Source organism: Halocatena marina, assembly GCF_023276375.1.
Classification (GTDB): domain Archaea; phylum Halobacteriota; class Halobacteria; order Halobacteriales; family Haloarculaceae; genus Halocatena; species Halocatena marina.
Window position 1 is genome coordinate 288,356 of sequence record NZ_JALLPK010000003.1, and the last position, 57,671, is coordinate 346,026.

General features: G+C 54.1%; 49 protein-coding genes, 7 pseudogenes and 1 CRISPR repeat array (1 of these 57 cut by a window edge). Of the genes and pseudogenes, 27 read left to right on the top strand and 29 right to left on the bottom strand.

The window, feature by feature from the left end; all coding sequences use genetic code 11:
- The 4 genes from MW898_RS22170 to MW898_RS22185 form a co-directional block, all read right to left on the bottom strand.
- Positions 1 to 439, bottom strand: partial view of an MBL fold metallo-hydrolase gene (locus MW898_RS22170; RefSeq protein ID WP_248910440.1) — the 5' portion only. 425 nt of this gene lie to the left of the window's left edge; the window shows 439 of its 864 coding nt (coding positions 1–439); its start codon is at positions 437 to 439; the stop codon falls past the left edge of the window.
- A 109-nt stretch (positions 440 to 548) separates the two neighbouring features.
- Positions 549 to 1,856 carry a BNR repeat-containing protein gene (locus MW898_RS22175; protein WP_248910441.1) on the bottom strand — a complete coding sequence of 436 codons (1,308 nt, stop codon included), beginning with the start codon at positions 1,854 to 1,856 and terminating at the stop codon, positions 549 to 551.
- A gap of 547 nt (positions 1,857 to 2,403) precedes the next feature.
- Positions 2,404 to 3,192, bottom strand: coding sequence for an SDR family NAD(P)-dependent oxidoreductase (locus MW898_RS22180; protein WP_248910442.1), 789 nt, complete (start codon positions 3,190 to 3,192; stop codon positions 2,404 to 2,406).
- Positions 3,185 to 3,370 (bottom strand): SPASM domain-containing protein, encoded by a 186-nt coding sequence (locus MW898_RS22185; protein ID WP_248910443.1) that lies wholly within the window; start codon positions 3,368 to 3,370, stop codon positions 3,185 to 3,187. Before MW898_RS22185 ends, MW898_RS22180 begins: the two co-directional genes overlap by 8 nt.
- A gap of 82 nt (positions 3,371 to 3,452) precedes the next feature.
- Here MW898_RS22185 and MW898_RS22190 point away from each other — a divergent pair, with 82 nt between their 5' ends.
- The gene (locus tag MW898_RS22190) at positions 3,453 to 3,623 is read left to right on the top strand and encodes a hypothetical protein (RefSeq protein WP_248910444.1); all 171 of its coding nucleotides are present in this window, start codon (positions 3,453 to 3,455) and stop codon (positions 3,621 to 3,623) included.
- A 189-nt stretch (positions 3,624 to 3,812) separates the two neighbouring features.
- On the opposite strand, the gene MW898_RS22195 is transcribed toward MW898_RS22190, so the two are convergent.
- The 3 genes from MW898_RS22195 to MW898_RS22205 are packed head-to-tail and all read right to left on the bottom strand — an operon-like array spanning position 3,813 to position 4,784.
- The gene (locus MW898_RS22195; protein WP_248910587.1) at positions 3,813 to 4,346 is read right to left on the bottom strand and encodes a transposase; all 534 of its coding nucleotides are present in this window, start codon (positions 4,344 to 4,346) and stop codon (positions 3,813 to 3,815) included.
- Positions 4,246 to 4,530 carry a hypothetical protein gene (locus MW898_RS22200; protein WP_248910445.1) on the bottom strand — a complete coding sequence of 95 codons (285 nt, stop codon included), beginning with the start codon at positions 4,528 to 4,530 and terminating at the stop codon, positions 4,246 to 4,248. Before MW898_RS22200 ends, MW898_RS22195 begins: the two co-directional genes overlap by 101 nt.
- Positions 4,531 to 4,571: 41 nt before the next feature.
- Entirely contained in the window at positions 4,572 to 4,784 is a 213-nt protein-coding gene (locus tag MW898_RS22205) for a helix-turn-helix domain-containing protein (protein WP_248910446.1), read from the bottom strand.
- Between the two features lie 52 nt (positions 4,785 to 4,836).
- Here MW898_RS22205 and MW898_RS22210 point away from each other — a divergent pair, with 52 nt between their 5' ends.
- Entirely contained in the window at positions 4,837 to 5,289 is a 453-nt protein-coding gene (locus MW898_RS22210; RefSeq protein WP_248910447.1) for a hypothetical protein, read from the top strand.
- A gap of 276 nt (positions 5,290 to 5,565) precedes the next feature.
- On the opposite strand, the gene MW898_RS22215 is transcribed toward MW898_RS22210, so the two are convergent.
- Positions 5,566 to 7,254, bottom strand: coding sequence for a sulfatase (locus MW898_RS22215; RefSeq protein ID WP_248910448.1), 1,689 nt, complete (start codon positions 7,252 to 7,254; stop codon positions 5,566 to 5,568).
- Between the two features lie 67 nt (positions 7,255 to 7,321).
- Here MW898_RS22215 and MW898_RS22220 point away from each other — a divergent pair, with 67 nt between their 5' ends.
- From MW898_RS22220 to MW898_RS22230, 3 genes are all read left to right on the top strand, one after another.
- Positions 7,322 to 7,735: a DDE-type integrase/transposase/recombinase gene (locus MW898_RS22220; protein WP_248910449.1), complete on the top strand. Its 414-nt coding sequence runs from the start codon at positions 7,322 to 7,324 to the stop codon at positions 7,733 to 7,735.
- Positions 7,736 to 7,790: 55 nt separating this feature from the next.
- Positions 7,791 to 8,417 carry an IS6 family transposase gene (locus tag MW898_RS22225; RefSeq protein WP_248910450.1) on the top strand — a complete coding sequence of 209 codons (627 nt, stop codon included), beginning with the start codon at positions 7,791 to 7,793 and terminating at the stop codon, positions 8,415 to 8,417.
- A 109-nt stretch (positions 8,418 to 8,526) separates the two neighbouring features.
- Complete coding sequence (locus MW898_RS22230) at positions 8,527 to 9,906, top strand: four-carbon acid sugar kinase family protein (protein ID WP_264556849.1); 1,380 nt, start codon at positions 8,527 to 8,529, stop codon at positions 9,904 to 9,906.
- Between the two features lie 192 nt (positions 9,907 to 10,098).
- Here the strand turns inward: MW898_RS22230 and MW898_RS26415 are convergent, their stop codons facing one another.
- The 3 genes and pseudogenes from MW898_RS26415 to MW898_RS22240 all read right to left on the bottom strand — a co-directional run bounded on the left by MW898_RS26415 (position 10,099) and on the right by MW898_RS22240 (position 11,117).
- On the bottom strand, positions 10,099 to 10,278 hold the full coding sequence (locus MW898_RS26415; protein WP_368409231.1) for an IclR family transcriptional regulator domain-containing protein: 180 nt from the start codon (positions 10,276 to 10,278) through the stop codon (positions 10,099 to 10,101).
- Complete coding sequence (locus MW898_RS26420) at positions 10,218 to 10,589, bottom strand: IclR family transcriptional regulator domain-containing protein (protein ID WP_368409222.1); 372 nt, start codon at positions 10,587 to 10,589, stop codon at positions 10,218 to 10,220. Before MW898_RS26420 ends, MW898_RS26415 begins: the two co-directional genes overlap by 61 nt.
- A 216-nt stretch (positions 10,590 to 10,805) precedes the next feature.
- A pseudogene (locus MW898_RS22240) lies at positions 10,806 to 11,117 on the bottom strand (hypothetical protein).
- Between the two features lie 189 nt (positions 11,118 to 11,306).
- Here MW898_RS22240 and MW898_RS22245 point away from each other — a divergent pair.
- Positions 11,307 to 11,903: an aryl-sulfate sulfotransferase gene (locus MW898_RS22245; protein ID WP_264556848.1), complete on the top strand. Its 597-nt coding sequence runs from the start codon at positions 11,307 to 11,309 to the stop codon at positions 11,901 to 11,903.
- A 250-nt stretch (positions 11,904 to 12,153) separates the two neighbouring features.
- Here the strand turns inward: MW898_RS22245 and MW898_RS22250 are convergent, their stop codons facing one another.
- Positions 12,154 to 13,710, bottom strand: a complete 1,557-nt coding sequence (locus tag MW898_RS22250; protein WP_248910454.1) for a sulfatase family protein — start codon at positions 13,708 to 13,710, stop codon at positions 12,154 to 12,156.
- A gap of 255 nt (positions 13,711 to 13,965) precedes the next feature.
- Here MW898_RS22250 and MW898_RS22255 point away from each other — a divergent pair, with 255 nt between their 5' ends.
- Positions 13,966 to 14,730: an IclR family transcriptional regulator gene (locus MW898_RS22255; RefSeq protein WP_248910455.1), complete on the top strand. Its 765-nt coding sequence runs from the start codon at positions 13,966 to 13,968 to the stop codon at positions 14,728 to 14,730.
- Between the two features lie 144 nt (positions 14,731 to 14,874).
- Here the strand turns inward: MW898_RS22255 and MW898_RS22260 are convergent, their stop codons facing one another.
- Positions 14,875 to 15,027 (bottom strand): hypothetical protein, encoded by a 153-nt coding sequence (locus MW898_RS22260; RefSeq protein ID WP_248910456.1) that lies wholly within the window; start codon positions 15,025 to 15,027, stop codon positions 14,875 to 14,877.
- Positions 15,028 to 15,282: 255 nt separating this feature from the next.
- Between MW898_RS22260 and MW898_RS22265 the strand changes: the two genes are divergently transcribed.
- Positions 15,283 to 15,555 (top strand): endo-1,4-beta-xylanase, encoded by a 273-nt coding sequence (locus tag MW898_RS22265; protein ID WP_248910457.1) that lies wholly within the window; start codon positions 15,283 to 15,285, stop codon positions 15,553 to 15,555.
- Between the two features lie 69 nt (positions 15,556 to 15,624).
- Here MW898_RS22265 and gfo6 read toward each other — a convergent pair whose 3' ends face one another.
- Positions 15,625 to 16,743, bottom strand: a complete 1,119-nt coding sequence (gene gfo6, locus MW898_RS22270) for a D-xylose 1-dehydrogenase Gfo6 (protein WP_248910458.1) — start codon at positions 16,741 to 16,743, stop codon at positions 15,625 to 15,627.
- A gap of 162 nt (positions 16,744 to 16,905) precedes the next feature.
- Between gfo6 and MW898_RS22275 the strand changes: the two genes are divergently transcribed.
- Positions 16,906 to 17,478: an alpha-L-rhamnosidase N-terminal domain-containing protein gene (locus MW898_RS22275; RefSeq protein WP_248910459.1), complete on the top strand. Its 573-nt coding sequence runs from the start codon at positions 16,906 to 16,908 to the stop codon at positions 17,476 to 17,478.
- Here the strand turns inward: MW898_RS22275 and MW898_RS22280 are convergent.
- The 5 genes and pseudogenes from MW898_RS22280 to MW898_RS22295 form a co-directional block, all read right to left on the bottom strand.
- Positions 17,432 to 18,421: a hydroxyacid dehydrogenase gene (locus MW898_RS22280; RefSeq protein ID WP_248910460.1), complete on the bottom strand. Its 990-nt coding sequence runs from the start codon at positions 18,419 to 18,421 to the stop codon at positions 17,432 to 17,434. The genes MW898_RS22275 and MW898_RS22280 overlap by 47 nt on opposite strands.
- Positions 18,422 to 18,501: 80 nt before the next feature.
- The gene (locus MW898_RS25830; RefSeq protein WP_264556846.1) at positions 18,502 to 18,630 is read right to left on the bottom strand and encodes a hypothetical protein; all 129 of its coding nucleotides are present in this window, start codon (positions 18,628 to 18,630) and stop codon (positions 18,502 to 18,504) included.
- Between the two features lie 557 nt (positions 18,631 to 19,187).
- Positions 19,188 to 19,471: pseudogene (locus MW898_RS26120) on the bottom strand (L-rhamnose mutarotase).
- Between the two features lie 830 nt (positions 19,472 to 20,301).
- Positions 20,302 to 21,336 carry a zinc-dependent alcohol dehydrogenase gene (locus MW898_RS22290; RefSeq protein ID WP_248910462.1) on the bottom strand — a complete coding sequence of 345 codons (1,035 nt, stop codon included), beginning with the start codon at positions 21,334 to 21,336 and terminating at the stop codon, positions 20,302 to 20,304.
- An 81-nt stretch (positions 21,337 to 21,417) separates the two neighbouring features.
- Positions 21,418 to 22,050, bottom strand: a pseudogene (locus MW898_RS22295) (IS6 family transposase).
- Positions 22,051 to 22,152: 102 nt separating this feature from the next.
- On the opposite strand from MW898_RS22295, the gene MW898_RS22300 reads away from it, so the two are divergent.
- The 3 genes from MW898_RS22300 (at position 22,153) to MW898_RS26125 (ending at position 24,600) form a co-directional block, all read left to right on the top strand.
- Entirely contained in the window at positions 22,153 to 22,398 is a 246-nt protein-coding gene (locus MW898_RS22300; protein ID WP_248910463.1) for a hypothetical protein, read from the top strand.
- 152 nt (positions 22,399 to 22,550) lie between these two features.
- Positions 22,551 to 23,489 (top strand): ABC transporter permease, encoded by a 939-nt coding sequence (locus MW898_RS22305; protein ID WP_248910464.1) that lies wholly within the window; start codon positions 22,551 to 22,553, stop codon positions 23,487 to 23,489.
- Positions 23,476 to 24,600, top strand: a complete 1,125-nt coding sequence (locus tag MW898_RS26125) for an ABC transporter permease (protein WP_248910465.1) — start codon at positions 23,476 to 23,478, stop codon at positions 24,598 to 24,600. The genes MW898_RS22305 and MW898_RS26125 overlap by 14 nt, the downstream gene beginning before the upstream one ends.
- A gap of 555 nt (positions 24,601 to 25,155) precedes the next feature.
- Here the strand turns inward: MW898_RS26125 and MW898_RS22315 are convergent.
- Positions 25,156 to 26,622 (bottom strand): endo-1,4-beta-xylanase, encoded by a 1,467-nt coding sequence (locus MW898_RS22315; RefSeq protein WP_248910466.1) that lies wholly within the window; start codon positions 26,620 to 26,622, stop codon positions 25,156 to 25,158.
- A 404-nt stretch (positions 26,623 to 27,026) separates the two neighbouring features.
- Positions 27,027 to 27,680 (bottom strand): YIP1 family protein, encoded by a 654-nt coding sequence (locus MW898_RS22320; protein WP_248910467.1) that lies wholly within the window; start codon positions 27,678 to 27,680, stop codon positions 27,027 to 27,029.
- Positions 27,681 to 27,879: 199 nt separating this feature from the next.
- On the opposite strand from MW898_RS22320, the gene MW898_RS22325 reads away from it, so the two are divergent.
- The 11 genes and pseudogenes from MW898_RS22325 to MW898_RS22380 all read left to right on the top strand — a co-directional run bounded on the left by MW898_RS22325 (position 27,880) and on the right by MW898_RS22380 (position 45,715).
- Positions 27,880 to 28,128 (top strand): hypothetical protein, encoded by a 249-nt coding sequence (locus MW898_RS22325; RefSeq protein WP_248910468.1) that lies wholly within the window; start codon positions 27,880 to 27,882, stop codon positions 28,126 to 28,128.
- A gap of 160 nt (positions 28,129 to 28,288) precedes the next feature.
- Positions 28,289 to 30,757, top strand: coding sequence for a dipeptide ABC transporter ATP-binding protein (locus MW898_RS22330; RefSeq protein WP_264556842.1), 2,469 nt, complete (start codon positions 28,289 to 28,291; stop codon positions 30,755 to 30,757).
- A gap of 84 nt (positions 30,758 to 30,841) precedes the next feature.
- Positions 30,842 to 31,084, top strand: a complete 243-nt coding sequence (locus MW898_RS22335) for a hypothetical protein (protein WP_248910470.1) — start codon at positions 30,842 to 30,844, stop codon at positions 31,082 to 31,084.
- A 57-nt stretch (positions 31,085 to 31,141) separates the two neighbouring features.
- Complete coding sequence (locus tag MW898_RS22340) at positions 31,142 to 31,693, top strand: DUF4352 domain-containing protein (RefSeq protein WP_248910471.1); 552 nt, start codon at positions 31,142 to 31,144, stop codon at positions 31,691 to 31,693.
- A 289-nt stretch (positions 31,694 to 31,982) separates the two neighbouring features.
- Positions 31,983 to 34,352, top strand: a complete 2,370-nt coding sequence (locus tag MW898_RS22345; RefSeq protein WP_248910472.1) for a family 78 glycoside hydrolase catalytic domain — start codon at positions 31,983 to 31,985, stop codon at positions 34,350 to 34,352.
- 180 nt (positions 34,353 to 34,532) lie between these two features.
- Positions 34,533 to 35,921 carry a sulfatase family protein gene (locus MW898_RS22350; RefSeq protein WP_248910473.1) on the top strand — a complete coding sequence of 463 codons (1,389 nt, stop codon included), beginning with the start codon at positions 34,533 to 34,535 and terminating at the stop codon, positions 35,919 to 35,921.
- Between the two features lie 1,050 nt (positions 35,922 to 36,971).
- A pseudogene (locus MW898_RS22355) lies at positions 36,972 to 37,133 on the top strand (L-rhamnonate dehydratase); the annotation flags it as partial.
- 324 nt (positions 37,134 to 37,457) lie between these two features.
- Positions 37,458 to 40,187: a BNR-4 repeat-containing protein gene (locus tag MW898_RS22360; protein ID WP_248910474.1), complete on the top strand. Its 2,730-nt coding sequence runs from the start codon at positions 37,458 to 37,460 to the stop codon at positions 40,185 to 40,187.
- Between the two features lie 812 nt (positions 40,188 to 40,999).
- Positions 41,000 to 41,935, top strand: a pseudogene (locus MW898_RS22365) (LLM class flavin-dependent oxidoreductase); the annotation flags it as partial.
- Positions 41,936 to 42,339: 404 nt separating this feature from the next.
- Entirely contained in the window at positions 42,340 to 43,098 is a 759-nt protein-coding gene (locus MW898_RS22375; RefSeq protein ID WP_248910477.1) for an IclR family transcriptional regulator, read from the top strand.
- Between the two features lie 1,255 nt (positions 43,099 to 44,353).
- Positions 44,354 to 45,715 (top strand): APC family permease, encoded by a 1,362-nt coding sequence (locus tag MW898_RS22380; protein WP_248910478.1) that lies wholly within the window; start codon positions 44,354 to 44,356, stop codon positions 45,713 to 45,715.
- A gap of 795 nt (positions 45,716 to 46,510) precedes the next feature.
- Here MW898_RS22380 and MW898_RS22385 read toward each other — a convergent pair.
- Together MW898_RS22385 and rdfA are read right to left on the bottom strand one after the other, a co-directional pair.
- Positions 46,511 to 46,702: a hypothetical protein gene (locus MW898_RS22385; protein ID WP_248910479.1), complete on the bottom strand. Its 192-nt coding sequence runs from the start codon at positions 46,700 to 46,702 to the stop codon at positions 46,511 to 46,513.
- Between the two features lie 888 nt (positions 46,703 to 47,590).
- Positions 47,591 to 48,211 (bottom strand): rod-determining factor RdfA, encoded by a 621-nt coding sequence (gene rdfA, locus MW898_RS22390; protein WP_248910480.1) that lies wholly within the window; start codon positions 48,209 to 48,211, stop codon positions 47,591 to 47,593.
- Positions 48,212 to 48,468: 257 nt separating this feature from the next.
- On the opposite strand from rdfA, the gene MW898_RS26575 reads away from it, so the two are divergent.
- Together MW898_RS26575 and MW898_RS26580 are read left to right on the top strand one after the other, a co-directional pair.
- Entirely contained in the window at positions 48,469 to 48,600 is a 132-nt protein-coding gene (locus tag MW898_RS26575) for a hypothetical protein (RefSeq protein ID WP_497007337.1), read from the top strand.
- 195 nt (positions 48,601 to 48,795) lie between these two features.
- A complete protein-coding gene (locus MW898_RS26580) occupies positions 48,796 to 48,933 on the top strand; it encodes a hypothetical protein (RefSeq protein WP_497007325.1) in 138 nt (45 codons plus the stop codon).
- Positions 48,934 to 49,611: 678 nt separating this feature from the next.
- Here MW898_RS26580 and MW898_RS22400 read toward each other — a convergent pair.
- A complete protein-coding gene (locus MW898_RS22400) occupies positions 49,612 to 50,076 on the bottom strand; it encodes an NAD-dependent epimerase/dehydratase family protein (RefSeq protein ID WP_373689903.1) in 465 nt (154 codons plus the stop codon).
- Positions 50,077 to 50,197: 121 nt separating this feature from the next.
- Here MW898_RS22400 and MW898_RS22405 point away from each other — a divergent pair, with 121 nt between their 5' ends.
- Positions 50,198 to 51,088: an arginase family protein gene (locus MW898_RS22405; RefSeq protein WP_248910482.1), complete on the top strand. Its 891-nt coding sequence runs from the start codon at positions 50,198 to 50,200 to the stop codon at positions 51,086 to 51,088.
- A gap of 175 nt (positions 51,089 to 51,263) precedes the next feature.
- Here MW898_RS22405 and MW898_RS22410 read toward each other — a convergent pair.
- The 4 genes and pseudogenes from MW898_RS22410 to MW898_RS22425 all read right to left on the bottom strand — a co-directional run.
- Positions 51,264 to 51,695, bottom strand: a pseudogene (locus MW898_RS22410) (integrase core domain-containing protein); the annotation flags it as partial.
- Positions 51,655 to 52,398: pseudogene (locus MW898_RS22415) on the bottom strand (class I SAM-dependent methyltransferase). The pseudogenes MW898_RS22410 and MW898_RS22415, both read right to left, overlap by 41 nt.
- A gap of 181 nt (positions 52,399 to 52,579) precedes the next feature.
- Positions 52,580 to 53,722 carry an FAD-dependent monooxygenase gene (locus MW898_RS22420; protein WP_248910483.1) on the bottom strand — a complete coding sequence of 381 codons (1,143 nt, stop codon included), beginning with the start codon at positions 53,720 to 53,722 and terminating at the stop codon, positions 52,580 to 52,582.
- Positions 53,723 to 54,209: 487 nt separating this feature from the next.
- Positions 54,210 to 54,392, bottom strand: a complete 183-nt coding sequence (locus MW898_RS22425; protein WP_248910484.1) for a hypothetical protein — start codon at positions 54,390 to 54,392, stop codon at positions 54,210 to 54,212.
- Between the two features lie 19 nt (positions 54,393 to 54,411).
- On the opposite strand from MW898_RS22425, the gene MW898_RS22430 reads away from it, so the two are divergent.
- Positions 54,412 to 55,068, top strand: coding sequence for a hypothetical protein (locus MW898_RS22430; protein ID WP_248910485.1), 657 nt, complete (start codon positions 54,412 to 54,414; stop codon positions 55,066 to 55,068).
- A gap of 1,282 nt (positions 55,069 to 56,350) precedes the next feature.
- Positions 56,351 to 56,746: direct repeats of the CRISPR family, unit length 37 nt; unit sequence ATTTCAACTGTGCCAGAGCTGACCCAGGCATTGAAAC.
- A 159-nt stretch (positions 56,747 to 56,905) separates the two neighbouring features.
- Here MW898_RS22430 and cas6 read toward each other — a convergent pair.
- Positions 56,906 to 57,637, bottom strand: coding sequence for a CRISPR-associated endoribonuclease Cas6 (cas6, locus tag MW898_RS22435; protein ID WP_248910486.1), 732 nt, complete (start codon positions 57,635 to 57,637; stop codon positions 56,906 to 56,908).
- Positions 57,638 to 57,671: the final 34 nt, after the last annotated feature.

Consider the following 57,671-nt stretch of genomic DNA (forward strand, 5'->3'; position numbering starts at 1 on the left):
CATTACCCTCTCGAACGTGGATCGTCAGATCTCCAATGGTAAGTGTATCACCGGCCGCAACGACATGGTCGCGACCCTCGACGGCATCACGGTCGACCGGAACCACGGATTCCTCCCAGGCCGCATGCGGTGCGTAGACGTCTGCACCGGCGTTCCGGACAAGCGGGAGGTACGACGGCGGGTGCATGTGGTCGAGGTGTTCGTGAGTCACGAACACCGCGTCGCACAGCGTCACGGCTTTTGGATTGACCGGAACCGGATCCATCCGAAGCAGTCGTGGGGGGACGCTCCCCCCGAAGTAGGGGTCGATATACACTGTCGCTTCCGCGGAGCGCAAGACAAACCCGTTGCAACCAACGTACCACAATGAGAGACCGTCGGGATCAACCGCCTCAACCTCGTTCTCCACGAACCAGTCGCCCCAGTCAGAATGCACCATACGGAAAACCGCACGTTCGTACGGTATATTATTTTGGGAACGATCTCGAGAATGTGTCAGATTTTATTCCGTAGAGATGCGCGTGAGGTCTTGGATGTTATTGTCTCTCTTACGACGACATCGATAACTCATGGAGTTCCAGGGTACTCGGTGGCGGTGCTTCCCAATCTGAGTCGGCCCAGTGTGAGTTCCGCGCATCGACCTTCCACCGGAGTGCGTACAGTGTTCCTTCCGGGGAGTGACCACTGTCTTCAGCCCACATCACTGTTCGATGAGATTCGGAATCGGCTGGTTCAGCGACCGTCGGATACCGGTTCCACGGGGAGCGCCACTCGATCGGTTCGAGCGTTTCCTCATCGAGCATCCACATTCCCGAGCCGTACTTCGGATGGCTGTACGTCTGGGTCAGCCGGCCGTCCGCCCCGAGTTCGAGGCCGCTGATTCCGATTCCCTTCCCCTCAAGTCCGCCACACCCACCGAAGGTGTATCGGTAGTCCCAGTCGCTGGTCTCGTAGACTTCCCAGCCTACTGGCCGGACAACACTCTCGGACTCGGCCCTGGCGTTGTAGACCTGTGTATTCCCGTCGCCGTCGAATTTGAAGTAGCTGACCACGGGACGTTGCTTCGAGTCAAAGCTGAGATAGATCTGTGAGTTGATCATCCCGCCATGGGAGGGAACCGGGTCGATCAGCTCTGCCCCATGGAAGCCGATCGGCGTCGAGACCGTGTCTCCGCGGCTGTTCTCCCAGTGTATCAGATCTTTGCTCTGGGCGTAATAGAGATCGTGATTCGTCTGTGCAGCGGGTGTGTCCCGCCAGCACCACGCCATGTGGTAGTACCCGTTCGGACCGACGACTGGTCCCTGCATATACGCACTGGATTGGGTTCCCCCAGCAATCAGTGGGTCATCAAGCAACCGTTGCCACGTGGATGATTCGGTATCGTAGACGTTGTAGATCCAATCACCCTCGCTACACGTCTTGTGCCGGTATTCGAAAACCAACTCGCCATCTGGCCCCTCGAAGAATCGTGGATAGGTGACCAGATCCTCCTCAGATCCGACCATCGATTCGATCTGCTCAAACGTCGTCACGTCGAGGGGATCTGTCGTCCGGTAGTAGTTGAGTGGGTCGACATGGAGATCGCCGACAAGATGGAGGTAGCCATCGTCGTCGACCGCCAGTACGAGGGAATTATGCCCGTCCCAGATATTGTTTCGCTCCTCGGTGACAGTGGTGAGCGTCCAGTCAATTTCACCGACGCGACGCTGGCCCGTCACGATAGACTGATCTGCCCCGTAGAATGCGACGAACTGATACTCTCCGTGTGTGTTCAGATCGAATTCCGCCGCCTGACCAGCCCATGCTTCGGCGACCTCGTGGCTAGACTCTGTCTCGAAGCGTGTATTTGTGGCCACGACCGATAGTCGAATTCTATACTATTTAAAACTCTATTCATAGGCAAGTATTGATGAAGTCATAGTACAGTATCGAGGATAATTTGATGACTATATTGGATCGCTTTAAGCTAATGGGTTTCACTGGTTGATTGTTCGCTCCGTGTTGGATACCGCACATTTTAGAGCGAATTCTGAGGATTCTGGGTGTCAGAATCGCACTCGCACGGCGATGACGAACGAGCGCTTGACAGGTGAACTACCTGCCTACTCGCTGCCTTCAGCTGCTCCTTGAGGGGGGCGTGGCGCCTGCAATCAGCTAAATTTCCAGTTTCAGTCATGGGGCGTTGAATGTAGTGCTCTTGGTTGGTTCTGGCAGTATGAGTGTAGTCGTAGGGGGCGTAGATGCAGTGTTGAATTAGTGATCTAACGCCGAGTTCTCATGACGCGACTCGGAGGGATTATTTGTTATAACTTTTGAATGTAGGGGAAGGACCGCAGATGGTCCGTGTTCCGGTGAGCGATCTACTCATAGCGCCTGAGACTCTTGGTGGCGTGGCAGTTCCCCTCAGGCGATCTGGAATCCGCCGTCGACGTAGAACAACTCGCCGGTTACGTAACTCGCGTCTTCGCTGGCGATGAACAGCGTCGCTCCGGTGACGTCGTCGGGCACGCCTGACCGTCTCAGTGGGATCGGCTTCATAAGATCTCCTTCCGTAACCGAATCACGCATCTCCTGGGCGGACATCTCGGTGAATTCCGTCGCGATACGCCCCGGTGCGATGGCATTGACGCGGATCCCTTCCTCGGCGAGTTCGATCGCGGAGCTTAACGTGATCATCCGGATCGCACCTTTGGTGGACTCGTAGGCGATCTGTTCCGGTTTGGCCATCGTCGAACTGACCGACGCCATGTTAACGATGTTGCCTTCCACCCCACGGTCAATCATGTCCTGCGCCGCGGCCTGGGTGCCGAAGAAGTATCCCTTGACGTTGATTTCGTGAATACGGTTGAACTGATCTTCGGTGATATCTAGTAATGAGTCGATGATATGGATCCCCGCGTTATTGACGTAGATATCAACTCCGCCGTACTCATGGCAGAATTCGACAGCTTCCCGCAGCTGGTCGGGGTAGCGGACATCGGTTTCGACGAACGCTGCCTCGCCCCCGTCGGCCTGAATTCGCTCGTGTGTCGGCAACTCAGCCCCTTCGTCCTTTGCTACCGGTCGCCGGGAGGCGTTGACGACTGTCGCATCAGCATCCGCGAACGCCAGTGCAACCGCTCGACCGATACCGGAACTCGCACCCGTTATCAGGACCGTTTCGTCGCTAAAGTCGAAACTCGAACTACCCATACGTCTCCGAAAATTTGTTGTCGATATTTATTTCTTCCGGTGGTAACAGTGGGTTCAAGAAGCTGTCGCGTTTGTACTCGCCGAACTCGTGCTGTCCGTCGCTGTCGAGCATCGCCGCGAGAAGCGTCTCGTGGATGTTCCCGGAGTTCGACGTAGTGGTCGCAAGCGTAGACGTCACCGTTGTGCTCCATCGCCCCCCGGTCGCCACAGGTCTCCTGAAAGACACACAGCGGCGCCCGTCGCCGAGGTGACATGAGAGGTTGGTTGAACAGCCTGACGGACACGTCGCCGACGTCGTTGCGGACCCATTCGTCGAAAATCCTGCTCATGAACTAGCCGTACTGCACGGGGTCGCCGCTCCGGTCGTTGACAGGCGCTTCCCGCGCCGCGCGGGCCACCGCGCTGTAGTCGACCGCGTCGTCCCGCATTGAGACGTCCGCCTAGTCGAAGGCCGAGTGCTCGCCAGTGTGGCGGGATCCACCAGATCCGGTGCCAGTCTCACGCCGTCACTTTTGGAATCGTCGACGGCCTGTGTCGCTTCGTCGACCGATTCGACTAGGGGATGAACTGGATCCACTGCGCTTCGCTGTTCTTGAAAAAGTCGTATGCACTGATAGTGATTAAGTCGTATCTTTACCGGTAAGATACGGCCAGATATTTGGTTCGGTGATTGCGCTCAATCCTCGTGTAATGTAGTCTTTCAGCGTCGAGAAATCTGGGATAAGGCGGTATTTGAACCATTCTTGGAGCTGATCCCAGTATCCTTTGACGGCGTTCAATTCGGGGAGCCTCGACGAGAAGTACCTCACTTCGAGATCGTCCCCGCGCACGCATAAGACCGAACTGTCTCCGACAGTTTCGGTCTCGCGCTCACCGCTGACGTGCTCCCAGAGATCCCTCGCGTAGAGGTAGTCCGATCGGTCCAGAAACACCACTAATTCCTCATTGAACTCGTCATTCAACGCTTCTAACAACCGAATTCCGTGGAATCTGGTCAAGTTCTCATCCGTCCAGCAGAAGAGGCTGTCACCGACTTCCAGAACGTTGCAGTCTCTATCGTCGGATTTGAACCGATCGGGGGACCAGCCACGCCGCTGGACGGTTCCAACGTGCTTGGTGAATTGATCGACGACAACGACGGTTTTCTCGCTCAGTTCGGGCCGTTTTTTCGACTGTTTCTTGGAACTCGGCTTTCTTCTCAGGATCGGCCTCTCTCAATAACTCGTAGGCGTAGTTTTCGTGGTATTCGATATCGTACTCCTGTTTGACGTGGTGAAGCAGGAGCCTTGCTGACCACGCTTGCTGGTCGTCGCCGAGTTCAGTTGGCGGCTGTTGCAACTGTTCTCGATCTTTGCTGGGCCTCCTGGTCGAGAAGCGTCTTAGGAAGCTTGCTCGATCGGTGTTTCCTCAAATCGATTGAGCCAGTTGCGGATCGTTTTCTCGACGACTCCATGGCGTTCAGCCAACGTATCAATTTGATCGCCCTGCTTGCGCCTGATCGCCGCGAGAACGTGTTCTCGCAGCTTTCCTTCGTCTATCTGCTCTTTGAGGTCGTAGAGTTCCTCAAGCGTGATTTCGTCGAGCCGCCCCATTATCGACGCTACTACGTCTAACAGTAAATAACTCCTTAATCACTATGAGAGAATGTCGGCTGTCGTAGTCGTTGACGACACAGCGAACGTTGTGTTCGACACCGTGGTTTCTGATGAGTTCAAGACGGCGCTCAACCTAGTTGAACGTCGGACCACCGCCCCGCGTCGTCCGGTACCAGTCGTGCAGAGCGGGAGGACCGTTGATGCTGATGCCGACCAGGAATTCCTCGTCGGCGAGGTACCGACGCCACTTGTCGTCCAATCGCGCCCCGTTCGTCTACATCGTGTTGACAACACACGTGCCGGCCGACGCGTGTTTCTCCTAGAGATGGACTGCCGTCCGGAAGAAGTCGACGTCGAGCAGGGTCGGCTCGTCGCCCTACCAGGAGAACGTGACTTCCGGGCCCGGAAACACCTCGATGTGCTGCTCGATGTGTTCCTCAAGCGTCTCCTCGGACACGCGCGAGTTAGCCCTCTCCGGGTACAGGTGGTCTTATCCAGATAGTAACAGTACCGCACTCGAGATTGCACGCCGTCCCGGTCGGTTTGGTCATGACATGAAACGGCCGGTCAAGCGTCGGCGGTCTCTGGTTTCCGGTTGCCATCATCCTGCAGGAGAGCGATACAAGGGATCGTCAATGATCGTCCACAAATGTTCGCCATATTAAAAGGGGATCGACGTCGAGCGGTGGTCAATTGGGGTGTGGCTGGTTCCCTCGTGGAGCCGTAACACGGCAGGTCGTCGGGCGGGCGGGTGACCAATCTGCCCCGGACGCGACCGTCAATCGAACCCGGCGCGATCTGTCCAGGTTTCGTACTCGGGGTTCTCCGTCGGAAGCGAGGCGTCAACGTCGTCTCGCCACTCGCGGAGCCGCCTGCGGAGCTCGTCGACTTTCTCGGAGCGGTGGTCGGCGAGGTTACGCTGTTCGCGGACGTCCTCACCAAGGTGGTACAGTTCGACATGGTCATCCTCGAAGAACTCCACGAGCTTCCAGTCCCCGGCCCGCACGGCCGAAGCCGGCGTGCCGCCCTGGTTCCCGTAGTGGGGATAGTGCCAGAAGATGGCCTCGCGGTCGAGCGTTTTCCCGTCGAAGAGGGGACGGAGGTCTACGCCGTCGAGGGTCTGGTCGCCGGGGGAGTCGACGCCGGCTGCACCCAGCAGCGTGGGATAGATGTCAGGAGTCGTGACGGGCGTCTCGCAGAGGTCCGGAGCGCCGGGTTGGTCGGTGACGCCGGGCCAGCGCACAACGAACGGGACACGATTGCCCCCCTCAAGCATCCAGCCTTTCCCCTCACGCAGTGGTCGGTTGGTCGTGGGCGACCCTTCGGCCGTAGCGAGGCCGCCGTTGTCCGAGGTGAATACGACGACGGTGTTTTCGGCCTGGCCGCTCCGTTCGAGAGCAGCCAGCACCCGCCCGACGTTCCGGTCGAGCGCCTCGACCATCGCGGCGTACGTCGGGTGTGACTGGACCAGCCGGCGCTTGATGCGCCCGTCTTTCTTGTGTTCGGCGGGGAAGCGACCATCGACTTCGACCTCTTGAACCTTGTCCAAACCGAGTCGTTGACGCTTGCGCTCGTAGTTCTCGACGGTCTCCTCGGGCGCCTGAAGGGGTGTATGGACGAGATAGGGATTGTACTGGAGGAAGAACGGTTCTTCCGAATCGGCGCGGTCCTCGACGATTCCCGCGGCCTCCTCGCCGAGGCGGTCGGGGAGGTATCGACCCTCGTCTTCCGGGCCCTCGTCGAGCGTCGGGATGCCCCACGGGCCGAAGTAGCCGTTCGACGGGCTCCCCCACCCACAACCTCCGACGTTAACGTCGAAACCGTGGTCTTCAGGGTTGGAGTTCCGCTCTTCCCCCCCGAGATGCCACTTCCCCACGTGAACGGTCCCGTATCCGGCATCGGCGAACGCCTCGGCGAGCGTTGTCTCCTCGTCCGGCAATCGATGGTGGTACTCGGGCGGGAGAAGTTTCCCCCGCTCCTCACCGGCGATCCAGTTCGTGATACTGACGCAGGCCGGATACTTCCCGCTCATGACACTCGCGCGGGTTGGCGAACAGACCGGAGCCGAGGCGTAGGCGTCGGTGAATTGGATGCCGTCCCGGCTGAATGCGTCGATGTTCGGCGTCTCGTAGAAGGAACTCCCGTACGAGCCGATGTCCCGCCAGCCGAGGTCGTCGGCGATGATACAGAGGACGTTTGGCTGGTCTCGTGGCACGCCTTCGTTGTCGCAACTCTCGATAATAAACGTTGTGGCGAACAGAAAGGGTGTCAACCTTAGCGTGAAGGACGCGGTCGAGCAAGATTGAGTTGGTGACTCTGAGGATGCTCGACCGCGTGATTGAGCAAGCACGCGAGGAAGAAATATTTTCACGTGAAGATACGCCGACCGTCCTGCGCGTTGAAGCGGCGTTTCTGTATCACGCCGGGCTGTCGTATCGGCGCGTCGAGCGGGGAGCCGGGCGCTCACACGAGGCCGTGCGCCAGTGGTATCACCGATTAGCGAACCTATTTGAACCCCAGCTACCCATGCGACGGTGGCAGTCGATGAAACGAAAGTCAGCGTCGAAGACAACGAGGTGTCCGTCTGGGCGGCCGTCGATGTGGACACCTTCGAAGTCGTCCACATCGAGGTGTCTCCTGACCGATCCGACCTTGATGCGTTGCTGTTCATCAAGCAAGTGCTGAAGCGGTGTCGTGGCCAGCCGGTGATCGTTGTCGATCGCGGCCCGTGGTACAACTGGGCGCTCGACAACCTCGATCTCTACGAATCACGCCGGGAAACGTGGGGGAACGGTCACTTGTCGAAGCCTGGTTCGGCCTCTTCAAATACCGAACCGGGCTCTTCTATAGCCGGTTCCCCACTACAGCTCCTGGAAATCCGTCGAACGCTGGGCCAGAGTCTTCGCCGCAATCCACAATGCCATCACCCAACCTTGACACCCTTATAGACGGTGGTTGTGTTTAGTTAAGTACGAAAAGGGATAGGAAAATTTCTTGGTGCCTATGCCAGAAAACGCCCGCATCAGCGGACATAGAGACTGGATCGACTTGGAGTTTGTGGAGCGCGAGCGGACACCCGACCCAGCGCTGGCGCTCGGTATTCAATCGCACGTTGCGGGACTGTCGCTGTCGAATACAGTTGGGTTACTCGAAGACTTGAATGTCCAGCGCAGTCGGAAAGCGATCCACGATTGGGTCCAGAAAGCCGAACTACAGCCCGAGGCCGGCCAGAACCCGAATCACGTCATGCTCGACGAGACGGTGATTCGGATAAACGACAAGCAATACTGGCTGTATGCCGCCGCCGATCCTGAGGCAAATCACTTGCTGCACGTGCGGTTGTTTTCGACGATTACCACCGCACTCACGGAGATGTTCCTTCAGGAACTCCGCGAGAAACACGACGTCAAAACCGCCGTGTTTCGCGTCTATGGGGCCCAACATCTCCAAACTGCACTCCGCCAGGTAAAACTCCGATTTCAGATAGGACGCCAGGGAAAATTGGAACGTTGTCGAACGGATTTTCGGAGAACTCAAGTGCCGCAACTCGCCGTTATCGACCTGCTCCAACCTGTTGAACCGGAATCATGGCTTCAGGCCTTCGCTTGCTGGCGCAACGCTACTAACTAAACGCGACCTGAGTTCCTGGGGAAACTTCTTAACTGGCGGCATTAGTAAAGAATAACGTGCCACGCACAACGGCGTTTGAGACCGTGGTACATCAAATACCAATCCGACAATGCAGGACCTATTACTTGGTTTCTACGGAGACGATTTTACTGGTTCGACGGATGCTATGGACGCCCTCGCGAGAAATGGGATTGAGACAGTCCTCTTCTTGTCGCCCCCAGACAAGAGTGACCTAAACCGACTTGACGAAGTTCAAGTGGTGGGTATTGCCGGGAGGAGTCGTTCAATGAATCCCACCGAGATGGAAGACGAACTCGGGTCGGCCTTCAACGCGCTCTCGTTGATGGGGGCACCGCTACTCCACTACAAGATTTGTTCGACATTCGACTCCTCGCCGAACATCGGGAGTATCGGGAAAGCAATCGACCTTGGAGCCAAAGCGTTCGACACATCGACTGTGCCATTGCTGCCTGGTGCCCCACCGCTCGGGCGGTACGTCCTCTTTGGAAATATGTTTGCCGAGTACAACGGGGACATCTATCGTCTTGACCGACATCCAACAATGAGCGATCACCCAGTCACCCCGATGGACGAGAGTGACTTGTTACGACACCTGTCAAAGCAGACGGACAGAGAGATGGACCTTATCGATGTCAGCCAACTCCGAGACGCCCCCATTGAGGCTTACCGCGAGAAGCAAGACGAGGCCGATATCACCTTTTTCGACGCACTCGACCGATCGGACCTCACACGCGCTGGTAAGGCCATCTGGAAGGAACACAGCGAGGATATGGCGGCCACGCCTGAGTTCATCGTCGGATCCTCGGGTGTCGAGTACGCCCTTGCGTCCCACTGGGAGACAGAGGACTTCGTTTCAGAGACGTCCGATTTCACCGAACTTGAACCAGTCTATCAGACTGTCGTCATGTCGGGGAGCGCATCCCTAGTGACGGACATCCAAATTTCGGCGGCCGCGGATCACGGATTTAGGAAGGTCCGTCTTGAGACAGAGCGACTTGTTGACCCCGACGAGCGGGACGCTGAACGTGAACGCGTGGTCGCGGACGCCGGCCAGTCGCTGGACCACGGTGAGAGCGTGGTGATATACACTGCGAGAGGGCCCGACGACCAGAGGATCGAACGCACCACGGCAATCGCCGAGGAAATGTGCGTTCAACCGGGTGACGTCGGACGGCGCATCGGGACAGTGCAAGGGGAAATCCTTAGCAAACTTGTCGTTGACCACGATCTATCGAGGGTCTGTATCGCCGGCGGGGACACGTGCGGGCACGCGACGCCCATGCTCGGTATCACGGCGGTCCGAACCCGGTATCCACTCGCACCCGGTAGCCCGGTTTGTGATGCGCTCAACTGCGACCTTGTGGATGATAATCTGCAGGTGGCTCTGAAAGGTGGTCAGCTTGGCGGTTCCGACTACTTTGTCAAAATCCTCGAAGGCAGCAAGTACTGCGACGATCAGAGCAGCTGATCACAGGTACCAGTTCGTGCCCGAGCGGTCGAAATCTGGCCCGACCCATCTCTATCTGAACGGCACTTTTTGATTCTGGTGAGTCCGATGTTATGTGACTGTTCGAAATAGCTACCGCATTATCCTCTAGAAGTTATCTTATAATATTTATATATAAGTTGTCAATATATGAGTCAATACTCGAGTTTCAACTCAAGTTAGTTTGCCGTTCCGAGAAGGCTGTCGGTCGACCCGATCGTCGGAAAGGCGGTGTGCCGGTCCTGAGATGGTGAGGGCCGCGGATGGTCCATCCTCGTTGACAATCGGGACGCCTATTGCCCAGAGGTTTTCGATGTATTTCTCGTCATTGAAGGCGAGGTTACGGTCGCGGATCGCCTACCTGCTACTGTCGCATGCATTGGGAAACGCTTGCCTATCTCGGTATCGGCGATGACTCCGCAATTCTCCAGCTTTCGGTGGATACAGACCGAATCTCCCAACTCCTCAATGAACAGGTTCGCGCGCTCTTCGGTCTCGATGGCGAGCTCTTCGATATGCGGTTCGGAGACGTCCGCAAGATCGGTCCGGTACCGAACGCCGTTCCCGAACCGCAGGAACTCCGTGCTCAGCTGGATTTGTTGCCCATTACTCACGACGAAATCCTGCTCTTCAAGTGTTTTCACGTGCCTATGGGCCGTGCTCATGGCGATGTCCAGTGCCTCCGAGATCTCGGTTAATTGTGCTCCGTCCTACTGATGGAGAAAGTTGTCGACCGCCAGCATTGTGTTTCCCGCTCTGACTGTCGATGTTTCGACTTCGTCACCCATCGTGCAACCCAGTAGATTTCATATGTGCTTAGAATTTCCGGAAGATAGAATCAAATCATAATAATAGATATTTTGAGGCTATCGGAATCTTGTTTAGTTAGTGGTATTGTGCCAGCGAGCGAAGGTTTGAAGCCATGATTCGGCGGTTTCGGGTCCACGTGACTGAAGCAGTTCAAGAATGACGACGTTCGGCGCTTGAGTTCTCCGAAAGATCCGTTCGACAATCGCTTTGCGACTCCGACCGACACCCCAGGCTTCGAGCAATTCGACGGAATTCGATAGCGATAGTCCCGAAACGTGCGATTGAATACTCAACGCCATCGCTGGCTCGGATGTCTGTTCGCGCTCGACAAAGTCCAAATCGATCCAGTTTCTATGTCCGCTGAGGCGGCCAATTTCTGGCATGGACATCAAGAAATCCGTCCGCCTCACCTTTCACGCTTAACTAAACACGATTTCTCCGACGAAGCTAATTTATATCTGTCTGGGAAACGTCGTTGGTGTAAAGTCAATATGAGAACTGTCTTTCCCACAGGAACGACGCTTTACTAGCCAGAAGACGCTGCCAACGGGTACACGCTTTTTCCGCAAAAAGTGGATAATGGGCCAGGTGCGGTACTGATTGATATGAATGGAAAGATCATCAATCAATGGACATTCGATACTGGAAACGTGAATGGTTCTGTTTCCCGAGTTGAGCTTCTTAAGAACAGGCACGTTGCTGTTCTCATGGGTGGTGGGTGGTCAGATCCGACCGGAGTCCAAGAGTACGACTGGGATAGCGGTCTGGTCTCGGAGTACCTTGTTCCGTCTGGCTATCGAACCCATCACGACTTCGATAAGAAATCGAACGGTAACTGGTTATTCATTTGCTATGAGAGCGTTCCCGAAGAGAACCGAAAGATGGCTCAGCACCCTCGTCGACGAGAGGAACTGTACTCTGATGTCATCTTGGAAGTGACGCCAGATAAGGAGATCGTCTGGGAATACGTTCACGAAACCGGAAATTCAAACCGATCACATCGATATCCTTACGATTACTGTCCAGCGCTACAAAAACTGGAATCCCCCCGAAGAATGCCCAGTGTCTCCACCGGAATCCATGCGAGTAGAGCGATAACGACTCCGGAAGGCGTAGCATCCCTAAGGACAGATATCCACCTCGTTGTCGTCGTGCAAGTCATAGAATAACTCTCCGAACATTTAGCGCCGAATCCCTTGGTGCGTGAATCGGGGAACGAGGGTAGAGAGACTGGAGTGGACTGGAGTGTATCAAGCACGCTAGGATGACTGGCCGGAGTGTCGTGAGGGTATCTTGAAGTAGCTCGCACATATGCTCCAGACGGATATGCTCGTAGAAAGTTACGTCCGGACGCGTCAGTCGTTAGTTGAAAAACAGACTGTCAAGAACAATCATGTCGAACCAGTCAGAGGCCGCAGATCAGCGCTCGAACATGAAATCGTCCAGAGACTCCAGTTTCCAATCGTCGAGGACATCACCCGGGGCATCGGGAAATCCATTGACGCCTTTCCAACTTGCTAATTGATGGATACGATCGGGTTCGTGAGCTTCGAACGAGAATCCATCGAGGTCACCGTCACACAGTACCTCGTCGAGCCCATGGTCCTGAAGGTCCTGAACCGCGGCGGAGCGAAAGCGCGCGGCGACATTTGCGTCATCGGTGGCACGGTTCACGAGTTCGTTGGGATCATCCGCTAGGTGGAAGAGTTGTTCGCGATCGCCGTTCGCCAGCCAGATGTACTTCCATTCGCCCTCCCGTACCATAATCTTGAACTGACGGGTCCTAGGTTCTCCGTAGTATCCCAGCAGTCGCTCCCGCGGTTCGATTTCGTCGTTCAGGAGACCGAGTACGTCGATACCATCGCGAGTCTCTCCCTCCCCTGCCACTCGGGTGGCGATACCGAAGAGATCAGTCAGGCAGACTAGGTCATCATTGCGTTCGCCTGCTGGGACCTCGCCGGGCCACGAAACGACGAAGGGGACGTTCGCCGACTGTTCGAAGAACGACTCTTTCTGCCAGGCGTGATGATCGCCGAGGTGCTCACCGTGGTCGGAGAAAAAGCAGACGACCGTGTTTTCGCGGTTACCCGTTTCTTCAAGAGCGTCGAGCACACGCCCGAGACACTGGTCGATGTATGAGATCTCCCCATAATAGCGCGCCCGAAGCGTCCGCACCCGCAGATCGTCGACCGGTTCGTCCCCATCGGATGCCCAGATGAGATAGTTCATCCACGGGATTTGCTCATCCATGTGGTCGACGTCGATATCACCGCGGATGGGTAATCGCATCTCGTCAGGATCATACATTCGGTTGAACGGCACGGGCGGAGCCAGTGGCGGATGGGGGCCGATGAACGAGAGGAACCCGAAGAATGGACGATCGTCGTCCTGTTCGATCAGGTCGATCGCCCGGTCGGCAGCCCAGTTCTCCACAGTTACCTCAGCCGGTAACGGACTCATCTGTGGCATATAGTACATTTCGGTCCGTTCGCCGTGAGGCTGTTCGAGGAAGTCGTACTCGGGATATTCGTCAGCGAGGAAAGACCCGTATGCGTCTCGTTCCTTGCGGTTCTCGACAGTATTGTACAGCTCTTCGCTGCGGAGGTGTGTCTCGTACCCGAGGTCCTCGTAGGTGGGTTTCGTATGGAACTTGCCGACGCCGAAGGTCCGGTATCCCCGTTCTCGCATCGCACGAGGCAGATAAGTGCCCGCCCGCTCTTCGACGGTTTCGTCGGTAGGGCCCGGACCGCCGTTCGCATAGTAGTCGGTCGTGGGGGGCTCACAGCCCGTTCGTATGTTGTACCGGGCAGGAACACACACGGGCGTTTGCGAATAGGCATTTGTGAAGGCAACGCCGGACTCCACGAGTCGATCGAAGTTCGGTGTATGGACCGAGTCGTTCCCCAACGCACCGATCGTGTCGGCACGTTGCTGGTCAGTCATCACGAACAGGACGTTCGGCCGCTGATCGGGCATACAAAATGTACATAACTGTACTAGATAATAGTTGTGATCACTCCTCGACACGGTGTGTCAGCTTGTGATACCGTTGGATGAGAGACTGTCCACATCTCCGCGCGTCTCCATTCGACTAGGGGTGGACATTATGGAATGAGAACACGGGATCTCTCAGCTAGACGAGTGAATGTCGCCATGTCGTTGTCCCCATCGCTTCGTCTAGACCGGTAATATCGGCAGGCTTATGTTAACGTATATCAAATTAAGATTAGGATGAAATCTGAAACCGATGCTCCGGTGAAAGCGACCCGAGTTAGTATGGACATCGTTCAATTGTTGCGGGAACTAGATGGAGCGACGACGATGGAGGTCGCAAACCAGCTCGGCCTCCCACGGAGTACGGCCTATGATCACCTGAGGACGTTAGAGAAATTGGAACTGGTTGTCAACGACGATGGCATGTACAAGGTGGGAACGAAGTTTCTCGAGTTCGGTGGGTATGCCCGCAAAAAGAAGAAGATATTTGAGATCGGCAAGCCGGAATTGCAGGAACTAGCAGAAGATACAGGAGAGAACGCCAATCTGATGATCGAAGAACACGGGCGGGGCGTGTTCCTCTTCACCGCGGAGGGGGAGAACGCCGTCGAACTCGACACCCACCACGGATATCGTGTCCATCTCCAGACGACTGCACTCGGCAAAGCGATGATGGCTCACATGGATGAAGATCATGTCCGCGAAATTCTTGAACGGCACGGCATGCCGGCGATCACGGATAATACGGTCACCGACGAGGAGAAATTATTCAAACAGTTCAACGAAATTCGTGAGCAAGGCTATGCGGTGGACTTCGAAGAGCGCGTGCGCAGGATGCGCTGTATTGCCGCACCGATACTGGACGACAGCGACAGAGCACGGGGGGCCGTCTCTATCTCGGGCCCGAAGACTCGTATGCTGGGCCAGCGCTTCGAGGACGAGATCCCACAGAAGGTGATCCGGGCGGCCAACGTTATCGAAGTCAATATGAACTACGCTTGATCTGACAGCCGTTCAGATCCTATGTATTCCCCGTGCTTCGTAGGAAAAGAACGGGATCAGCGGTGTATTCCTCTTCTTGACTTCGTGCGAAGTCACGGCCAGACTGCCCCCCACACGCTGACTTGGCACAACTGGACGCCAGGGTTATTCCGGAAGGGGGTCCATATGCCCGAGCAGTTCTAGACGTTCCTCTGGGACCACGTCCACACAACGGCCGGCCGCTATCGCGTGAAGGTTGACGCGTAGGATGTCGTCAACAAGGCTGTCGCCGACGAGGGCTTGATACGAGGGAGTCATTGTTACTAGGCGCTCGGTGAGGAGTTCCTCGCCCTGGCGTTCACATGAGCTGACGAGTTCGCACCCGAGGCCAATCCGTACTATAACGACTACGGCACCGATGTGGTTAATGAGAAGTCGGACCGCCGTCCGCGATCTCGTCTTGCGGTTGCTCAACCGCGACGTCCCCATCTACGGCGTCGGCCCCCAGCTGCATATCACCCACAGGGAACGCACCCCTGAGTTCGTCGCCGAGAACGTCTGGCGATTCAGGAGTTGGGGCTGGACATCCAGATCATCGAGCTGGACATCGCTTATCTGCCCACGGAGGATCTCAGCGACGTCAAGGCCACCTGGGAGTTTCTATCGCGTATCGGTGAGGTGTGTCTCGACGAGGCCAACGGTATGTTTGTCGTCTGGTGCATACGCGACTCCGAATTGTGGATCACCGAGTGGTTCTCCGACCTGAGTGACTCTTGGCTGTTCGACGCCCACAACGATCCCAAACCGGCCTACCACATGATAAATGAGACGTTGCCAACACACTAATGGGACGGTTCGAATAGGAACTGGGGACCTGGCCGAAGACTGTCCTGACGCTGTGGACTGGGTCTATATTCAGAGTTCGACGCGCTGACCCGTATTGCCGGATTCGTAGGTCGACATCATCGCCCGTATGTCGGTAAGTCCGTGTTCGCCGTCAGGGGCGATCTCCATGTCAGTGAGCACGCCAGTCGCGAAGTAGTCAAACTCCTCAATCATCTCGGAGGGCTCCTCTACCCCTACGCTCTCTTCTTCGCCGCCAGCGCAGACGGTGATCCGTCGGTCGCCGTCGATTGCGAACGGTTGGTCGATCCGAATGCGACCGTGGGTGCCGCCGACCTCAAAGTAGTTGTCGGCGGCGACTCGGTAGCCAGTGTCGCAGTGGGCGACCGGCCCTTCGGGGAACTGCATAGTGAACGCGCAGTACTCTTCGAGGCCATCGAACTCTGGGGGGCCCTCGACCATCGTTGCTTGGACTGCAATTGGGTCCGCGTCGAGGACGAACCTCGACGTGTTGAGTGGGTAGACGCCCAGGTCCATCAACGGGCCGCCGCCCGCTAAGTCCGGATTCAGACGCCACTGGTCCATCTTTCCGCCGGTCGCAACCAGGTTGTTGGAGAACGCGCCCCGCGTGTGTACCGGTTCACCGATGGCTCCGTCCTGCACCAGATCACGGACATACCGGACCGACCGAGCTGTATGCATCCGATAGGCAGTCATTAGTTCGACGCCCGCCTCTTTACAGACTCCGACACACCGTTCGGCTCGCTCGACGGTCGCTTCCAGCGGTTTCTCGCAGAGGACGTCCTTGCCGAACTCCGCCGCCGCCTCGACGTGGGGGAGATGGAGGGCGTTCGGCGTCACGACGTAAACAGCGTCGTAGGCGTCGAGCGCCTTGCCGTCGGCGTAGTCATCGTATGTTAGGGCATGGTCAACGTCGTTTTCGTCGGCGACCCGTTCGGCCTTCTCCCCGCCGCCACTGACGACCATGGTCGTCTCGCAGTGCTTTGACTTCTCGATAGCCGGGATGGCGACGTCCCGGCCGAACCATCCCAAGCCGATAACCGCGAAGCGGACCGGACCGCCCTCGACGGATCGCTCCCAATCACGCTCGATGAACTCACTTGGTAGTTTGATCTCCATACTAGAACGAATAAGCTGACCAATATAAAGGGGTGCGGTAGCAGAACGCACAGCCTCATCTCTGCGTTACTGTCAACATGTAGTTCCGCTTATCACGATGTGACATGATACCGTGGCCGCCGAACTAAGGCAGGAGTGCGCACCGGATATTGCGGGAAATGTTCCACGACAGGCACATCAGCGTGGGTCGATGCAATCTCCAATGTTCTATGAGTGCCACGACACCCACAATCTCAGCGAGTTTTTCGCTCGGGGTGGAACTGCGCTGCAGCAGCCGTCAACTACACTGAGGGGACGGAGGATACGCGGGGCGGTTTCTTCGCGGAGCTGGTCGACGGTGGCGGCGAGTGTCTGGTTACGGTCGAGACCTGGCGAATCACCGAGGCCGACGCCTGGGAGTCGGACACGTTCGAGACGTCGTTCAGTCTGGTGACTACGCACCAGGAACACTACGACGCAAGACAGGCGCCCGACGGGTGGACCGAAGTCGGATTCGACGACGGGGACTGGCGTTCTGCCGTAGCAGTCGGTGGGACGCACTGGGACGGCACTGATGCCCAGTCAGTGTCAGCAGTCCCCCGGTGGAATCACCTCATTGAACGGAATAACCCGGAGATAGGGACGAATCAATGTACGCTCGATCGTATAAAGGGAAACAGCCGGCAAATTCGAGAACCGCTGTTTTGTAACTCTCGAAACGTAACTAGACACTACTGTATCATTGAGAATAGTGGCCTCGTCACCGCGTCATTGTTTCCCATTGTTCCCGCGGGATCCGGTGTTTGAGCGGCTCGCCCGCTGCGAAACGTTCGATGTCGTCGACTACGGCCGCAGCAAGCGGCGGGCGAATTTGCGAGCCTCCAACGTGCGGCGTCAGCAGAACGTTCTCGAGACTGCGGAGTTCGTGTTCTTCGGGGAGCGGTTCTTCGTGATGCACGTCGAGCACCGCAGAGAGACGACCGGAGCGCAACTCCTTGAGGAGTGGCTCTTCCTCGACGATCTCCGCGCGGGCAGTATTGACCAGTAGTCCACCATCAGGGATCGTCGAGAGGTGTTCGGCATCAATCATCCCTTCCGTTTCAGGGGTGCGCGCAGCGTGGATAGACACGATCTCGGCGTTGAGCGCTGTATCGAGGTCCACGAACGTCGCAAACGGGTAGTCTTCCAGAACCGATTTATTTACGTACGGATCATAGACACGGACGTTCGGTTCGAACGGGACCAAGTGCTCGATCAATTTGTGGCCGATGGTTCCGAGACCGACGAGACTGATCGTCGCGTCGTACAAGGTATTAATCTCGTGATCGGCCCTGTTCCATTCTCCCGAGTGCATACTGGTGTCCAACGCTGAAATCGCGCGTCGCTCCGCGAGTAACGCGGCGATAGTGTGTTCGGCCGTGTGGTCGGCCATGACGTCGTTCGCGCTTACGACCGGAATTCTGTCCTCGTAGACATCCCGAGAGGCGATATCTGCGACAGTACCACCCGCATGTGCCAGCAATCTCAGGTTGTCGGCACCTGAGAGGACGGTCCCCGTTACTTGCGTGCTCCCCCATCCCGTAATCAATACGTCGGCGCCTTTCACGCGTTTCCGGAGTTCTGCTTCGGTATAGTTTTCGGTTGTCTCGTTCCACGTTACCGTTCCAATAGACGTGAGTCGGTCGCGAACGGCTGGGGGAAAAAAGTCGGTGCAAAGACCGGTGTCAGGCATCGCGACGTGAATCCGCATAATCATGTTCCCGAAGCCAATCTAATAAACCTACCGCGATACAGCGTCGTCCGTTTTCTTTACTTGACTGTGGCAACGAATCACGGAACCGCTCTGGAGAGGGACTCGCGTTCCGCCCGAACAGCTGTCTCGTAGTCTGCCGTCGGGTCGACGAACTCCATCTCGAGGTATCCGTCGAACCCGTTCTGGTCGAACACCGCTACAACCAAGTAAGCTCCCCAAAGGGGGACCGCCGTCGACTCCCTTGCTCCCGTGTGGCCTGGAGGTGAACGTTGTTCGATATAGGGGCTAACTTGTCTGCTTCGAGAAGACGTCGTGCACCCTCTCCTCGGATGGTAACTGTCCAGGCGTGTTTCTCGACAGACACGCCCAGTCTTCGATCGACCGCACGTCGACTAACAAACTAAGCTTTGCACGTTGAAGTAGGAGCGTGACGTAGGCGGACGCAAAGACGGATGATACCGATCACGGACTTCCTGTCATGTACGCACGTGTTCGACGAGTTCGACTCGCTCGACTGACTATCTTTCGACAGTTACTAAAATCGGAATCTCCGCCACTACTGTCAACACCGACGTGCGTCCGTCCTGGTATTTCCACGCTGTCGTATCCCGCCTCAGCGGCCAGTTTGAGCACCTTTTGGATGACCAGTTCTTGCTGGTAATAGTGCATAAGCCGACATCCATACCTGGAGACCAACCCGTGGGCGCTTGAAATCGCATTTCTCAAACTGTGGTGAGATGAGTCATCAAACCATTCGGTACACTTATTCCATCCAGATGTCTTCCTCTTCTTCGAGGATATTCGCCATCACTTGGTCCCAGTCAGCTTGTGACCCGCTGCTCTCGATAATGTCCTCGATCACGCCGGGACCCTCCAACTCCATGAACCCGAACACATGTCCGTCTTTCTCGAAGACAGAGTACGTCTCGAGGTCCGCGTCGGAGTCGAGATATGTTCGTTCGAGGCGGTCAGGCACGTTTTTGTGTTCCTCGCGGTATTTTTTTGCTATCTCGATCGGATCTGGAGATGGAACGCAATTCGCGCCATCTACTGGAGATGACTCCACGACAATATAATACTCTGCAGTCTTCGTGATTTGAAAGGATCATACAGGCCGTTCGACCATAGATTCATCGGCACAGCGGTAGCGAGGGCAAAGCCCACGACTCCACAGTAGCTGCTGACGTAGTCCAGCGTCGATTCTCGTTGTTGTCGTTGGTTCGGTCTGGTCGAGACAGCCGAGGACTTCCAGCGAGTTTTCCCCCACGCTTTCGACAACGAGTTTGCTCCGGCCAGTGCGAATACCACGAACTCGTGAGGGCTATCAGTTTTATCTGGTGCCCAACCGCGTATCGCGGATTACCTCGCTCACCTGCCGGTGAAAACTTACCGTCGCCGCTGGCGACGATTTGTAGAATAGGTTGCTCCGAGCGGCATTTATGAAGTGGTATCGCGAAGTCACCGGTATTACCGTTACTATGTCTATCTAGTCACAAATAATTTATGATACTTGACCCATCGGATTACAATACTACTACTGTAATCCGACTCTAGTTTCATCCATACTTGGCTACTTTTTTGCCATCATCGGAATCACGATCGTATTGGTTCGCCCCCTGTACCGATAATACCGGCCAAATCCAAACACTGGTGAATCTATCGGCTCTGGCTATCATATCTCCGTTAGTGAATAGAATCTCTCCTAAAGAAGCATTCTTGATAGGCAATGTATGCCGGCAATACCGTCAGAATTCGGGATAGATTTGACGTATATTTCAGAGTTAGTCATACTAAGTTACTATCTTCTAGATTCGGAAGAAAATTGTCACGGTTACCTACAGCATTCTCACGGGCAATCACGCCGTAGTGACCTGCGATTACTCCTCTGAGAAGGTGAAGACCGGTTTGATGACTTGCGAGTCGAGAAACGCTTCGAAAGCGGACTTCGGGTCGTCCCGGGAAAAAGATGTATCGATAATCGCTTCTGCGTCGATTGTGTCGTTTTCCATCAACTGTAGGGCCTTTTCGAAGTCTGCCCACTTTGACCCGTACGATGAGTTAATGTCGACCTCTCCCCTGACTACCGGTGACAGTAGCACGTCACTGGGCTCGTTTGGGATTCCAACGATGACGACTTGGCCACCCTTGCGAACGTTCTCGGTTGCCGTTTTGATCCCGCTGTGGTGGCCGGTCGCGTCGAACACGACATCGAAACCGACCCCATCCGTTCGTTCTGCTACTGCGTTCTCAAGACTGTTTGTCTCGATGTCTATTGTGTCGATGCCGAGTCGTTTGAGGGTGGGAAACCGAGACTGGACGTCGTGACTGAGGCCGGATGCGATGACGTTCGCACCCACGGAGTCGGCGATCACCGCCGTCAGCACACCGATCGGGCCGGGACCTTCTACAAGGACGTCGTCGCCTGGTGTAAGGTCTGACTGTGTCAGCACCGCACGTGTGGCGATACTGGTCGGCTCCGTGATCGCTGCTTCCTGCAAGCTGACGCTATCGGGTACGGCGTGGAGGTGCTCGTGTCCGACAGTCACGTAGTCGGCGTAGGCACCGTCACGGTGCATTCCGGTTATCGAAAAATTTTCACAGACGTTCTCTTCACCGCGCTTGCACTGCAGACATTCCCCGCAATGGTGGATCGGCTCCTCAACGACTTTGTCTCCCGGGCCGAATGTGGTCACGTTCGACCCAACCTCTTCGACTCTCCCGGAGTACTCGTGTCCCATCACCCGGGGGATCTGGATCCAGTCGTACCCGCCATCATACTTGTACGCGTGTGCGTCGCTCCCGCAGATCCCCGCTGAGTGAACGCGTACTAATACTTCATCTGGTCCAGGCTTTGGTTGGTCACTTTCCTGTACCTCTACAGACCTCGCTCCTGTTTGCACAATTTGCTTCATAGATCGATGAACCTTCTATTTCATCAGTTTGGGCTTCACCCTTCTGATATATAAATATGAGGGAATAAATGGCTATCGTGTTTAGTTAGTGGCGTTGTGCCATCGAGCGAAGGTTTGAAGCCATGATTTGGCGGTTTCTGGGTTGACGTGACTAAAGCAGTTCGAAGACAACGACGTACGGCGTTTCAGCTCCCGAAAAATCCGTTCGATCGCGTTTCGATTTCCGTGGCGATGCATTTGAAATCGGAATTCAGCTCGTTGCAGTGAAGTTTGGAGATACTGAGCGCCATCGACGAGAAACACGGCGTTCTAGACAACGTGTTTCTCGCAGAGTTCACGGAGGAAGATCTCGGTGAGCGCAGTCATGGTGGTCGAAAAGAGCCCCACGTAAAGCCAATCGTTTGTCTTGGGGTCTCCAGCGGCGTACAACCGTATTGCTGGTCGTTGATCCGAATCACAGTCTCATCGAATTCGACGTGATTTGGGCTCTGGCTCGCGTCGGGCTGTAGATCGGCTTTGTGCACCCAATCATGGACCGCTTTCCGATTCCGTTGGACACACAGGTCTAGAGGAGATCAACGGTATTCGATAGCGATAACCCCGCCAATTGCGATTGAAAACCAGCGCCATCGTCGGTTCGGATGTCCGCTCGCGCTCCACAAACTCCAAATCGGTCCACTCTCGTTGACCGATGAAGTGGGGGATCTCTGGTATAAACCACCAAGAAATTCTCACGCTTCGCTTTTCACACTTAACTAAACACGACCGCAATAAATAGGGAAAATTATTTAAATAGAGGAGCAATCGTGTATCTGTATGTCAAAGGGAGGCAACGAGAAGACACATGCGACACAGCGTCGTTTGCTTGCTACGTTAGGATCGATGGGTGTAGCAGGGAAACCTAGGTGTGGAAGCGGGAACAACACACCGACAGCACGTTCCGGAAGCACACCAACTCCGGGAAGCAACGACGGTGTCGGTAGTGCTACTCCCATCCCGACCAGCGGAGGGGCCGAAACAGTGGAAATAATTAAACCATCCGACGTGGCCAACACTCGATAATGAATTACTACTTCAAACGAGTTGCTCAGGCTGGAATTACACTCATACTGGTGATCACGATTTCATTCGTGATGTATCGCATGATGCCAGGTGGTCCGATACAGTCGCTGATGCAAGAGCGAGTCCTCCAGTGTATAGAGAGCCAGGGCAGCATGGCGGAATGCGATATGGGCCAAATCCGGCGGAGTGTCGAACAACAGGTCAACATTGACCCCAACAAACCAGTACCGGTAGCGTACATTGACTACCTGGAAAAGATACTGCTCCACCAGGACTTCGGTGACTCCACTCAATATCAGGAAGGAGTCTTCAGTATCCTGTTCAAGGCCATGCCGTGGTCGATCTTCATCAGTCTGTACGGGCTGGCACTGGGCTGGACGTTCAACGTCTTCTGGGGCGCGATGCTCGCCTACAAGGAAGGGAAACTGTTCGACAAGGCAGGGACTATTTTCGCAATGATCGGCAACTCGATCCCCTACTATGTGGCCGCCATCATCGCGCTATCGGTCCTTGCGTACCAGCACGGTTTTTTCCCTCAGGGCGGGAGATATCACGAATCACTGAAGTTGTTCTATCTTGGTTGGGACTTCGGACCTCTGCGAATCGGTTGGCTGATCAACGAACCCGATGTCACACCAGGGGTCAACGTTCCGTTCATGGTGAGTGCGGGGTGGTCTGCGGCGCTCCCGATTCTCACGGGCTTCGTCTTGGGGATTAGCGGGCTCGGGATGCGTGGAAACGCTGTCCGTATCATGGAGTCAGACTACATCCGCGTCGCGCGGCTCCGGGGACTCAGCCAGAGCCGAATCGCAAGTCGCTATCTCGCCCGAAACGCTATCCTCCCGCTGTACACGGGATTCATGATCGGTATTGCGGGTATTTTCGGTTCGGGTATCATCACCGAGCGTATCTTCAGCTATCCAGCTGTCGGATGGTATACGTTCGCAGCGCTAGAAACGCGCGACTATCCGCTGCTCATGGGGGCGTTCATCTTCTACACGTCGATCACGCTTGCAGGGATAGTCATCGCGGAGTTTACCTACGGACTCATCGACCCACGCGCAGGAGGTGGTGACAGTGAAGCTTACTGATTTCGGGATACAGCTCGTAGAGTCGAATCCCGACGAGATGTCGCATCGGAGTGGTATCGAGGAGATGTTCGGCGTCGGTACAGTTGACGAAGAAGACTCCGGAGGGTCGGAGTTGACACGCAGTGAGCGCTACTACCGGCTGATCGATGCGTATGTTCTCGTTCCCTTGCGGATCATGTGGGATGACTGGCGGGCGCGTCTGGGCTTTGCGATCCTGACTTTCTTCGTGTTCATGGCGACAGTGTGGGCACCGATGTACCCGAAGGTCTATCGAAACGACGCGCCTGCTCTCGTTCGCCCGTTTAATCCAGAGTACACGCAGTCTATTCTCCGTTTTTCCGTTGGCGGGTCCACTTTCAACGGCATCGAAGTCTGGAAGTATCCTCTCGGCACCGACGGAGTCGGCAGACCGCTCCTCGCCCGTATCGTCAACGCCGCACCCGATATGGCACAGCTCGTGTTCGCCGGGGCAGTTGTGTCGATCGCCTTTGCCGTGATCATCGGGTGTGCTGCGGGATATTTCCGTGGGACTGTCGACGACGTACTCATGGGACTGACGGACATCGTCCTCACGATCCCCGGCCTCCCTCTTATCATCCTGCTCACGGCGATCATCGAGCCGGATAATATGTTCATTCTGGGGATGCTCCTCGCGATCGATAACTGGCCCGGGCTAGCACGCTCGCTGCGCTCGCAGGTCCTGACCATTCGTGAGGAGTCATATGTCGAAGCAGCGCGCGCGATGGGGATGTCGAAAGGCGACATCTTGGGCAGAGATATTATCCCGCAACTGATGCCGTTCATCATGATCAACGCAGCGGGTGCCGGGAAAGGTGTCATCACGGAGGCTGTCGGTCTCTACTTCCTCGGCTTCCTGCCAGGGGATGCACCCAACTGGGGAAAGATGATGGACAATGCTTGGAATGGGGGCGCGATACAGGATCCGACACTGTTCTACTGGATCCTCGCACCCATGGTTGTTCTCGCTGGGCTGTCGTTCGCGCTCGTAATGCTCGCGCAGGGGATGGACCAACTATTCAATCCCCGGCTCCGAGCCCGCCACGCAAAGACCATTGGCGGCGACGAGGACCTCGACGAACCTGTCGAATAGTCTGACGTTACGCCGGTCTTCCGGTCATTTTCCGTTTCACGGGCATAATGAGTCGTTCTATCTCACCATTCGATTAGTAGTCGAAATTTGTGCCATGTCGGATAGCGATCTGTTCGACTGGTAACGTGGCCCGTCGTTGTGTACCACATGGCTGATTTCCGTCCGATTTGAAATGGATCCACCGACGTCACAATGCGAAATCAGAGTTCTCGACGGACTGCGTATCCAGACACGCGAACAAATACCAGAGCGAATCATTCTGTCGTTAGATGTACCGAGACGAGGAGAATACGGATCAGTATCCCACAGTGAGCGTCGACACGCGTGACGCTCGAAAGTCACACCACAGACTCAGTTTCCCACCCAAGGCCGAGGGCGGAGATGCGCCAGTAGATTTGCGTGTGAATGGGGGCGACGTTGAACGCTGGAACTCACTAGCCAATTGCTGATGACTAAATGTCGGGAATCCACGTTACCCTTCGGGAAACCTATCGTCCTACTCTTTGGAACTATGCGCCTTGACCACTGAGGGCGGCTCCCTCCAGCGAGGCAGTACTACGATTCACCCTCTCCGTCAACGTCCAGCTCGACTGTCACGGAGCCATCCCAGGACGTATCGTCGATGATCGTAGCGTTGGTCGTAGAGGATGTTCCGTCGTAGCTCGCGGTGATCTCGTATTCGCCTTTAAAGCCTTCAGTCGTGTACGTTCCTGAGCTATCTGTTTTCCCGCTGTCGTCAGTCCACCACTCATCGTTGACCAATCGCTGCCATTCCTCGGTGTGTGGGCGTGCACTCCAGTCCTCTCTGTAGAAGGCAGCGCGGTCACGCCAGTGTAGCGGCTGCCACAAGCCCCAGTTACTGAAGCCTGTGACTGCGGGATGGCTGAAGCAGGCGATGAGCAAGTCCCGCGTGTAGTCTGCCTGGAGACGCTCGAATTGCTCCTTGGGAAGTTGTTTATCGAGGTTCTCATCTGTGAAATCGTACTCTGTGAATCGAATGTCGAATCCGTACCGGGCAAATTCGTCTAATCGATCGAGCGCCTCCTCGGGTGGTACTATCGACTTGGGATCGAAGTGACCCATGAACCCGATCCCATCGAGATCGGCATCGTTGTCTTTCAGATACCTCACCATGTCGTGGTATTTTCCACGGATCTCCGCAGTCTGAGCATCGTTGCGAAACGCGGCTTCGTTGATCAGCATCTCGCCGTCAGGGTCGCCTTCGCGAGCTGCATCAAGGAACTCTTTCCATGCGGCAGGGTCTGAATTCAATTGATTCCGCCAGACGCTGTTCAACTTGATCGGGTGGTTGATCACGTCCCAGGTGTCGATATTGTCTTTGAACGTACTAGTTTCAGTTCGAACGTGGTCAGTAAATTCCTGCTGCAGTTCCTCTTTGTCTTCGATAGCGAGTACCTCTTCCGGGCCGGCACGATCCCCCCAGAACCAGAGGAGCGTGTGCGCTTTTGCTTTCAGACCGTGATCGTGAAGCCAGTTAGCAGTTAACCTTGCGACAGTACCCGGCCCACCGACTTCCTCACCCCACGTCAAGACCCACGGAACGAACGCGGGAATTGTCCCTTTATTGAACATATCCTGTGTGTACTGCCGATAATTCCGAATATCGGCATCGGTCCTCCCATCGGGGCGGTTAATGTCGAGAATAGTGGAAAAGTCGACCTTCGATCCGAAATCGAACTCGTGGTCCTGCATCGCGACATCGACGTCCACTCCCTCGATCGTGTCGCCGTTAGTGTCGACTACCTCCACGGTGAGCAGTGCCTTACGCACTTCCTCAATCCGTTCTTTGGCTTCTTCGCGCCAGTCTGCGTTTGGTTCGCGACCATCATACTGTACCTTGAGGTCCCTCTCCGACACATCAGTGGTTTTGAGTTCACCGAGGTCTTGGGATCTGGCACTCGACTCGTCGGTCGACTGCCCCATGGCCGTGCCACCGAAGGCCCCTGCCCCGGTGAGCCCCAGTATTGACAGGAACGGTCTACGGCCCAGTCTATTCGACATGTTTTTTTCACAACGAGGTGACTCCTCCGAATCGCTGTTGCTTTCACGCATCGCGGATATTCTGTTCGGAGAAACAATATAAAAATATATTGTAGGATCTCCATCATACTTGCTAGGGACATGCCCAGAGGACAGCGTCTAAAGCATGTTTGTTCGTCACTGGGTTTGCTGTATGTCACCGGCGGAGTTGGAGATCTCCGGACACCCCGTTAGCTGATCTTCGAAACGTGGTGAAACGAGAGTTGCCATCACGCCAGCGAGTCCGTTGAAGCAGGTCCGCTGTAGCGATTCCGGGACGAACCGGCACAGTAGAACTATGTCCGGCACCCGCTCGTGCTTCGGCAGCCCTGTCATTTCCGACAGTCGCTGTCAGGCAATACCAGGAGAATCAGATTTGGCCCAGTTCAGAACGTCACGTAGGTGTACACCACAAGGCAGACCAATACTGGGGGGGCGACTGCAAGGAACGCGCCCTGTCGCGTTAGTGTGCTCGCTTCGTACACGGCGTTGTACCAGAGGTAAGCAGACAGGAGGATAAACAGGACTGCGACAACGAACGCCGCCTGAAACACGACCGACGAAGTTGCCGAGCCAATGTACAAAAAGAGGTCTTCCACCAGAAGAGTGAGCGTCCCAGTATAGGCCGGGTCACAGACTAAAGCAGCGTTGCACGGATTTGCAGCCCGAAGCGGCACGTATCGACCGAGAGCCAAGCTCATCCCAGCACCGATCATCGGAAGGAATCCCCAGCCAGTCAAGCGAAGTAACAGTTTGAACCGGAGCTGGGCGTTCACAGCTTTTCCGATTCCCCAGAAAATGAGCGTGAACGCGGGCCAGAGTACGAGTGGCACTATCATCTGTACAATAGATAACACGATGATGAGGCTCTCGTAGTGATTAACTTCCATGCCAAGAGTAGTAAAATAGACACCGATCATCTGACCACCAAAGGCCAGTGCTGTCACGAGAATGATTGCAGACTGGGCAGTCATGGTTGGATATTTTATTCGCTCTTCGAAGAACTCATTGGGATTCGCGAACAAGTTTATCGTACGCATGAAAAACTGTATTAGAGAGGACGACTATAATTGTTACGGAGGTCGTGCGACAGGATCTGGCTCACCAGTCGGTTTGCGGTCCAAGGTATCACTCCGTTCGTCGTCGGTGAGTGTAATACCGGTCCGAAGGTGGGTTCAGTGGGAGCCGCGACCTTCAACTCTCGAAAGAACTAATTAGGATTCACCACTGTGATCCCGTATGGGATTCCTCTCTCACCTCTGTTCGGAAATACGAAAACTCCGGATCGTCTTTAGCGCTACTTCTGCTGCGGCGGTTCTGATGCTTTTGTGGTTTCCGTTCGTCGAACCAGGTACCGCAACGTATGCGATCGTGGTGCTGAATCTGGGACTTTCGATTGTTCTCACCGCTGTCAATGGATCCGCTATCTGGGCTTGCAAACAGTGGCGAAAAAAACGGACTGACGAAGTAGTATCCAGCGACAACTGAGTGCGGAGTCGCTTGAAGCCCGACCATGGTTACCAGTAATACTGTAGATATAGACGAAACAACAAAGTTTTATTAGTCTCAAGGGTGAGTGGTGGATTAGCATGGGACTGAAAACGGGTACGTGCGTCCTCACTGTCGGTTCTGATGTCGGTGATTGGCTATGATAGACCAGCAGAGAGCCACCAGAGGCTCAGAAACTACGGATACCATCATTGAAGTGGAAAATGCGTCCGTGGAGTACGATATGTCCGATGGCGTCAGTCGTGTACTCAATGACGTCGATATTTCCATTAACAAAGAAGAGATCGTCGGTGTCGTCGGAGAGTCCGGATCAGGGAAGTCGATGCTTGCCTCAGCGCTGCTGGATGCGGTGCCGGAACCCGGGAAGACAAAAGGAGATATTACCTACTATCCGCCTGATGGCAGGGAACCGGTCAACGTCCTCGAACAGTCGACGAACGAACTCAACCGTTTCCGCTGGGAAGAGGTCGCGATGGTCTTCCAGGGGGCGATGTCTTCGTTCAATCCCACAATGAGCATTCGAGGGCATTTCGAGGAGACAATCGAGGCACACGACATGGAGATGTCCCGACAAATGGACCGGGCACATCAACTCCTCGAAGATCTCCACCTCGACGCGGAGCGGGTTCTGGACTCCTATCCACACGAACTCTCAGGCGGAATGAGCCAGCGGGCCCTCATCGCGCTGAGCCTGCTCCTTGATCCCGAAGTGCTCGTGATGGACGAGCCGACAGCGGCGCTCGACCTGTTGATGCAGCGGTCGATCATCCAACTGCTCGCGGAACTTCAGGAGACGTACGACCTGACCGTTCTGTTTATTACGCACGACTTGCCATTAATAGCGGGACTCGCGGACCGTCTCGCAGTGATGTATGCTTTCGAACTCTTAGAGATCGGGCCTGCTGAGGAGATCATCACTGATGCTGCACACCCGTACACGCGAGCACTGCTTCGGTCTGTTCCAAATCTCGAGACTTCGATCGACGAGATGGACCCTATTTCCGGCGTGAGCCCGGACCCGATGAACGTCCCCGAAGGATGTTCATACCACCCCCGCTGCCCACTTGCTGAGGATAAATGCCGCGAAAACGATCCAGAACTATTCTCAGAGACAGATGATCATCTGGTTGGGTGTTTCTACACAGACGCCTCACGAGAACGGGTTTCCTATACTGTGGATGTCGATGGAGACGAAAGTACAGACGACGTCCAGCTCGACCCGATCGATCAATACGGTGACGCCGACCCTATCGTTTCTCTTGAAGACGTCGAGGTCCACTTCGAAGACAAAGGCTTCATTGACGCGCTCCTCCGGAGGGACACGACGACCGTATACGCGGTCGACGGTGTTGACCTCGATATCTACGAGAATGACGTGGTCGCACTCGTCGGTGAGTCGGGTTGTGGGAAGACCACGCTGGGGAAAACGGCGATCGGTCTCCAAAGACCCACTGGTGGTAACGTCTATTACAACGACCAGGATGTCTGGGTCGCGAAAGACGGCACCGGAAAGATAGATATCCCACACGAAGAGATCCGACGTGCCCTCCAGATCGTCCATCAAGATCCGGGAGAATCACTCAATCCCAACTATACGATCCTCTCCAATCTCGCACGTCCGCTGAAAAAATATCGTCCCGATATCGGGCCAGTGAAACGTAAGTCCATCATCCATCAACTACTCAAGAAGATGGGAATCCAGCCACCCGAGGACTACGCCTCGAGATTCCCACACCAACTCTCTGGTGGAGAGCAACAACGCGTTGCTCTCGGCCGAGCGATCCTCATGCAACCTAATCTCGTTCTCGCCGACGAGGCCGTCTCGGCACTGGACGTCTCGCTTCGAGTCGAAATGATGGACCTGATGCTGGATCTCCAGGAGCAGTTTAATACGTCCTATCTATTCATTTCACACACCTTCGCGAACGCGCGGTACCTGACAAAAAAGGCCGATGGCCGCATCGGCATCATGTATCTCGGGAATCTCGTTGAGATCGGCCCTGTCGACTCCGTTCTCAAGAATCCGAAACACCCCTACACGAAGGCACTTACGGAAGGAACGCCGACATTGGACCCAGAAGAAGCCAAGAAAACCTTGGAGGAAGGCGAAGAGATCCCTATCCGCACAATTGACATCCCCGACGCCGAGAACCCCCCGAGCGGGTGTAACTTCTACACGCGGTGTCCCGAAGTAATCCCGCCCGAAGACATCGACATAGATCAGGACACCTACGCCGAAATCATGGACGTTCGTCTCGCCATCGAGGACCGGACACTCGAAACTGAATCAGTATGGGACGATCTTGGTATCCAACCAGACGAATCAGATCGTCGTAGCGCGGCAACGACGGAGTTCGTCGAGGCGTTACGAAACCGGACCATTGACGTCGACCTGCCAGACCGCCACCGGGAACAGATAGATACCGCGTTCGAACATCTCGCCAACGACGATTGGGAACTGGCGACCGGACAGCTCAGAGAACAGTACGAGAGCGTCTGTGAACGGGACGAACCGACGCTCGATAACGAAACACACCGCGCTGCATGTCACCTCCAGGACGCCCCAGTGGTTGACGTGCCGCCGACTACAGAGGTGAGTAGCGAATGACGGACCCTGTCATTCACCGTGCCACGCGAACCACTGGTTTCAGCAGACAGAGCGACGAATCGCAACACGGAGCCTGATTCGACAATGATAAACGTTCATCGTCGTCGTGGGGAATCGACTGCAAGATTAATTTTCAGAGTTATCAGGGGGTCGTTCCTGCTTTCACTCATCTGTGCGGGAATCCTGTTGACGATTCTCTCGGTTACAGCCATCTCGTGGGTCGCTTCTGGAACGCTGGCGGGCCTGCTTGCTCTCACCGGAATCAACTGGACTGTTGTCGGCGTAGTCGGATTCCTGATCTACAGTTATATTAGCGAGAGATATTAAGCGGCAGCTCGTCTCAGTACCCGACAAATTTCACTACAACAATCAGACTGGAAAAACATGCGTCGAAGATCGTATTTGACGAGTCTCACCACTTCTGGACTCATACTTGGGGGTTGTATCAGAGACCACCGAACAGAGCCCACTGCGTCGCAGATAGACACGCCAACGTTAGTTGCCGAAGACTGGAGACCGGATGACCCGGTCACAACATTTCGGGTGCGGTGGCACGGGCAGTCGGTCGATGCGTTCGACATCACCACGAACGACGGGAAAATACACCAAGCCCCTGAAGGAGAGGAGAACCTCATACTCGCCCTCGGCGTGGAAAATACGGGCTCCCAGAGTCACCGGTTTGTTCCTGATACTATAGAAATAATTGTAAATGCTCAGAGTCACGAACATCAGTTCATTGAATCTGCTGCCCGAACATTTGGCGTCAACGGCATTCAACTTCAGCCTGCGGATACAATATCGGGGTGGCTCGGCTATTCGATTCCGAAGAACGTAACGGAGGCGCGTATTGTCGCAAGGCCTGGGGGCAGCGATCCCGAACTTGACGTCACTTACGAATACGTTGAGGACCGCTCGTTATCGTTCCCGTTCGAGTAACTCGATTTTGCTCGGGATCGAGTCAGAAGTGAACGTGAATTAGAACCCCCGAAAAACAGCAGGTCGTGAGACGTTCGGAAGCGACAACACGATTGCTGTTTCTCACCTAGGTCAGTGGGTGCCCTTCGATCACGATATGGAGCGGATCCGCACATGTTTTCAGAGGGCTCATGGTGACGCTACGCGCTCTGATGGGTTCGTGAATCGTCATGACCTCAAGCAATCGATATGAATGCTATCTGGCCTCCCACATAACATTTTAAAGTATCCTACGCAATCTCTCATCAGGATGCGACTCGATACAGTGGCCGCCGATATCCCGACGAACCGAGACTGGAACGCACACTGGATCTGGACGGGCGATGACCCACGACCGAACAATGCGTACTACTACGTCCGTACCGAATTCGAGCTGGATGAACTGTCTGATTTGACTCTCTACGTCACTGCCGATACTAGGTACAAACTGTTCGTAAACGGCGAGCGCGTCGGCGAGGGTCCGATGCAATCTCAGCCGTTCTACAAGTACTACGACACCTACGATCTCGACGAGTTCCTCGACTCGGGGCGGAACTGTGTCGCAGCGGTGATTAACTACAGCGGGACGATGGAGGATACGCGGGGAGGATTCCTTGCAGAGCTGGCCAACGGCGGCGACGAGCGTCTGGTCACGGACGAGAGCTGGCGGATCACCGAGGCCGATGCTTGGGAGCGGGATACGTTCGAGACGTCGTTCAACCTAGAGACCACGCATCAGGAACACTACGACGCAAGACAGGCGCCCGACGGGTGGACTGAAGTCGGATTCGACGACGGGGACTGGTGTTCTGCCGTAGCAGTCGGTGGGACGCACTGGGACGACAACGGTCCCCGACCAGCACCGGCAGTTCCCCCGTGGACCCATCTCGTCAAACGAGATATCCCGGAGATGAAAAGGAGTCGACGGACGCCAGAGCAGATAGAGGACGTGTCCGAGTGCCTCCACCTAACGAACAGACAGCGGCCGGAGGACCGCTCTATCACGCTCTCTCAATCAGGGAGTTCGGTTACGCACACGACAATCAGCGACGTCGAGGCACTACGTGAGGGAAGAACAGCGACGGTGCAAAACAGCACCGATCATCTGGGGGACCATACCTTCAACGGTGTGTACGACCCCTGTATCGTCCTCGACTTCGGGCGTGTCGTCACGGCGCGGATCGAACTCGAACTTGACGGACCGTCCGGCGGAACGATCGATATCGGCTACGCAGAGCGACTGGTCGACGGTGAGTTCAACAACGCCGTCGCAGGGTCGTTTGCAGACCAGTACGTCATGCGCGGTGACGAAGACGGAGAACGGTTCCGTACGTTCAGCTGGAAGGGGTTTCGCTACGTGAAGCTCCGATTCTCGGACTGCTTCGAGCCGACGGACGTCAGCCTTACCGCCGAGGTGACGCGATATCCGTTCGAGGAACTCGGTGGATTCGAATCCGACGACGAGACACTGAACGACGTCTTCGAGATATCGAGAGAGACGCTCCGGCTCTGCTCGAACGAGAGTATCATGGACACTCCGTGGCGTGAACAGCGACAGTGGCTCGGCGACGCCTCCGCGGTCACCCTCGGTGGAATCTATTCGTGTTTCGGTGACACCGCACTCCCGGCGAAGTTCCTCCGCCAGTCCGGTGCGAACCAACAGGTCACGGGACTCCTCGCAAACGTCACTGACACAGCGAGCCACAACTGGGAGGGGGCGCTTCCCGACTACTCGCTGTGGTGGGTCATCGCGCTGTGGGAGCACTATCGCTACACCGGCGAGGACCACTGGATTCACAACTTCTACCCGCAGGTCCAGAGTGTCGTTCAAGTGTTCGTCCGATACGTGGACGACTCCGGACTGCTCGCAGACGTCCCGTTCTGGCCCATCATGGACTGGGCGGACCTGGACCGTCGTGGCGAGTTCGGTCCGCTGAACGCCCTTTTCTACGGCGCGCTGAAAGCCGTCCGCGAAATGGCGAGGCTCAAAGGCGACGACCACACCGCGGAACTCGCGACGGAACTCAGAGCGGGGATCGCCGAGGGGTTCGAAAAACGACTGTACGACGCGGACCGCGGGTGTCTCGTGGACGCCAACCTTGACGGTCAGCAGGTCGACCACGTGAGCGAACACTGCAACGTGGCGGCGATCCACTTCGGACTCGTCGACGGGGACACCGAGGCCGAGATTATCGACGCGCTCTATGAATCTGAATCGGTGGATTACGTCGAGGCTCAACCCTTCTTCACGACCGTGGTACTCCAGGCGCTCGACGACACGGGGCGGTTCGATCTCGCGCTCGACGTCCTCCGCGAACGGTGGGGCGAGCGAATGGTTGAGCGCGGGTACACCTCGACGCTTGAGGAGTGGACTGAAAACGGAAGCTGGCGAGACGGCGAGTTCTTCGGTATCCCACGCTCGCACTCCCACGCGTGGTCGGCACATCCCGCGGAGTTCCTCGTCCGCAATCTCACCGGGTTCGAGATCATCGAACCGGGCTGTGGCACCGTCGCTTTCGATCCCAAGGAGACCGAATTCGAATACGAGGTCACGATTCCGACGCCCGAGGGTCCGATCCACGTTTCGAGAACTGACGGGAAAGTACGGATCGACGCACCTCCGGCCGTCACAGTAGCGTGACCGGGCGCTCGCGTCAAGACACTCGATAACGCGGGGAACCGAGCTGTCCGGGGCCGCGCGGTCGACATCGGAATCAAAGGGGGCGATGCACCGGCGGTCCGGCCATGTCTGTAATGGAGCGCCGAGCGTATGCCTAGGATGACCACAAAATATAAGTAAATTCTGAAAATTAAGACGGGTATGGCTGACCAGCCGAACGTCCTAGTCGTCTTACCTGATCAGCATCGCGGGATGGCGACAGCCCCTGCGGGCAACACTGACGTTCATACGCCGACGCTCGAACGGCTCGCCGAAGAGGGCGCCCACTGTCCCAACGCCTATGCGAACGTCCCCGTCTGTACGCCCAACCGTGGGTGCTTTCTCACCGGCCAGTATCCCCACGACCACGGCGCTGTCGCGAACGACCTCTCGATGCGATCTGACGTCGAGACGATCGGCGAGACCTTCCAGGACGCGGGGTACAACACAGCCTACGTCGGGAAGTGGCACCTCGACGGCATCCCACGGGACAAGTTCACGCCGCCGGGGCCGCGTCGCCACGGGTTCGACCACTGGGCAGTCTACAACTGCCATGTAGACTTCTTCGGCGGTCACTACTACCGAGACACCTCGGAGAAAGAGCACTTCAACGACTACGAACCGATCGCGTTGACCGACATGGCTCTCGAGTTTCTCGACGAGCAGCGGACCGACGAAGACCCGTTCTGTCTCGTCGTATCACCGCATCCACCTCACGCTCCGTACGAGGACGTACCACAGCGTTATCGCGATCAGTACGATCCCGCCGAGATCGACCTCCGCCCCAACGTCGATACCGACGCGACCGGGGCACCCCAGGATGGCGGTGACCTGGCCGAGGATCTGGCGAACTATTATGCCAACGTGACGGCCGTCGACGAGCAGGTCGGTCGCTTGCTCGACTGGCTGGACGAGGCGGACGAAGCCGACGACACTGTCGTACTCTACACGAGCGACCACGGCGACATGATCTGGTCGCAAGGCTACCACGGGAAAAGCCAGCCCTACGAGGAGTCGATTCACGTCCCCTTCTTCTGTCGATACCCGGAGAAGGTACCGGCGGGGTCGACTCCGGAACAGATCGTGAGCACGGTCGACGTCGCTCCGACTCTCTGTTCGCTCGCTGGCGTCGGCGAATTACCGGACGCACGGGGAGTGGACCTCGCATCCGCGCTTCAAGGGGACAATCAGGAGGGACCGTCTTCGGCGTTCATCGGCCTCCCCAAAACAGTCGATATTTCGGTTGTCAATGATCTCCCGGCGTGGCGCGGTGTCCGCACGGAGCAGTACACCTACGCGCGGCGAGCAGACGGGTCACCCTGGCTGCTCTACGACAACGAGTCCGACCCCTATCAGCAGGAAAACCTCGTCGACACCGAAACGAGTGCGGACCTAGTCACTCAACTGGACGCGGAAGTCGACCGATGGGTCGAACACACGGGGGATCCGGATCTATCCGGGGAGGAATTGCTCGCTGAGCTAGGATTGATCGAGGCGTGGAATCAGCGCGAACGGTCAAGGCACCCAGAGAACCCGCAACTAGTCGAATAGAGCGTTTGCCAATACTTATCAGATGACCTCTAATCGCAGATCTACTCACCTTAGCGGACTACGGCGCTATGATTATTTTGGGGAAAGTCCAGGTCAACAACGGAATTCAACACGAAGAAGTCTTGTTGCTGTCTGATGTGATATCGTGAGAGCACCGCAGGGTATGCCGCTCTAGTATTCAGACTATATATTTGTAAAGAATGTAATTGAATATGAATCTATCCGGCTATGCCGGATCGATCAAAATAACATCTGTACACCTGTTATTTGGTACTAGATCGTCCGATAGACCGTCTAAAGACCGATTTGATTTCTCAACCAGGGAATTACGACTCCTGAAATATTTCCGATAATAACGGAGCGTCCAGCTGGGGATTGAAGAATTCACTCAGCGAGTCTGTGTGAACAATGTTGGTGTCTTCAGCTACAAGGAGACTACGAGTGAGTTCCATTCCATAGAATATGCGCTATGAATATTCTGCTCGCGTCGCCACTATCGGTGATAATGTAACAGAGTTTAATGTTGTCCAGAAGGTGGTTGAAGAACTGATCTACGATTGCGGAGACTTTCCACCGCAAGAATAGTCGGGAGAATTCCCGTTAGAACTTCCGAGCTACCGGTATATATAGTAATGATTTCTACGTTGGCGATATCACTACTAAGGAACGTCACCTCCACGCTGTTCCCGGAAAAGTTCGAAAGGTAATCAAATTGTTGTTGTCGGCATCCCTTAGCGAAACGAGTGAAGGGCAGATACGGCTTGTAGTTCGGGATAAAACGATAGAAACACAGTAGATCTAAGTAGCAGACTTTTTAGCAGTCACGCCGGCTACCGGAAACTGGTGCTATCGATATCAGCTCCATTTTTGACATCCCATGCACGCTTATGGAGAGGTATCCAGTATTCCTCAATTCAGAAACCAGTAAGCCGGTTTCACCTCCAAGAAGAGTTTTGAGGATTTGAGTTCTTACGCAAGTAGCATAGTTATAAAGATATAAGTTACTATTCACTGATTGACCATGTAGATGAGAATAATTTTCGAATACCTATGGAAATAACAAATATATCTGCGACCAAGGTCAGTACGGAATCCTGAGGCGAGTTCGTCGAGTTCCCGCTCGTCACGGTGATGAGCCAGTACGAGGAGTACAACAACGCGGAGGGCAACAACCCGCAGGCCCGCCGCAAATGGATCGGTGGGGAGGCAGATTAATCTCTCTGGGAAGCTGGACACTTGTGACTTTGTACTAGGCGACGTCAACTCCATTCAGTTAAAATTGGGGATAGCTATAAAGGATGCCAGAAGTGATTAGGTACTCTCTCAAAGAACTCACTTTGGAACCACTAAAGCGGAGATCCTGCTAAGACACCGATTAGAGACACTCGACTATCAATATACCAATAATTGAGAGCTACTACTCCGAACAGATCATAATTCAAAATATAATATTATTCATTTATATTTTATTGATGGTAAGTTATATATAAGAGTTAGTATAATTATATCATACCCTATGATAGGGTGATAGTTACCATGGAAGACAGAGATATGGGCAGAGATGAGAGTGAAATCGACTCGATCAAAATTGACCGCCGCGACCTACTAAAGACAGGGCTCATAGCTGGAATCGGTACTATAGGGCTCGGAGCAAATATGACTTCGTCAGTTACCGCTGCTGATATCGGTGAGCAATTCAACAAACAGTCGGTAGCTTCGATTGACACAACAGTGTTCGAAGGGCATAACAGTTCGCCGTGGGGTCAGGAAAAAGTCCTTTCACACGGCGGCTACCAATATACTGCGTACTGGGACGACGACAACTCACTCAACCTCAGTAGGCGTGATCTGAGTAATAACTCAGTTCAAACGATCAACTTTAGCTATACACTCACCGACAATGACAACCACGATAACATCTCGCTGGGTATCAGCCCGAACGACGGCCGTCTGCACCTTGTCTATGACGTGCACGCTGACCCGATAAACTATCAGTACTCGGATGCGGGATTTATCACGAATCCGCCGTCGAATATTTCGACGAGCCAGTTCTCCGGGACAACAGATATGTTCTCCAACTTAAAGGAGGACAGAATAACATATCCGCGGTTTTTTAACGATAATACGGACAAGCTCTATCTCGTCTATCGGATGGACGGGTCCGGAGACGGTGACACGTTACTGCACACTCACGACGCGAGAAGTAATGACTGGACGCGTGAGGGTAAGGTCATAGATCGCTCTGGGACGTTCAGCGGTTGGAACGGCGGCCACGATACTCGAAACGCGTATCTCCACGGTATGACCTTTGACGACAACGATCGTTTGCACACGACATGGGTCTACCGAGAGGTGGCCAGCACAATAGCGAGTAACCACGACATCCACTACGCGTATAGCGACGATTACGGTACCACGTGGAAAAACGACAATGGCAACGTAATTGGTGATCTCTCGGCTAACGACCCGATCGATATCAACGACCCGTCTAAGGTGATAGACGTTCCGACGTACTCGTTCATCATTAACGCTGGTCAAATGGCCTTGGACGCTGACAATCAGCCACACATATTCACCTACCGTTCGCTATTCCGATCGCCGTCTCACGACAGGGACACACACTACATCCACTACTGGCGGTCGACCGACGGCTCCTGGAACAGCCAATATATCGACAATACAGAAATATTCCTTCAAAAGCGGACAGTGAGTACCTTCAACCGTGATCCTATTCTATTCGACGACAACAATAACGCCCACATCTATGTATCGGTTGATCAGAAGCTGTTCGGCGCGGTGGCGACGTCGTCGTCTGGCTGGTCCGATTGGCGGACCTATGTCCTCGACGCGGGGACTATCGTCGGGCGGGGCGGCCGTCGCTACGACAAACAACGCTGGGAACAGGATAACGTACTCTCCATCCCACTTATTCAACCGAATGGTCAGGGGGGACACTATTACAAGCTAAAAGATTACAAACTAGAAGCGACGATCGCACCAGACACTCCCACTCTTTCGACCGGGGATGAAGGCGCGGCCGGGATCGAACTGGACTGGAACCACGCACGAAGAGCCAAAAGCTACACGATTTACCGACGTGAGGCGGGGACGAGCAGTTGGAACACCATCGAAAGCGGCTTCAGCGAAGCGTCGTTCGTCAGTGATTACACGGATATCAGTGTGACCCCGGGCACTGACTACGAGTACAAGGTCACAGCAGTCAACAGCGCAGGAAGCGCCGATTCGAACACGGTGAGCGCGACAGCGGACGCAGGTATCGTCATCGAGGACACCTTCACGATAGTGAATGAGAAGACAGGATTCTGTTTCCGGATCAAGGACACGGGGAATTACTACATGTGGCGGGTTAATGCCAAAAAGAGCAGAGGTCCCTACCTCCGGCCCCACGTCAAATCCGGCGGGAGTTTCTCGCTTCTGGGCGAGATCGACATCAGCAATGAGATGGGTTCGTCGCCAAACAAGATCAAGATCGAAGCCAAAAACTCGTCAATTACGACTTGGATCAACGGGACGCAGGTCGACCAACGGACGGACTCGACGTTCGGTCCGGGCGGGACCATCGGCTATCGCCAGGTCTTCGACGAGCACGCCAACCATCACGACCTGACGGTGACGGACCTACGCGGGGAGACCGTATACGAGGACTCGTTTGACCGGACTGACAATCCACACTTCGATGCCGGGTATTGCAACGGTGCTGCGCTCATCCTTGATGGAACCGGACTCGTTCAATTGACCGAGCAGTGGGACGATTACGTGTTCGAGACGGACTTCGATATCGTGAAACGGAATGCAGGGATCTGTTTCCGAATCCAAGATACCGACAACCTGTACATGTGGCAGGTAAACAGGGATTCGTACAAGGAGAACGGTTCAATCCTTCAGCCCCACGTAAAACAGGGCGGCAGTTGGATGATCCTTGATAACTTCGACATCAGTTCCGAGATGGGGAGCCCCCCGAACACTATCAAAATCGAGGCGAACGGGTCGACGATCACGACGTGGATTAACGGTACTCAAGTTGACCACCGCAGCGATTCGACGTTCTCATCCGGAACGATCGGTTTCAGGGAGTCTTCCACCGAACGAGCGGAGTTCGATGACCTTACCGTAACGGACCTGAAAACAGCAACGTTGTTCACGGACACGTTCGGAGCACCGGGAGTAGCGAACTTTAACGGAGGTGACAACGTGGCCAATTACCTAGACCTAGCTGGTACGGGGACCGTCCAACTGACGGAGTGAACTAGCCCACCTTACCGCTCGCCTGAGGGGTCATGCTTGAAGATGGGGCTTCCTGATTCCACAGCGCGTTTTGAAAACACAGGTGTTCGTTGGAGCGTCCCGTTCATCCAGCTTCGAGACCGCGAAAACTACTGTTCCACGCCGCATTCGCGTCTCTATCCGCTTCAAACTCCAGACGATGCAAGAATATTCAGGGATCTACAGCAGTATCTCGGTGCAGGAACTTGCCCCACGCCATCCCTACCCGATTCTACGAGTTGCCCGGTGGTTCAACCAACCCTTCGCATCCAGATTCATCGACGCCATGAGGTCGTATTCTCGGGCTTAGTAGTTCGAAAGCTTGTGCAGGAAGTTAGGACACTTGGATTTCAGATCAGCGTAACGACTATAGAGTTGATGGTTACGGTATCTGGAATTTGCTCAGAGATGGGAGCTGAACTGGGTTCAATACCCCATATAACTTATTTTTGCTGAAACGTCTGAGTGCTGCGAATGAGCGTAGGAAATATAATTAATAGTATAGTAAACTCCACGAAGCTGCTAAACTTCTCTGTCAAGCAGATTGGTGAGGAGGTTACTCTCTACCTAGCGAACAACACTAAATTGACTCTTGGTTCATTCATGAGATTCTCGTCTCTCGACGACACTCACGTCGAGATGGCAAATATAACCACCATTCCCGCTGTACTGTCTGTTACTCGCTTTCGCGAACACTTGCGTGCAGGGGGCGAATATCGTACTTTTCAGGAACCTCAATTGAAAGCTCCCCCCGATCATGACGTGGAACGGATTCGCACGTGTTTTGAGAGGTGTCCCTCGACTGGGAGACGACGCGGACGGGCATAGAGAAAGCCGAAAAACTGGGCTTCGACGGGGCGTGGGCACCGGACCACCTGATGCTAGGCTGCGGCCGCGCAGAGTACGAGTGCTGGACGCTGCTGTCGGCGCTCGCCGGCGAGACCGACGACATCAACCTCGGCTTGCTCGACTTCTGTAACGACTACCGCAACCCCACGCTGGTGGCGAAGATAGCCGCCCCCCTCGATATAATCTCGGGCGGACGCCTCGAACTCGGCCTTGGCGCTGGCTGGCACGAACCCGAATACGACGCCTACGGCTGGGAGTACCGCGGCGGCTTCGAGTGCCTGATGCGCTTAGACGAGTCGATCCGGTTGATGAAACGGATGTGGGACACCGCCCCCGGCCAGGGCCCCAGCTTCGACGGCGACCACTATCAGATCAAGGACGCTCCCTGCGCCCCGACACTCGTGCAGGATCCACACCCGCCGATTCTCGTCGGCGGACAGGGCGAGGAGGTGACGCTTAAGCTTGTGGCCAAACACGCCAACATCTGGAACACCAACGTCTTCAACGGCGACGTCGAGACGTTGAACCACAAGGTCGGCGTCATCGAAAACCACTGTGACACCATCGGCCGCGACCCCGACGGCGTCGAGTACTCCTGGGACGGCCACGTTATCTGCACCCGCGACGTGGAGAAATTCGAGTGAATGGTGGATCTGATGACGCCCATTCAGTTCGAGGAGGAGTATCAGGACCAGACACCGATTCGGACCGCAGAGGACGCCCGGGAGTACTTCATCCTGGGTTCGCCGGAGGAGTGCGCAGAGTCAATCGAGCGGCGAATAGAAGCCGGCGTCACAAAGTTTCAGTGCTGGTTCGTCGACTACCCCGACATCGGCGGCATAGAACTGTTCGCCGACGAGGTCATGCCGGAGTTCCGGTGATTTTCACCATACTGGCTACAGAAAGCAACCCTGTCGTCCCTGAGTGGTTGCCTCACTATTTAACGAACTATACGGTTTCTGCAAATCTATGTGCCAGCTGGTTTAAGCGATATTTTGGTATTAGTGGCGTTGGGAATTAGTCACAAATATCCGTACACTCAGTCGTCAAAGTGAAGTACATTTTTGGCTAGCAGCCCTTATTCTGTAGTGAAAAATACGTAAGTTTGTCTGGTGGTGCTCTACGCCGGAACTGGCTTTCTTGTATCGGGCGCGGTGTCGGAGAGTACCGGTGTATTTGTCTGGAGGACTACTTTGTATCAAGAATGGTATGTATCCATCCGAGGCAGTCGGAGGATTTCCGTCATACTCGGAAATTTTTTATTAGATGGAGACACATAGCGAGTGTGAGTGAACCAGTCAAGATCAAGGCTGCAAAGGTATCGTTAGAAATAATCGAGACGCTCCGCGAACTTGAAGGTGCAGGTGTTTCGGAGATAGCAAAGCAACTGGATAAACCGACGAGTACCATCCATGACCATCTTCAGACCCTGGAACAGGAAGAATACCTCGTCAAAAAAGGGAGCCAGTATTACGTCGGAGCTCGGTTCCTTCAGTTAGGTATTCAAGCACGGGCCCGTCAGAAAGTATTCAGTATAGCTCAATCGGAGATAGATGATTTAGCCGCAGAGACCGGCGAGCACGTGAACTTTATGATTGAAGAGCATGGTCTTGGTGTCTTTCTGTATCGGGCACGCGGCCAAAAAGCCGTCCGACTCGATACGCACGCGGGAATGCGCGTCCCCCTCCAGACCACGGCGCTCGGAAAGACCATCATGGCGTTTCGACCACGGGAGGAAGTGGAGGCAATTCTCGACCGCCACGGGCTGCCGCAGGTGACTGAAAACACGATAACGGATAGAACGAAACTCTTCGACGCACTCGACCAGATTCAAGAGCAGAGATATGCCCACGATCACGAAGAGCGTGTTAAGGGAATGCGGTGTGTTGCAGCCCCAATTGTCAACAACAAAGGGGACGCTGTCGCCGCCGTGAGTGTCTCTGGCCCGAAGACTCGGATGCAAGGGGAGCGCTTTACTGACGATATACCCAACCAAATACTCAGATGTGCAAACGTTATTGAAGTAAACCTTACGTACTCCTAACTGAATGTTAAACATAACAATTAGGCACTCTGTGCTGGCAGTAGTTTATAATGCAGTTTGTTTGATCCACCACTGGTGACAGTCCAGCGTGGGCGTCCGCCGTATCAAAGAGACTGTGTCGCTAATCGGATTACTCGGAGGAAGTCACCTATCAACAGTTGACTGACTCTGGATTTCTCCAAGTTGTTGAGAAAGCTGTCGATGCTGCTGAACACATTCGATTCCACTTACCGAGGCACGTCTGCTTGGCCCCGGTTTCCCAGTCGGCAAAATCGTTCGTGGCGGCTTTAACTACCACGTTATGCTGAAGAACAGAACAAAGAGGTTCTGGAACGCCTGCTCCCGTTTGGCAAAGCTGGCACGTCAGTTACCAATTCTAACGATCCCGTTATCCATCCTACCGGTATTGACGAAGTCGAACTCGACGTCGTCATTGACTGAATGGTTAAAAAACATATTATCTAATGATTATATGACTATGTTGCGAGCTATACGGCAGCAGATGACGTGAACGGCCGAGATGCGCAGTTCGAAGACGAACAGTTCTTCCGGGGAAAAGCTACGATACATTCGCGCTGATGAGGCCTGCACTCGTACTGGACGAATACTTTGACCCATCAAACTTAGATGTACTTGCCGTGTTAACGGTGATACAAAACAGGCCTCAAACACAGCGGAGTTCATCTTCGGTGTCGACGAACTCCATCCGGCAGTACACTTACTGCGTGAGACGATTGAAGCCTGCCGCACTCACGATGTGGCTAAGAGTATCTCCGAACAAGCGGGCTCGGGGCCACGGATTATTCGAAAATTCGCCGAGACCGGCAATACATCAATGAGTGTCAATGCCGACGCAGTACTCACACGCAACAAGAAGTGAAGCGCGTCGAAAACCGACTCATCTTAGGTTCTATTCAAGACAGAGACCCTGCGGTCGCACGGACTTCGATGAATCGCCAGAATACGGAGGCATCGTTTCATCGACCGCGCTGGCTATATAACCGTGCAGAACGATACGCCGGTTGACATCTCACGAGGGATTCGTCAAGTCTATTTTTCCATAATCTAACTTTCTGTACCCAATCATAGTCCTTTTCGACCGTGTAGTGCAGTCCAACACTAATTTTATATATCCTCAGCTTGAGCATGATTCATGAAAATGATTTACGTCCGTAATGCTACCAGCGCGCAGCCTCAAAGGTATCGAGCGTTAGCTTGTCAAGCCCCGGTCAAAAATCAATCCTCGCACTGAACCATGTCAACAGCAGAAGAACCTAAGATTGGACTTGCTTCGAGCGTTGCGATCGCCGTCGGAATTGCCATTGGGGGCGGACTCTGGGTCACACCCGTCGTAGCCGGGTTCGCTGCAGGGCCAGCAGCGGCTGGGCTAATTCTCCTAGCGGCGGTCCCAATATTACTAGCGTTTCCAGCGTATTTCACGCTATCGAAAATCTGGCCGGTTTCGCCCGGGCATTATTATTATCCGTCGAGACTCTTGACGCCGGAGAATAAGCACATTGGCCAGCTGGCCGGATGGGTTCTGGTCTGGAGTAACTTCTTCATCACTGGGTTTTTTATTCTCCCTTCGAGCCTTGCAGGAGGCGCATCGTTTCTCCATACGGTATTCCCTAGTGTCTCTTCCAAGACATTTACTATTGGATTGTTACTCTTTACGTTCGTTGTCGTTTGGTTCGGTCTCAGAGCGGTTGGATGGGTCGAGGTAGTTTTAGCGGTATTATTATTGGTCGCAGTTGGAATCATTATCGCAGGAGGAATCCTTCATGTACAGATTGACAACCTAACACCCGTGATTCCAAAAGGCGTCTCAAGCCTGCTCTCCACGTATGCGATTGTCTACACATTAGGATTCGGAGCCTTGCTGACAATCGACATCGGTGGAGAGATACGAGATGCGCACGATTCGGTCGATAAGGCGGTTCTGTACGGAGTCAGCGTGGATATTGTGACTGCTGCGTTAGTTGGAATTGTCGTCGTAGGGACGACATCGTACACTCAGTTAGAGGGTCAGACTCTCGATCTGATTGCTAAAGAGTACCTTCCGCCGGCACTCGTTGTCGTTTCGGGATTCGGTGCGGTGATTGCAGGCCTTACGACAATTCTGGCGATCATTACAGTCGTCAACAGATACATCATGGCTGCAGCTGACGATGGTATTCTCCCAACATGGGTTGGGAAGCAAAACAAGCATGGCGAACCAACGATTATGTTGATAGTAATCTATGCAGGAGCAATTGTCGCTTCCATTTCAGATCTACCACTTAGTACGATTGTTTCCGGATATGTATTTTCACAATTATTATTGGTAATATTAGTGTTATTTGTTGGAGCCCGACTGCCCAATGTCTACCCAGAAGTATTCGAACACGAGCGGGTGAAAGAGTCTCGTCTTATCAGTCCATCGGTGGTGCGTTGGTCGTCAATTTGTGCAATTCTGATTATGGCCGTAGCATTGACCTTCCTTGCAATTAGTTCTCAGACCGCCTTCGGAATCTTCCTATTGATCGCAGTGATTGGAGTTGTGATATATGTGGTACGATGGTGGCAGGCTGGCAAGACAATTCTACCGACCTTGGAAAAAGGTGGATTCCAAGATTGACGCACGAACTGCTCAAACTGCAAATCTATCTCACACAGCCATTGCTAATTGTATGATTCATCAATTTTACCTATATCTGAATCAACTAATTGGCTAAAGCAATTTCCAAAAATACTGTTATTAATTATCTATGTTATTACTAACCGCGCGCGTGATACGTGGCTATAATTCAAATGACTTATTGACTGTTGAAGTGGGTTCAACTATCCGTACTCGATACATTGACGAGATTCATTAGCAGTCCGACCGATTGACGACTTTTATCCATTAGCTAGCAAACAAAAGAACAGGTAATTATGGCAGATAAAAAATAGAATTGGTCGTGGTATCATAATTCGCACCACAGAATATGAAGGAGCATATCGAGTTCTTATATCGGCAATGCTCTCATCAAAGGGAATTTATTTGTGTTATAAATACCATTGAAGGGACAGGATAATTGCACCAATGTATAATTTTAATATTTATTTACGAAGAGACTAAACATATTCTTTTACAGAAAATTGTTGATGTGGGGATCTACAGGAGCCAATCGGTAGTGATCGGTTATCATAGATGTCCATAGTATCGTATATTAATCTACCTCAGCCTACACGAATCGCAAGGCAACGGGCTATCAACTATGTACTACTCATGAGCAATTAAATAAATACTCTATCGACAACGCGCTGTTAAACATTCTAGATACCGCTCCAGCGAGCTGGCCGATATTGCTCGGTATCAGATCAACCTGTAAATTTGGGTACACCAAATTCAGCAAGACTGGCTGTTTTCCATTGAAGTAAGCGATTTAAGCTAAGTACGCTCGATACAGCAGTGAACGTCCAGCACCGCGAACGATTCTGTATCAATCAGCGTCGTCACTTTGATCGGCTTGACGGTACGCCCACGTCGGTGGAAGTAGCACTGGGAGGCTTGCTTGCGTTCGAGGAACGTGCTGGCAAGCGCGACGAGTTCACACTGGCGGGCGATGGTGCGCGGACGCACGTAACAACATCCACCAGACGTACGTCGCGTAACGGTCGAGTGAGTAGTAGAACGTCGTTGGGTCAGGCAGCGTGTCCGAATGCAGTCCAAGGAGTTCACACACCGCGGCATGAGGCTGAGGTGATCGACTAATTCGGTGAAGGTGTGGTTCTCTTCCTTGCGAATACAGCGGGCAACGATGCGGGCTTGCGGGGATGCCGAAAGTGGACCTCCCACTCGATTTCCTATCGCTTACTTAGCTACCCATCTTTGCTTCACCTTCTCATACCCTTACGGAGTGACCGACACTGTCCGCTGTTTTCAAAAGACCAATTCATTTAGCTTGCATGGAAGATGTGCGTCCTACCAATATACAGGAACCGCTAAGCATAGACCCTGACCCTGACGTGTTTTGGACGCCCTCCTCTACCGATAAAAACGTTCTATAGTTGCATTATCCTTGCTGCAGAACTACCCCCTTGTCGCTATTCTATCAGATCTACAACGTGCAAAGTCAAGTAGCTATACATAGAAAATGAACTCTCTAAAATATTGCTGGAGAGTGTTGCTTCACGCCACATGACCGGCTACCGCACTCGTAACTACAAACATCCATTTTGTAGAATCCAGACTTTTTTTGGTTTATATATTAAAAATTCCAAACTATTATCAGGAGAATTAGTGTGTTCATGGATTGGACACCTATGTATAAATTTGTTTGATAAAATAATTAGTAGTTAAATATAGATGATATCAATAACTGAAATATAAACAAAAACTGGAGTGCACTTGTTATAATACGCCCGATCATAGTAGACACAGGACACACAATAACAGATGTGTGAGCATTATCCATGTACGGCACTTACATGAAATTATTGCAGCTACTGCGACAGCCAAGACTCCCATCTACCCTTCCGTTTCACATGAGCATCCACCTTGTTCAAGATACTTATGAACAGAATATTGAGTTCCACATTCACTACAAAACACTTTTGATTCTACAAATACTGTGAATTCAGTCGTCGTGACCCGACCAGTGTTCTGTAGTTTCTCAATCCGATCCTCGGTAACCAATTGCGTCCGATTTGTCAGACGCTGGACGGCATCGATGTCCTTCTGTACTTTCTCTGAATCAGACATAGCTTCGTACTCAACTCCTCGATAATCCTTGAGATATGACCGGATGGCTTGGTACGTTACGAAGTCGTCCTCGATACGATCTACGTCGATACCGTTATGCTGGAGTCGTGTTCGAGTTTTCGTACGAACGCCGGCGCTGACGGTATCAGCAGTCTGGTTTTTGTACATTGTATCGACATCAGCCTGCGTAGTCCCTAAACCGGCATCATGCAGTTTTTGTTCTAATAATTTCTTATTGAAAATATCGGCGAGGTCCCGGAGACTCATACGCTCAGTATCTTCACCAAGCCACATCGACTCTAGAGTCTCACCAAAATCCTCTAGCTGATACTGTTTGAGCAGTCGTGCGACCTTACTTAATGGCTTATCGTTGGATGTGCTTGCCATTGTCTTATAGAATAGCTATCGCTCTAAGTAGTTAAATCGGTGTGGTAAGCATAAATGAGGAGATTAAATTCAGGGACTCTCTCGGCGAGGCTTTTTCCATATGTTCAACAGTGAATATACTGGAAACGATTGTGTGGCTACCATGAGCGAGTACATCACCACAGGATTTCGAGTGCAAAAATGTCGATGATTTCTCCCGGACGCTCCTCCAGCGTGAGAAACTCGCCGACGCATACTGGGATATTATCTCGCCGGCAATAGGAGACGACGAGCTCAATTCAACACACAAGAAGCCAACACACGCTAGTCTTCATGAACACGATTTCCTTCCACTACTAAACTCCCTTCAAGAGTACGACGATACCACGTTCAGACTTCTGGTCGAATGACCTCGGGCTCAAGCCTGAGGAAGTGAGATACGGCAGGGAGATCAATGATGAACGAATTATCGAAGCACTTGAGCCATTCTTGATCTCACGACGCAAGCGAGAAGCTCTTCGCAAGTCGTCGATTAACACCCTCCGCTATCTCGGCTAAATTGCTACGTCAGTGCCTATTGCAATGATAACGGGACAGACAATCTTGTGACACTCATCGGTCGTGAGAGCGATGTCCCGGCATACAAAGCGGTTGACAGCTGCTGGTCAGCGTTCGACCGACTGCACGGTATTCTCGATAACAGGCAGACCAGATGTCACATCCATCTCGAGGTTTGGAATTGAGACGCACACACCCGTCTGGCGAAATTGATCCTCGTCAATCCTGCCGACGGTCCCAGCGACGAGTTTGATTGGTCGAACGGCAACGGTGGCAGCGACGCCGAGAAACCTTGCTTCGACGCTGAGCACGTCCAAGTACTTTACCAGGCAGCAACTAATGCCGAGAACGAGTACTCGTGCTCGCACTCTGCGCATGGAAGCTTCGTACAGGTAAGGCTGCTCGACTGCATACTCCCAGTATGTTCTCAACCCGAACAACGAGGATGTTCTGTTCATCGCCTTCAAAGAGCGGAAAAATAGCTCCGAAGGGATGTCACTCCTCTGTGGGGTGATTCTTGAGAATTGCCACGCTGCGACTGCTGGCGCGATAAATAGAGTGGTTATCTATTTCCCTCACCGCACACGCATCGAGAGGGCACATTTCTCGTAGGATAGTCTGGAACCGATTTGGACAGCTTGCCGAGCGTGTTGAGTTACCCGAACAAATCAACGATGAATCACCTTCGACGAAGATGGGACAGCAATTCTAGTAAGACATATATTCGTCGTCGCTCGACGTTATTCTTGGGAGCCTCGAGATCGACGCCGTCACGCCAGCGAATCTATTCCAGCGGGTCCGCTGCGAGCGATTCCGAACCAAACACACCGAGCGGAATCATTGCCCTCTTCGATTTGCGAGCATCAGCTGACTGTATCAACAATTTCCCAGAGGAGGTTATCTGGTGTGGGTGCGTTGAGATACGGCTCGATGGCCTGAAAGCTATCCCAGCCACCGACCTGCATGACGACGCGGGGATTCATCTGCCGATCGAATTCGTTAGCCTGTGCGGCTTCCAGAACGTTGATCGTGCCACCAATGTTCACCTCGAATGCTCTTCGTGAATTTGCTCGACAATCCGGAACGAGCAATGAGGCGAGGTGGATAATACGCTCCGGGTTGGTGGCAGCAATCGCGTTGTACACGTCTACCGGATCGGTAACGTCCCCGTGAATCAGTCGGATCTCGTCATGGACACTCGCCGCAACCGGTCCAAGGTCGGTAATGTCGAAGCCAAAGACGTCATTTCCAGCTGCCGTTAGCAACCGGAGGACGTGTCCGCCGATGAATCCACTGGCCCCCGTTACAAGAACATGAATAGTACCAATACTTGTCGCTGTATCATAAGTTCAATCTTTTAGGTAACATTACGCCATCTTCCGGTCTGAAAACTACACTGGACGAATGTCTGAGCAGAAGAATAATTACCTGTCGAACTGAGAGATGATCATGACTGAACCAAACGTACTCGTTCTCGATGCACCATCTAATCTTGGATTAAATCCACCCGAAGAAGGCTCTACACCTGGCTGCTACAAACTTCCTTGGGCACTGCATGACCGGAATCTCATGGATCTTATTAATGCAGGTGACGCCGGGAGTTTGGTGCCGCCACGCTATCTCGCTCACTGGGAACCTGGTGAGGGCGACCGTAATGCTGAATCGATAGCGAACTACTCCGTTGAGTTAGCAGACCGACTTACTGAAACAATTCAAACCGAACAACAAGTGCTGGTACTCGGTGGCGATTGCAGTATTCTGATCGGCAATATGCTAGCACTCAAACGTCGTGGTCGCTTCGGTCTCGTCTTCCTAGATGGACACAGCGATTTTCGACATCCCGGAAACGCGAAAGCCATCGGAGCAGCGGCAGGTGAAGATCTTGCGATTGTCACCGGTCGTGGTGATGCACGCCTCGTCGATCTCGAAGATCTCGGCCCCTACGTGCGTGATGAAGACGTGGCTGTAGTCGGTGTACGTGAGAACGACGAACATCTCGACGAGCTAATAGAAGCAGGCATAGACATAACCACGAGCACACAGATGAACGCACTCAATAGTTCACAACTTGCAGACCGGGTTCTCCAAACGGTATCACAGAATACAACCGGCTTTTGGATTCATTTAGACGTAGATGTCGTTGATGCGTCAGAGATGCCCGCTGTGGATTGTCCGGAGGAGGACGGTCCATCCTTTAGCGACGTTGCTGAACTACTCTCTAGGTTGCTATCGTCTCCAGAGTGCGTTGGGCTCGAGATCACGATCTACGATCCAGATCTCGACCCTACCGGTGACTGTGCAGATCGCATCGTCGAATGTCTACAGAATGCATTTTGTTAGTCATATATATGGAATTGAATAAACGCTACTTCTATGAGTAAATGTGGCGATTTCGCCAAATTACACCGCCGGTGGATGATTGAGCGCAACATCATGGGTTTTGATATTCCGACGGTGGTCCCCAAGTGCGAGCTAAATGTTCATCTCGTGCTCAATTGCTTCGATAGGGCACTGTCTAGATAAGCTCTGCAGGAATTCGCCCATTTAGTGCCTTATGCGGTCGCTGGCGGTTGTAATAGCGGCGAAATTGCCGACACCATTCTCTGACAGCCTGCCGACTGCCCACCCAACTCGTCTGGAAGCGGTCAGTCCGGACTTTGAAGGTCTGAAACCACCGTTCGATGTGGTTTCGGTCGGTATAATCGAGCCGACCGCTCAATCCGAGTCGTGCGAGGTCAGTCGAGTAGCCGTACCCATCGACGAGAAACACCGTCTCGGAGACATCATGTTTCTCGGTGAGTCGATGGAGAAACGCAGCCGCCGGATCGGTGCCATGGCGACCGAACACCTCGACATCGAGCACGACCATGGTGTCGAGGTCGATCGCCGCATCCAACCAGCACCACTCACCGTCGATCTTGACAGCGGTTTCGTCGACCGAGCCCCGCGACGTTCACGAGAGCTTCGCTCTCGTGCAGCCAACCAGAACTCTTCGAATTCTGGTGACGGCTGTGCCGACAGCGGGTCGGGTTCGCTGAGACTCGTTCTATTTCATGGTAGTTCTGGGTGTCGTCGTAGTCCTCGAAGTCGGCATGAGGATGCTGGACTGAGAAAACTACCCAGCCGCCGGGACTAAGGACCCGACGCAGGTCACGAAACAGCGTCTCCCAATCCCTGACGTAGTGGAACGCTAGTGAACTGGCGACACCACCAAATGTACTGTCAACGAAAGGGAATTCGTTCTCGAGATCAGCCTGAATAAAATCGGTATCGGGTACCCGTTTTCATGCATACATGAGCATTTCATGGCTCACGTCGAGGCCGACAACGGCAGCGCCACGGTCGCTGAGTGCCTTGGTGAGGTGGCCAGCGCCGCACCCTGCGTCGAGGACATAGGTCTCTTCGACGTCGGGAAGCAAGGAGAAAGTCGCTGGCCGTTCGAGGTAGGCGTTCGGAGGCATCGTATCTCCTTCATGGTTGTATCCGGCAGCAAGTTTATCGTAGGCTTGGTGGGAGATTGGGTGGTCTGGGGCGTCGGCCATGGGTAGTTGGACACAATACAAATGCAAAAAGTTTAGACAGGCGTCTTTACTACTCCCCGAAGATAAGCCCATGATGGCACTGCTATAGGGATTGGCAGAGGTATTCATAGATTCTGTTCCTCACCCGATACCATCTTCTCGACGATCAAGCGCATGCTCGGCACAGCAGTGTGTGTCCAAACCTGGAGAGAGTTCCGTGACGTCGCACCGATGTGTATTGTTCACAATATCATTCAATCATTGAATCTGTGAATTCATCGTTATATACTGATTCACAAGGGCTGAGTGATTACAGATCGACTGCAAGTATTGATTCCATTTGTTTCCGTAGCAGCGAAGCAGGAGCGTATTCGAAGACTAGGTTCCGAACTCTTGCGAGGACTGGATGCTCTATCTGTGCTAGTCGTCCTTGCAATCGGGACTGGCGGAGAATTGACTCTGTTCGATCCTTACGTCGATTTTCGTAGGTAGCGAGGGCATGATGGCTGATGCCGTGTTCAGCGATGGATTCGGCGAGGACAATGGCATCCTCCATAGCCTGTGAACTCCCTTGCGCGAGGTTCGGTGTCATAGCGTGAGCAGCGTCTCCGAGGAGGGTAACGTGCCCGCGTCTCCACTGGTTAAGCAGCGGCAGTTCCGTAATTGGCGTTCGGATAAGGGTTTCATCGTCGGTAGCAGTGATGAGTTCGGGGACTGGAGACGGGAATTCTCTGAATCGATCGGCGAGTTCAGCGGATGTCATTTCCGGCACAGTGGTTGGGGATGATGCCACAATTATGGCGAACCAATACATCTGTTCGTCATTCAAAGCAAAGTATCCGAAGCGTAATCCGCGGCGCCAGATTTCTAGCCCAATTCGGTCTGCATCAGTCGGGATCGTTGTCTCAACGAGACCACGGTAAGCGACATCACCAGCGTATTGTGGGCTGATATTAGGGAAGAGGCTCGCGCGAACGGTTGAATTGACGCCATCAGCACCAATAATAAGATCTGCCGATATCTCGGTTCCATCAGCGAAATGGATTACTGGTTGGTCTGCATTGACATCGATACATTCTCTGCCGAGTTGCAGCACTTCAGCAGGGAGGCGATTCGCCAGTACAGCCTGTAACTCAGCTCGGTGGATGGCCATAAGATTGTGATCAAGGCCGATCCGAGCTGTGTGGTCGTTGAGATCCATCGACGTGAGTGTTTGCCCGTTGGCGGTTCGTATTTCCATTTGATCCAAGGTAACGCCACGGGCTATAATGGCGGCGGCGACATCAAGTCGGTCGAGCGCCTGCATCCCATTGGGGGTAATTCCGATACCAGATCCTACGGGCCGAAGTTCGTCCGCTGCTTCATACACTACTGGATCGAAGCCATGGTCTCGAAGGGCAAGAGCCGTACACAGACCGCCGATGCCGCTACCGATAATTGCGATCCTAGACATCTCTATGGTAGCATATTCTTTGCATATTTATTACTTTTTACTTAGAAGATTTCGAACACACAAATACTGCGGTGGATTCTCTTCATTCTACCGTGCTAAATAGTGACTTCATCAGCTGAAATCACGGGTTTAGAAGGATGAAGTTGAGCAATCGATTCGTGTCTTTGGAAATCGATTGCTCAACTTCGTTCAGGAGTGTAAGTGACTCGCTCTCCTCGATACACCAGTGCAGCGTTGCTACTACGAATGTAGCGCCGTGCTCATTACTATAGGGAGTAACGGAAGTCCTCAAACGTTCAAATATGACAAGATACAGAATTGTTGATTTTGGCGTGCGAGATGCAGCGGTTGTACACAGTAGACGGGTCGGATCGGTTCGAGAAACGGCTGGTCTATCCTACGACACATGTGGCACGTGGGTACGGCAAAAGACATCCCAGGAGTTGTCTACTCGTTCCGGCGACGGACCAGTAATCCACGTCCCGTTCTACGCCCCCGAGTCGGTCAGCTGCTTTCGCATTTCGAGGACGGTGAGCGTCTCGCCGTTCGTCTCGTGATCGCGCTCAACTCCCCGATCCCATCCAGCCGCCTCGTAGAACGGGACGGCGTTCAGCGACGCCCACAGGCCGAGCGATTCGTGGCTAGTCGCCCGCGCGCAGGAGCAGGGCAAATGGCTCGGCGCTGTTCCCGTGGGTTTCGAGCGTGACGCTGACGGCTATCTGCAGGTCGTCCTCGATCCCGCTCGGGACGCCGGTGAGGTCGGCTATCTCGATGTGCGCCGAGCGATCGAGCGCGTCGACGAAGGCGAGTCATACCGACGGGTTTCCCGCGACGTCCCAAATCTCGCGCGCACAACGCTCATGAGCATCCACAAGGATGACGAGCGACAGCAGTGGTATCTCGGTGGTGAGGCCGACGATGAACGGGTCGACGCAGTGCTCATAGCTGCATGGGGACTCTTTGTGCTCTTCTTGACCGGCTCCGGGATATTTCGGTTTGTCAATGGATGGCGAAAAACACGAAGCAGCCGTTCGCGGAAGATACGAGAGGGTCGCAAGGAGATGAAAGGATCCTTCTATGCATTCGGAGCGGCCCTCATCGTTATCGGAGCGGAACGGCTCTTTGCGTTCTGGATCGTGGACGTGATGGACTGTGCGTTAGCCCTCGTATGGGTATGTGACAAGTCCCAACGCACGCTCAGTGCAGACATACGGGCACGACTCGTCTTGCTCACCGACAATGTCGACTCAAACACTTATCATAAATCCTGCTGGGGGATTGCTAATTCCATGATATCGAACCGTGTCCATCAAATCCTCCCCCTACAAACGGCAGGGTCCGGCTGATCCGTGCGGACAGCACCACTACATCCCCGTTCTCAGTCTCGTACAATGCTCCATAGTCAGTACAGCCTTACTGCTGGCTCTGTCAGACCGGGATCGCACTCGCGGACGGCTGGGGTCTCCTCGATGCGATTATCCCACCATGCCGCCAGCGCCTGGATTGTTCGCCTCATGGTATCCGCATCGAGTGCCCAGCGATGATCCTCGGCGTAGTGATCCACCGCTTCTCACGACGGAAGGATTGGGTGCCCACGAGCGCACACACCACGTTTCACGAGAAAACCGGCTCACTGGGGAGTCTCCCGTCACTATTCGTGGGGTGCCGGCAGGCAATTGCAGGCCAATTTTGATGTGACAAACTGCTGTAATGCTGTCTTGTGGCGCCTCCCGTACTCACAGAGCGGCCACCGGATGAGGCTCTCTCAGTGCGACACGCTCCTGCTACCCACCCCGACGCTCCGCTGACAGTGCCTCCCGGCTGGGCAGTTCATGCTGTGAACACGGTGGGTCCACGTCACAGTTGCACTACCGACTGGACAGGGCGCTTCCGTGCCTTACTGCGTGCAGCGATCTTCACCACACCAACACAAGTCCGGTGGACTGTCAACTCAGTACTACCCATCCAACAGTCCACCGCTCCTTCCACCGTTGACGGTCAGACACGGCGACGAAGAACAACGGACGCAGTGGTGTGTTTCCCCGATTGTTAGTCACATCGACCACGGGACTGTTCACTGAGTGCAACCACCCGACTGTCCGCTCACTGCGACTCCTCGACTGTCCACCTACTGCACTCTACCGAGTCACCACCTGAACCGCCAGAGGGCACCCAAGCCCGAGTCTGCATCCAATTCCACTCCACAGAACTGGACGACCGAGGGTCACTCAGGGGGAGCATGGACACACCGCCTGCACACTGAAGGGACCGACTGGCACCCCACAAACGGTAACTAAACGACTGTCCACCAATCGCTACACGCATCGCCGGTAGATACACGCTGGTCGGAAAATGCCGGGCGGCAGTCGATCAGGAACGTCAGGGCTTAATCGCCAATCGCCGGGCCAGAGGAGACGGATCGGAGGCTCTATCCGACGTGAATACCCCTGTCCTACCAAGCATAAGCGAAGCGATCGATCGAGTCGGGGAGGACGAAGAGATGACCGCGGAGGCGATGACTTCGTGGACCGTTATAAAGTCTGTGTACAGCGGGGGTCCACGAACGGAGGGGGCTGAGAGATCGACGGAGAAAGCTTTATTGATGCTCTCGGTCGAATTTTCCATACCATTTCAACTGTGCCAGAGCTGACCCAGGTATTGAAACATTAACGGCCGTCGTACCGTGCAATATCGCCGCGGAATTTCAACTGTGCCAGAGCTGACCCAGGCATTGAAACCTCGCTCAGGTACGCCGTTATCCTTCATACCAACAAATTTCAACTGTGCCAGAGCTGACCCAGGCATTGAAACACGATCCGGGAGCAGTCGGTGAGTTTTCGCTCGTATTTCAACTGTGCCAGAGCTGACCCAGGCATTGAAACTGAGCGGGCGGCTTTCCGGCATACTCAATTCTCATTTCAACTGTGCCAGAGCTGACCCAGGCATTGAAACCACAAACTCGCTGACGGTAGCGATATCGTCCTCATATTTCAACTGTGCCAGAGCTGACCTAGACATTGAAACGCTTTCTGGGAAGAATACAGTCGTCCGGCGTACTCATGTCATAGCCGACCCAGGCATTGAAACCGAGAGTGTGATTTTCATTCGGGAGGAGAACTATCGTGTGCCAGCCTGGAAGAGAATGCTGTCGTTTCGAGGGAGGATGATGCCGGTTAGTCCGTTCTACAGCTCATTCATAAAGCCGAACCCCGTCGTGTTCAGTTCGCCGAGACCAGCACAGTACGCCAACTTCACCAGTCGATACATCGAACGGGTTCGGCATTCGTAATCGAGCCTCCACGTAGTGGCGATGGTCTGTACCACGCTATCCTCATAATGGAGCGGAACGGCGATCTCCTTTTGCGGCGTCCAGTTGGTGAAATACGGTCGCTCCGGTGGTTCCTTGTCGTAATATCTCCGGTATTTCGCTGCGAGATTCCGTTCGAGTTCTTGCTTGAACGCATCGAGTGGATGTTCGAGCCGCCAGTACACGTCGTCGTACTCGGCCGCGATACCGTATTCCTCGCATCTCGATGCCGGAATTCGGACGACGATCGGGGTCCCGGTCTGTAAGGTCCCGTTCTCTTGTGGCGTGAGATCGAACACTGAGGTGTATTTGACCGTGTACCGCTGATCGCCGACGGCAACGGTATCATATTCTGAGATTGCGTCCGCAAACTGTTCGACGAGATGCTCGTGGGGACTCGCAACGATCCACGTACGCACGTCTCCCTCGCTCATGTCTTTCGGCGGGAAGATATTCGAAAACGATACGAATTTGAATGGTTTCTCTCGATGGATGAAGTCGTATCCTGCATTCTCAAGTGTACGATAGAGGAATCCCTGAAGCTTGGTGTGGTACGCCGATTGGTAGGCCTGATCTTGCTCGGCCCGCAGTTTTATCAGACATCGCATACCATAATGTGTTCCATAGAATTTATTAATTATA

What these genes read in the sequence shown, in the direction of transcription:
- MW898_RS22180 (WP_248910442.1), bottom strand. Translation starts at nt 3,192, where the DNA reads ATGGGTAGTTCGAGTTTCGACTTTAGCGACGAAACGGTCCTGATAACG.
- MW898_RS22205 (WP_248910446.1), bottom strand. Translation starts at nt 4,784, where the DNA reads ATGGGGCGGCTCGACGAAATCACGCTTGAGGAACTCTACGACCTCAAA.
- MW898_RS22210 (WP_248910447.1), top strand. Translation starts at nt 4,837, where the DNA reads ATGTCGGCTGTCGTAGTCGTTGACGACACAGCGAACGTTGTGTTCGAC.
- MW898_RS22225 (WP_248910450.1), top strand. Translation starts at nt 7,791, where the DNA reads ATGCCAGAAAACGCCCGCATCAGCGGACATAGAGACTGGATCGACTTG.
- MW898_RS22230 (WP_264556849.1), top strand. Translation starts at nt 8,527, where the DNA reads ATGCAGGACCTATTACTTGGTTTCTACGGAGACGATTTTACTGGTTCG.
- MW898_RS26420 (WP_368409222.1), bottom strand. Translation starts at nt 10,589, where the DNA reads ATGAGCACGGCCCATAGGCACGTGAAAACACTTGAAGAGCAGGATTTC.
- MW898_RS22250 (WP_248910454.1), bottom strand. Translation starts at nt 13,710, where the DNA reads ATGCCCGATCAGCGGCCGAACGTCCTGTTCGTGATGACTGACCAGCAA.
- MW898_RS22255 (WP_248910455.1), top strand. Translation starts at nt 13,966, where the DNA reads ATGAAATCTGAAACCGATGCTCCGGTGAAAGCGACCCGAGTTAGTATG.
- MW898_RS22260 (WP_248910456.1), bottom strand. Translation starts at nt 15,027, where the DNA reads ATGACTCCCTCGTATCAAGCCCTCGTCGGCGACAGCCTTGTTGACGAC.
- MW898_RS22280 (WP_248910460.1), bottom strand. Translation starts at nt 18,421, where the DNA reads ATGCGGATTCACGTCGCGATGCCTGACACCGGTCTTTGCACCGACTTT.
- MW898_RS22290 (WP_248910462.1), bottom strand. Translation starts at nt 21,336, where the DNA reads ATGAAGCAAATTGTGCAAACAGGAGCGAGGTCTGTAGAGGTACAGGAA.
- MW898_RS22300 (WP_248910463.1), top strand. Translation starts at nt 22,153, where the DNA reads ATGTCAAAGGGAGGCAACGAGAAGACACATGCGACACAGCGTCGTTTG.
- MW898_RS22305 (WP_248910464.1), top strand. Translation starts at nt 22,551, where the DNA reads ATGGCGGAATGCGATATGGGCCAAATCCGGCGGAGTGTCGAACAACAG.
- MW898_RS22315 (WP_248910466.1), bottom strand. Translation starts at nt 26,622, where the DNA reads ATGTCGAATAGACTGGGCCGTAGACCGTTCCTGTCAATACTGGGGCTC.
- MW898_RS22320 (WP_248910467.1), bottom strand. Translation starts at nt 27,680, where the DNA reads ATGCGTACGATAAACTTGTTCGCGAATCCCAATGAGTTCTTCGAAGAG.
- MW898_RS22325 (WP_248910468.1), top strand. Translation starts at nt 27,880, where the DNA reads ATGGGATTCCTCTCTCACCTCTGTTCGGAAATACGAAAACTCCGGATC.
- MW898_RS22330 (WP_264556842.1), top strand. Translation starts at nt 28,289, where the DNA reads ATGATAGACCAGCAGAGAGCCACCAGAGGCTCAGAAACTACGGATACC.
- MW898_RS22335 (WP_248910470.1), top strand. Translation starts at nt 30,842, where the DNA reads ATGATAAACGTTCATCGTCGTCGTGGGGAATCGACTGCAAGATTAATT.
- MW898_RS22340 (WP_248910471.1), top strand. Translation starts at nt 31,142, where the DNA reads ATGCGTCGAAGATCGTATTTGACGAGTCTCACCACTTCTGGACTCATA.
- MW898_RS22345 (WP_248910472.1), top strand. Translation starts at nt 31,983, where the DNA reads ATGCGACTCGATACAGTGGCCGCCGATATCCCGACGAACCGAGACTGG.
- MW898_RS22350 (WP_248910473.1), top strand. Translation starts at nt 34,533, where the DNA reads ATGGCTGACCAGCCGAACGTCCTAGTCGTCTTACCTGATCAGCATCGC.
- MW898_RS22360 (WP_248910474.1), top strand. Translation starts at nt 37,458, where the DNA reads ATGGAAGACAGAGATATGGGCAGAGATGAGAGTGAAATCGACTCGATC.
- MW898_RS22380 (WP_248910478.1), top strand. Translation starts at nt 44,354, where the DNA reads ATGTCAACAGCAGAAGAACCTAAGATTGGACTTGCTTCGAGCGTTGCG.
- rdfA (WP_248910480.1), bottom strand. Translation starts at nt 48,211, where the DNA reads ATGGCAAGCACATCCAACGATAAGCCATTAAGTAAGGTCGCACGACTG.
- MW898_RS22405 (WP_248910482.1), top strand. Translation starts at nt 50,198, where the DNA reads ATGACTGAACCAAACGTACTCGTTCTCGATGCACCATCTAATCTTGGA.
- MW898_RS22420 (WP_248910483.1), bottom strand. Translation starts at nt 53,722, where the DNA reads ATGTCTAGGATCGCAATTATCGGTAGCGGCATCGGCGGTCTGTGTACG.
- cas6 (WP_248910486.1), bottom strand. Translation starts at nt 57,637, where the DNA reads ATGCGATGTCTGATAAAACTGCGGGCCGAGCAAGATCAGGCCTACCAA.